Raw genomic sequence first — 46,187 nt, 5'->3', positions numbered from 1 at the left:
GACTCTATCAGACTCTTTCGTGTCCGATTCCCGGTCGAAGCGGGATCCTGCTTTTCGCTTTCCAGTTCTTCGCTTTCGCGTTTCCCTTTCCGGCGAGTCCGACTCTATCAGATCCTTTCGGGCCTGATTCCCAGTCAGCGGGGCTTGTCTTCCCGGCCGTTGGGCCGTTCCGACGAGTGAGACTTTAGCGGAATCCTGGGCCCCGACGCTAATCGGGGTTCACGCTCCTTCGAACGTGGATTCCTCATTCCGCAAATGCGCACAGAAAGTCCGGCGACAGATGTCGCTGGTCAGATGTGGTTACTGCGGGATGGCTGTCCGGGGACCGACCGGAGTCGGCGCTCACGTCGGACAACTCGGAGCACTTTACGGATGCGGGCAGGGCGTGTCAACCCCGGGCCGGGTCCGGTTGCCGGTGGAAGGCCAGGCGGTAGTCGCGGGGGCTGGTGGACAGGTGGGTGGCGAAGTGCTGGCGCATGGTGATCTCGCTGCCGAAGCCGGTGCGGCGGGCTACCTCGGGGAGGGGGAGGTCGGTGCGTTCCAGGAGCTTCTGGGCTGCGGCGATGCGTTGGGTGATCAGCCAGCGCAGCGGGGTCGTGCCGGTGGTGGCCTGGAAGTGGCGGGCGAAGGAGCGGGGGGACATTCCGGCGCGGGCGGAGAGGGAAGCGACCGTGTGCGGTTCGGCCAGATGGGCCAGGGCGAAGGCGCGTACCGCGGCAAGGGTGTCGGCGTCGCGGTCGGCGCGGGGGGTGGGGTGCTCGATGAACTGGGCCTGGGTGCCGGTGCGGAACGGGGCCGTGACCATCGAGCGGGCGATCGTGGCCGCGATCTCGGCCCCGTGCATCGTGCGCACGAGGTGGAGGCAGAGGTCGATGCCGGCCGCGGTGCCCGCCGAGGTCCAGATGTTGTCGTCGTGGAGGAAGAGGGCGTCCTGGGTCACCTTCACGTGGGGGTAGGTGGCGCGGAGGTTGTCGGTGAGGTGCCAGTGGGTGACCGCTAGGCGGCCGTCCAGGAGGCCGGCCTGGGCGAGGGGGAAGGCGCCGCCGCACAGGGACGCGATCGGGGTGGCTCGGGCGTGGGCGCGGCGGAGGGCCTCCAGGACCGGGGCGGGGGCCGGGGTCAGGTGGTCGTCGAGGCCGGGGACGACGATCAGGTCGGCGCGGGCGATCCAGGCGAGGGTGCGGTCCGGGGTGAGGGAGAGGCCGCCGCGCAGGGCGATGGGGGCCGGTTCGGCGGCGGCGCGGCGCAGCTCGAAGGGCGGGACGCCGCGGGCGGTGCGGTCGACGCCCCAGACCTCCGTGATGACCGAGACGTCGAAGGCGCGTACGCCGGGGAAGGAGACGAGCGCGATGCGGGTGGGATCGGAGGGGGTCGCCATCGTGGCAGTAAACCATCGGTCGATGACTTTTTGACCTCTGGGGCATGGCGGTGCCGGGCGGCAGGATCGTTCGCATGGAGATTGCAGAGAACGCGGCGCTGGTCGTGATCGACGTACAGAACGGCTTCGAGGACGAGGCGTACTGGGGGCCTCGGAACAACCCGGAGGCGGACCGGAACATCGCGGGGCTGATCGATGCCTGGCAGTCGAGCGGGCGGCCGGTGGTGTTCGTACGGCATGACTCGCCCAAGCCGGATTCGCCGTTGCGGGTGGGGCAGCCGGGGAACGATTTCAAGGGGTACGTGGAGGAGCGGCGCGGGAAGGGCGGTGGGCCCGAGCTGCTGCTGACGAAGAGCGTGAACTCCGCCTTCTACGGGACACCCGATCTCGCCGAGTGGCTGGAGCGGAGCGGGATCCGGCAGTTCGTGGTGGTCGGGATCCAGACCAATATGTGCGTCGAGACGACGGCGCGGATGGGCGGGAACCTCGGGTACGAGGTGTTCGTGCCGCTGGACGCGACGCACACCTTCGATCTGACCGGGCCGTGGGGGTGGACGCAGAGCGCGGACGAGTTGGCGCGGGCCACCGCCGTGTCGTTGCACGGCGGTGGGTTCGCGAAGGTGGTGCGCAGTGCGGAGCTGATCGCTGCCGCGGCGTAGGTCAGCCGTTGCCGGAGGCGAGTTCGCGGCTGCGGTCGCGGGCGGCTTCGAGGGCGGCGATGAGGGCGGCTCGTACGCCGTGGTTCTCCAGCTCGCGGATGGCGCTGATGGTGGTGCCGGCCGGGCTGGTGACGGCTTCGCGCAGCTTGACGGGGTGTTCGCCGCTGTCGCGGAGCATCACGGCGGCGCCGATGGCGGCCTGGACGATCAGGTCGTGTGCCTGGGCGCGGGGCAGGCCGAGCAGGATGCCGGCGTCGGTCATCGCCTCGACGAGGAAGTAGAAGTACGCGGGGCCCGATCCGGACAGGGCCGTTGCCGCGTCCTGCTGGGACTCGGGGACGCGGAGGGTCTTGCCGACGCCGCCGAAGATCGCCTCGGCGGAGGCGAGGTGGTCGGTGGTGGCGTGGCTGCCGGCCGAGATGACGGACATCCCCTCGTCGACGAGGACGGGGGTGTTCGGCATGACGCGTACGACCGGGGTGTTCGCGGCGAGGCGGCCCTCGATGAAGGCGGTCGTGATGCCCGCGGCGGCGCTGATGACCAGGCGGTCGGGGGTGATGTGCCCGGAGAGCTCGTCGAGGAGCCGTCCCATGTCCTGGGGCTTGACCGCGAGGATGAGGATGTCGGCGCGCTTGGCGGCCTCGGCGTTGCTGACGGAGTCGACGCCGTAGCGGTTGTGGAGTTCCTCGGCGCGCTCGGAGCGGCGTGTGGTGACCAGCAGGTTCGCCGGGCGCCAGCCCGCCCGGATCATGCCGCTGAGCAGGGCCTCGCCGATCTTGCCGGTGCCGAGGACTGCGACTGTCTGGGTCATGTGGTTCACCCTCCGGGCTGTGCTGACGGATCTCGGTGCTCGGTGCTCGTGTCCGTCATCCTCGCACCGGTCCGTCAGGCGGTGCGGCGGCGGAGGGTGGCGGCGCCGAGGGCGAGGACGAGGAGGGCGCAGCCCGCCACGACCAGTACGTCGCGGACGAAGTCGCCGGTGACGTCGGTGTGGCCGAGGACCTGGTTCATGCCGTCGACCGCGTACGACATGGGCAGCACGTTCGAGATCGCTTCGAGGAAGGGGGCCATCCGGTCGCGGGCGATGAACAGTCCGCAGAGCAGGAGCTGCGGGAAGATCACGGCGGGCATGAACTGGACGGCCTGGAACTCGGACGCGGCGAAGGCCGAGACGAACAGGCCCAGAGCCGTGCCGAGCAGCGCGTCGAGCAGGGCGACCAGGAGCAGCAGCCACGGGGAGCCGGTGACGTCCAGGCCCAGCGCCCAGACCGAGACCGCGGTGGCCAGGAGCGACTGGACGATCGCCACGGCGCCGAACGCGAGGGCGTAGCCGGCGATCAGATCGCCCTTGCCGAGCGGCATCGCGAGGAGGCGTTCGAGGGTGCCCGAGGTGCGTTCGCGCAGGGTGGCGATCGAGGTCACCAGGAACATCGTGATCAGCGGGAAGATGCCGAGGAGCGAGGCGCCGATGGCGTCGAAGGTGCGGGGGCTGCCGTCGAACACGTACCGGAGCAGGGTGATCAGCACGACCGGGACCAGGAGCAGCAGGGCGACGGTGCGGGCGTCGTGACCGAGCTGGCGCAGGACCCGGGCGGCGGTGGCGAGGGTGCGGGCCGGGCTCAGGAGCGGGGTGCCGGTCGCCGGGGCGGGTGCCGGGGGTGGTGTGGTGCTCATCGGGTGGGCTCCTGACGGGTGGCGGCCTGGTCGACCATGTGGAGGAACGCCGCTTCGACGGTGTCCGCGCGGGCGGCGGTGCGCAGCGCCTCGGGGGTGCCGTCGGCGAGGATCTCGCCCTCGCGCATGAGGAGCAGGCGGTGGCAGCGTTCGGCCTCGTCCATGACGTGCGAGGAGACCAGGAGCGTGGTGCCGCGGTCGGCGGCGAGGCGGTGGAAGAGGTTCCACAGGTCGCGGCGGAGCACGGGGTCCAGGCCCACGGTGGGTTCGTCGAGGACCAGGAGTTCCGGGGTGCCGAGCAGGGCCACGGCGAGGGAGGCGCGGGCGAGCTGGCCGCCGGAGAGGGTGCCGGCGAGCGCGTCGGCATGGCTGGTCAGGTCGACCTCGGTGATGGCGCGGGTGACGGCGGCGTGGCGGGCGTCGCGCTGTCGGCGGCCCGGCAGGAGGATCGCCGCGAAGTAGTCCAGGTTCTGCCGGACGGTCAGGTCGGTGTAGACGGACGGGTCCTGGGTGACGTATCCGATGCGCGGGCGGAGGGTGGGGTGGCCCGCGGGGCTGCCGAGCACGTCGAGGGTGCCGGTGACCTTGGCCTGGGTGCCCACGACGGACCGCATCAGGGTCGATTTCCCGCAGCCGGAGGGGCCGAGGAGGCCGGTGATCCTGCCGGGTTCGACGGTGAAGTCGATGGAGCGCAGGACCGTGCGGTCGCCTCGTACGACCGTGAGGCCGTGGGCCTCGATGGCGGCACCCCGGTTATTCATCATGTGATGAATATGGTCCCGGGGTGCCTGCCCGTCAAGAGGCGGGGCCGGGGCCGAAAGGGGCCGGAGCGAGGGCGACGGCCACGCTCAGGTCGACCGCGTAGCTCTCCTCGACCGTGCCGTCCGGGAAGAGTTCCGCGAGCCGGGCGCCCTCCTCGGTGAGGAAGCGGCGCGTGGGTTCCGCGCCGAGGACGAGGAAGGCGGAGTGGCTGCCGAGGTTGGCGAGGTGGGTGTCGAGGGGCACCCGCCGGGTCCAGGGAAGCCGGCGGTGCGCGAAGTCGAGCCCGGACGGCAGGTCGCGGGAGCGGACGGCCGAACCGTGGGCGGAGTCGCCGGCGCCGAAGAAGCGGCGCAGCCGGGCGTCCTGCTCGGCGATCCACGGGACGGAGTGGTCGAAGACGTTCCACCAGAGGGCGAGGGCGCCGCCGGGGCGAAGGACGCGCAGCGCCTCGGGGGCGGCGAGGGCCGGGTCCGTCCAGTGCCAGGACTGGGCGTACGTGATCAGGTCGGCCGATGCGGTGGCGAGGGGGAGGCGGTTGCCGTCGCCGCGTACGACGGGCAGGTGCGGGAGCGAACGGTGGAGTTCCGCCGCCATTCCGGCGCCGGGTTCGACGGCGGTGACCCGGGCGCCGCGCTCGTGGAGGAGCCGGGTGGAGATGCCCGTGCCGGCGCCGACGTCGACGGTGCGGGCGCCGCGCAGGGGGCGCTGGGCCAGTTCCTCGACGGCGTCGAAGAGGGCGGGCGGGTAGCCGGGGCGGGCCGCGGCGTACTGGGCGGCGGCGCGGTCGAAGGAGAGCGCGCGGGGCCGGGGCGGGGTGGCGCCCGGGGTGGCCGGGGTGCCCGGCGGTGAGGAGGTGGGTGCGGGTGCGGGTGCGGGGCGGTGGGGATCGGCGGGAACCATGGGTTCATCGTGGCTCGCGCCGGAGGCATGCGCCGGTGCTTCTGCCGGGGCGCGGCCGGCCGGTGCCTTTGCCCGGGCGCCTACTTGCGCTTGGGGCGCTTGCCCTTGGTGTTCTTGCGGGCCGCCGGGTTCCCGGTGCGGGCCGTGCGGCGCTTCTCGTAGCGGGCCACGGCCGTCTCGTACTCCGTGCGGTGCAGCTGCTCGCCCGGCGCCTCGCGGAACGTACGGAGGAAGTACGCGATCAGCGAGCCGACGAAGCCGATCGTCTTGAGACCGCGCAGATTGGCCTCGCGCACCGGGTCGGCGGGGCGGCGGCTGAACCCTTCCCAGGTCTTGCGGAAGGCGATGGCGCTGCAGATGGCGAACATCAGCACGACCAGGATGCCGACGAAGCCGCCGACGTCGGCGATCTGGAGCCCCTGGTAGGCGAACCGGAGCACGAAGCAGGCGGCGACCGCGGCGGCCAGCGAGCCGACCGCCGCCCCGGCGCGGCGCAGCCCGTAGCCCCCGCTGTGGTCGACCCAGGTCGTACCGAAGAAGCGCAGGGGCTCGGGCTGCGGGCCGGGCGTGCCGGAGCCGGGGGCTTCGCTGTTCTCGCTCACGAAGCCGATTATCCCCGGGCGGCTGCGGGCCCGGACGCGCCGGGCACCGCCCGGGTCAGTCGCAGCGCGGTGCGATGTAGCCGTCGCTGCCCGTGTGGACGTAGGCGTCCGCCACGAACTGGCCGTTGGCGATGTTGTCCCAGAGGTTCGAGGTGCCGTACGGGCCGGTGACCCGCTCCCCCGGCTTCTGGCAGTAGACCGGGACCCTCATCCCGTACGGGAGGGTCCTGACGATCCCGTACTGGGTGCCCGGTCCGGTGCGGACGTTGACGCGGTAGCCGGGCGCGATCGGGTACCTGGTGACGTCGTCGGAACCGGCGAGCGACGCCACGTCCTCGGTGCCGTCGGTGGTGCCGTCGGTCGTGATGCCGGTGTGCTCGTCCATGGCCATGAGGCCCTCCCCCGTTGAGAGTCGGTGTGTACGACGCGCAGGCTACTAAGCCCCGCTCCGATCGCACGCACCATCGACTAGGCTCCGTGCGTCGCGCTTGCGGACGAACACACGGGGGTGGGCGATGCCGCCGCTGCGAGGTATCGGAACCAATCCGGAAGCGGAGCATCCGGAGTACGCCGGGCAGTACCGTCTTGAGGCACGTCTCGGCGCGGGCGGCATGGGGGTCGTGCACCTGGCCCGATCCGCCTCCGGACTGCAGCTCGCCGTCAAGGTGGTGCACGAGCAGTACGCGGCGAACCCGGAGTTCAGAGCGCGTTTCCGGCAGGAGGTCGGGGCGGCCCGGCGGGTCAGCGGCGCCTTCACCGCGCCGGTCGTCGATGCCGATCCGGACGCCGGACGACCCTGGATGGCCACCCTGTACGTACCCGGCCCCACGCTCGCCGACCAGGTGAAGCGGAACGGGCCGATGGCCCCCGCCGGACTGCGCAGACTGACGGCCGGACTCGCCGAGGCGCTGCGGGACATCCACCGCGCCGGTGTCATCCACCGTGACCTCAAGCCGAGCAACGTGCTGCTCTCCGACTCCGGGCCCAAGGTCATCGACTTCGGGATCTCCCGCCCGTACGACAGCGATCTGCGCACCGAGACGGGCAAGCTGATCGGCTCGCCGCCGTACATGGCGCCCGAGCAGTTCCAGCGGCCGCGTGAGGTCGGGCCCGCCGCCGATGTGTTCGCCCTGGGGGCCGTGCTCGTCCACGCGGCGACCGGCCGGGGGCCCTTCGACTCGGACAGCCCGTACATCGTGGCCTACCAGGTGGTGCACGACGAGGCCGATCTGGCAGGGGTACCGGCGGATCTGGCTCCGCTGATCGGGCAGTGCCTGACGAAGGACCCCGCCGGGCGGCCCACCCCGGACGAGATCATGGCGACGCTGCGCCCGCCCTCGTACGAGGCCGCCGCGTTCATACCGTCGCAGCGGCGGCCGGTAACCGGTCCGGCGCCCGTCCCGGAAGCCGGGACCGGCGCCTCCTCCGGTGCGGACGCGGACACGCACGTGGGCGAGGGTGCGGCGGCGCGGGCCGGGAAGGCGGCTGCCGGAAGCGGCAAGCGGCGGTGGCTGGCGGCCACCGCGGCGCTGCTGGTCATGGGGGCCGGCGGGGTGTGGGCCGTCGGCGCGGGCGTCGATTCCGGCGGGGCCGGTGAGTCGGGCGGTACGGGCGGGACGAAGGACTCGGCGCAGGAGTTCACCCCGTGGCGGACGGCCCTGCGGACCACCGGCAAGGCGACGCCGGTCTGTTCCCCGGCGGACGGCGCCGGGGTGGCGGAGTCCGGTCCGCCCGCGCTGTACTGCGCGACGGGCGGCATCGGTGTCTCCCGGCTGGATCCCGCGGACGGCCGGGTGCTGTGGTCGCGCGACGCCGAGGCCGACGCCCCGGTGGTCGGCGTGGTGTCGGTCTCCGGTGGCCTGGTGCACACGGCGGTGCCGGGCGGGAAGCTCCGGGCGTACGACCCCGACCGGGGCGAACAGGTCTGGGCCGCGGACCTCTCCCCGTACCTGGGCATCCCCTTCGACGCGGGTGACGCGCTGCTGCTGGTCGCCGAGGACGGCACCACCGAGGCGCTCGACTCCGCGACCGGGGTGTCCCTGTGGCGGCATCGGCTCGCCGGGCACCAGCGCCCGGACTACGCGCTGTACGACGCCCGCACCGGGCTGGCCTACGCGTTCGAGCACTCGGCCTACGGATCGACCACGCTGGTCTCCGCCGTCCACGCCACGACGGGGCGCACGGCGTGGCAGCGGCGGCTGGACGGGATGCTGACCCCGGTGGGGACCTCCGACGGCGACCTCGTCATGACGGCCATGAACGGCGACGCCCAGACCGTCGGGCTGGTCCGCTACGAACCGGGGGCGCGGAACGTCGTACGGATGGCGCTGCCGTTCCGGATGAACGAGCCGGAGGTCGTACTGGGCGGGGACACCACCTACCTGCTGGCGCACGGCGGGACGCTGGTCGCCGTCGACACCCGCCCGCCCGGGGGCGGAAAGGCGGTGCGCTGGCAGCTGGAGACCGGTGCCGGACGGACCTCCGCTCCCGTCCTCGCCACCGGGAACCGGCTGTACTTCTCGGCGGCGGACGGGCGGCTGCTGGCCGTGGACACCGAGCACGGGAAGCTGCTGGGGCAGACGGGCCCACGGCTGCGGAACGGTCGGCTCACGTACTCCTCGGCGCTGCCCGCCCCGGTCGCAGCCGGGCGGACCGTCTTCGGGACCGCGCCCGACGGGTCCGTGTTCGCCGTGGACGGACAGGACCCCGCCCACTGGTGAGAGCGGGCGGGGTCCTGATCGGCCGGTGTGCCGGTCAGCCCAGCTTGGACACGTCGCGCACCGCGCCCCGGTCCGCGCTCGTCGCCATCGCCGCGTAGGCGCGCAGCGCGGCCGAGACCTTGCGCTCGCGGTTCTTCGGCGCGTACACGCCGTTCAGCGCCTCGCGGCGGGTGGCCAGCTCGGCCTCGGGGACGAGGAGCTCGATCGAACGGTTCGGGATGTCGATCCTGATCCGGTCGCCGTCCTCGACCAGCGCGATCGTGCCGCCCGACGCGGCCTCCGGCGACGCGTGGCCGATGGACAGGCCCGACGTACCGCCGGAGAAGCGGCCGTCGGTCACCAGGGCGCACGCCTTGCCCAGGCCACGGCCCTTCAGGTACGAGGTGGGGTAGAGCATTTCCTGCATGCCGGGGCCGCCCTTGGGACCCTCGTAGCGGATGACGACGACGTCGCCCTCCTGGACCTGCTTGAGGAGGATCTTCTCGACGGCCTCCTCCTGCGACTCGCAGACGACGGCCGGGCCCTCGAAGGTCCAGATCGACTCGTCGACGCCGGCGGTCTTCACGACGCAGCCGTCGACGGCGAGGTTGCCGTGCAGGACGGCGAGGCCGCCGTCCTTCGAGTACGCGTGGACCGCGTCACGGATGCAGCCGCCGGCGGCGTCCGTGTCCAGCGCCGCCCAGCGCTCGGACTGCGAGAAGGCGGTCGCCGAGCGGACGCAGCCGGGGGCCGCGTGGAACAGCTCGACGGCCTCCTCGGACGGGGAGCCGCCGCGCACGTCCCAGGCGTCCAGCCACTCCTTGATGGAGCGGGAGTGGACGGAGTGGACGTCCTCGTCGAGCAGCCCCGCGCGGTACAGCTCGCCGAGGAGGGCCGGGATGCCGCCCGCCCGGTGCACGTCCTCCATGTAGTACGTGCGGTCCTTGGCGACGTTCGGGGCGACCTTGGCCAGGCAGGGGACGCGGCGGGAGACCTCGTCCATGTCCGGCAGGCCGTAGTCGAGCTCGGCCTCCTGGGCGGCGGCCAGCAGGTGCAGGATCGTGTTGGTCGAGCCGCCCATGGAGATGTCGAGGGCCATGGCGTTCTCGAAGGCCCCGCGGGTCACGATCGAGCGCGGCAGGACGGAGGCGTCGTCCTCGTCGTAGTAGCGACGGGTGATGTCGACGACCGTGCGGGCCGCGTCCTCGTACAGCGCCTTGCGGGCGGTGTGGGTGGCGAGCAGCGAGCCGTTGCCGGGGAGGGAGAGACCGATGGCCTCGGTCAGGCAGTTCATCGAGTTGGCGGTGAACATGCCGGAACAGGACCCGCAGGTCGGGCAGGCGTTCTCCTCGATCCGGAGGATGTCCTCGTCCGAGATCTTGGGGTTCACGGCGTCGGACATCGCGTCGACCAGGTCGAGCGTGCGGACCGTGCCGTCGACGAGCGTGGCACGGCCGGCCTCCATCGGGCCGCCGGAGACGAAGACCGTCGGAATGTTGAGGCGCAGGGCGGCCATCAGCATGCCGGGGGTGATCTTGTCGCAGTTGGAGATGCAGATCAGGGCGTCGGCGCAGTGCGCCTCGACCATGTACTCCACGCTGTCCGCGATCAGGTCGCGGGAGGGGAGGGAGTAGAGCATGCCGCCGTGGCCCATGGCGATGCCGTCGTCGACGGCGATCGTGTTGAACTCGCGGGCGATGCCGCCGGCGGCGGTGATGGCCTCGGAGACGATCCGGCCGACCGGCTGGAGGTGGGTGTGGCCGGGGACGAACTCCGTGAAGGAGTTGGCCACGGCGATGATCGGCTTCCGGCCGATGTCCGCGCCGGGTACACCGGAGGCCCGCATAAGGGCGCGGGCGCCCGCCATGTTGCGGCCGTGGGTGACAGTGCGGGACCTCAGCTGGGGCATCGTCTCTCGCTCCTTCGACGGTTAAGACTGCCTCCGAGCGTACGCCTCCGGCTCCAAGATCTGGACACACTGTCCGAAATGCGGGACAAGGTGCTCGGTGGGTGGGCGGGGCGCGAGAGCGGGTTCAGGACTCCGTCAGATAGCGCTGGAGCGTCGGGGCGACCATCGCGACGATCTCCTCGGGGTCCGCCGAAGCCAGCGGCTCCGCCCGGATCACGTAGCGGAGCATCACGATCCCGAGCATCTGCGAGGCCGCCAGCTCCGCGCGGAACGTGGCGTCCGGTACGTCCAGCGCCTCCGCGATCCGCTCCAGGAGCCGGCGCAGCACGAAGCCCCGCAGGACCTTCGCCGCCGCCTCGTGGGTCAGGGCGGATCGCATGACGGCCAGCAGCGGGGCCCTGGTCGCCGGGTTCTCCCACACGGCGATGAAGTAGCGGGCCAGCCGCTCCCCCAGCCCGTCCGTGCCGTCGCCGAGGACGGCCGGGATCACCAGGGCCGGCTCGAAGGACAGCTCGATGGCGGCCGCGAAGACCTCTTCCTTCGTACCGAAGTAGTGGTGGACCAGGGCGGAGTCGACGCCCGCCGCCTTGGCGATGCCCCGGACCGACGTCTTGTCGTAGCCGCGCTCCGCGAATTCGTTGCGGGCCGCCTCCAGGATGCGGGTGCGCGCGTCGGGGCCGGTGGTCTCGGCGGTACGGGAGGGGCGGCCGCGGCGCTTGGGGGGCGTGGGGCTGGTGGGGTCCGTGGGGCCGTCGTCGGCGCCGTCCGTGGGGCCGCCCGTCATGGGCGCGGTGCCCGGGTCGGGGACGACGCCAGGTGGAGCCGGGTGAAGGCCAGCGCCTCCGCCAGATCGGCCTCGCGTTCGGCGGTGGACATGGCACGGCGGGTGTTGACCTCGATGACGACATGGCCGTCGAAGCCGGTGCGGGCCAGGTGCTCCAGGAGTTCGGCACAGGGCTGGTCGCCGCGGCCGGGCACCAGGTGCTCGTCCTTGTTGGAGCCCTTGCCGTCGGCGAGGTGGATGTGGGCGAGCCGGTCGCCCATCCGCTCGACCATCGCCATGCCGTCCGTGCGGGCCGTCGCGGTGTGCGAGAGGTCCACGGTGAAGTGGCGGTAGTCGTTGTTGGTGACGTCCCAGTCGGGGGCGTACGCGAGCATCTCGCGGTCCCGGTACCGCCAGGGGTACATGTTCTCCACGGCGAACCGCACATCGGTCTCGTCCGCCATGCGCCAGATCCCGGTGACGAAGTCGCGCGCGTAATTGCGCTGCCAACGGAACGGCGGATGGACGACCACGGTCGTCGCCCCGAGCTTCTCCGCGGCGGCGCGGGCCCGCTGGAGCTTCACCCACGGATCGGTGGACCAGACGCGCTGGGTGATCAGCAGACAGGGCGCGTGGACGGCGAGGATCGGCACCTGGTGGTAGTCGGAGAGCCGCCGCAGGGCCTCGATGTCCTGGCTGACCGGGTCGGTCCACACCATGACCTCGACACCGTCGTAACCGAGGCGCGCGGCGATCTCGAAGGCCGTCGCCGTCGACTCCGGGTAGACGGAAGCCGTCGACAGGGCGACCTTCGCATCCGGGATGCGCACCACTGGTTCTGCCACTGGGACAGCGTACGGGCAGTGGTACGCCCCACCGAGAGGTCCCGGCGGAAAGTGAGCAGGGCCATGGCCGGTTTCCGGCCGCACCGGGAGGCCCGGCGACACCCCGCGACGCCCGGCGCCCCCTTCGACGCCCGGCCCGGCGCGCTCAGCCGTCCAGCGCGGCCGGTTCCTCCGACGGCAGGTGGTCCAGGCGACGCAGGATGACGCCCTCGCGCAGCGCCCAGGGGCAGATCTCCAGCTCCTCGACCCCGAACAGGTCCATGGCGCCCTCCGCGACCAGCGCCCCGGCGAGCAGCTGCGCGGCGCGGCCCTCGGAGACGCCGGGCAGACCGACACGCTGCTCGGCCGTCATCGCCGCCAGCTTCGGCACCCACTCCTCCAGCGATTTGCGGGTGAGGGCGCGCTGCGCGTACAGGCCCTCGGTGGAGCGCGCGGCGCCCGCGATCCTGGCGAGCTGCTTGAAGGTCTTGGACGTGGCCACGACATGGTCCGGGCGGCCGAGGCGGGTGAACTCCCCGACGCTCCGGGCGATCCTGGCCCGGACATGGCGGCGCAGCGCCTTCACCTGTGCCGGGTCCGGCGGATCGCCCGGCAGCCACCCGGCGGTGAGCCGGCCGGCCCCGAGCGGCAGCGAGACCGCGGCGTCCGGCTCCTCGTCGATGCCGTACGCGATCTCCAGCGAACCGCCCCCGATGTCCAGGACCAGCAGCCGCCCCGCCGACCAGCCGTACCAGCGGCGCGCGGCGAGGAAGGTGAGCCGGGCCTCCTCCGCGCCGCTGAGGACGACGAGGTCGATGCCGGTCTCCTCGCGCACCCGGGCCAGCACCTGATCGGCGTTGCTCGCCTCCCGCACCGCGGACGTGGCGAACGGCAGGACGTCCTCGCACCCCTTGTCCTCGGCGGCCTGGAGCGCGTCGGAGACCGTCGCCACGAGCCGGTCCACACCTTCGGGGCCGATCGCCCCGTCCTCGTCGAGCAGTTCGGCCAGGCGCAGCTCCGCCTTGTGCGAGTGCGCGGGCAGCGGGCGTGCGCCGGGGTGCGCGTCCACCACCAGCAGATGCACCGTGTTCGAACCCACGTCGAGGACTCCGAGTCTCATGGCAGGAACGCTACCGGGACGACAGACTTACTCTTGGCGCGTGCCAAAGACGAAAAAGGCGAAGCCGGGCAAAAACACGAAGAAGCAGAGAACCAAGCAGGAGGCGCAGCAACAGGAAGTGAACGGACCGGTCCGGTCCGAGGACGAGATGGGGATCGATTTCGCGCGTGCCTGGGTCGAATTCCCGGACCCGGGGGACGACGAGCAGATCTTCCGCTGCGACCTGACCTGGCTGACCTCCAGGTGGACGTGCATCTTCGGCAGCGGCTGCCAGGGCATCCAGGCGGGCCGTGCGGACGACGGGTGCTGCACGCTGGGCGCGCACTTCTCGGACGAGGACGACGAGAAGCGGGTGGCGGGCCATGTGGAGCGGCTGACCCCGGAGCTGTGGCAGTTCCACGACGTCGGTACGGAGACGGGCTGGGTCCAGCTCGACGACGACGGGGAGCGCCAGACCCGGCGCTGGAAGGGTTCGTGCATCTTCCAGAACCGGCCCGGATTCGCGGCGGGTGCGGGCTGCGCCCTGCACATCCTGGCGCTGCGGGAGGGCAAGGAGCCCCTGGAGACCAAGCCGGACGTCTGCTGGCAGCTGCCGGTCCGGCGCACGTACGACTGGATCGACCGGCCCGACGACACCCGGGTGCTCCAGGTCTCGATCGGCGAGTACGACCGCAGGGGCTGGGGTCCCGGCGGCCACGATCTGCACTGGTGGTGCACCTCGGCGACCTCGGCGCACGGGGCCGGGGAGCCGGTGTACGTCTCGTACCGGCCCGAGCTCACCGAGATGATGGGCGAGAAGGCGTACGAGCGGCTCGTCGAACTGTGCGAGGAGCGGCTGTCCGCGCTGCTGCCGATGGCGCCGCACCCCGCGGATCCGGTCCCTCCGGCCGATCCGGCGTGACCGCCCGGGGGTGAGCCTCGGCCGGGCCGCCCCCTCGGTCCGTCGGGCCGCCCCCTCGGTCCGTCGAGTCGGTCCGTCGAGTCGGTCCGTCGGGGCGGCCTGCCCCTCAGCCCGTCGGGGTCGTGCCCGGTCCCGGCTCGTCGGTGGGTGTCGGGTCCGTGCTGGCCGTCGGGTCCGGTGACGGGGCGGTCGGGGTGGGCGTGGGGTCGCTCGGGCCGGGCGTCGGATCCGTCGACGGTGTGGGATCCGGCGAGGACGTGGGCGGGGCCGACGGTCCGGTGGTGACGGACGGGTCGGCGGGGAACGGGCGTCCCGGGCCGTCGGACGAAGGCGGCGCCCCGCGCCCCCGGATCACCACCGCCGAGCCCGACGGGGCGAGGGCGATGCGCGCGCTCCACGGGCCGGCCGGCTCCCGCCAGTGGTTCACCCGGACGTGGATCATGATGCTCTCGCCCGCGGCGAGCGTGCCCGAGTAGCGGCTCAGCCGCACCCAGGACGCGTCCGGGCGGGCCGACCAGGCGACCGGCGCGCCGCCCGACGCGGTCAGCCGGAGCAGGGTCCTGCCGCCGGACGAGCGGGCCTCGACGGTGAGTCCGGCGGCGCCGCCCCGGCCCGGACCCGCGCTGATCACCTCCGCCGAGACGTCCGGGGCGCGGTCGTCGGCGAAGCGGGCGCCGGGCTGGGGGCGGGCGTTGCCCGCGTTCTCGTAGTGGCCGTCCGCGGTGCCGTCGAGCTCGTGCCGGGCGTCGCTCTCGGTGGCGGTGACCGAGGAGCCCTCGTGGCCCTCGCCGGTCTGCGGTGCGCCCCGGTAGGCGGTCCAGAGCGCGATCACGGGGGCGGCGACGACCGTCGCCACCACCGTCGTCGTCACGACCCTGGCCCGCAGCCGGTCCCGGCGCGCGGCGTGGTCCTTCGGGTCCATGGGGAAGCCCGTGCGGTCGAAGCGCGGGCCGCCGGAGCGGTTGCGCTGGGCGTGGACCATCGCGACGTACGCCGATGGCCGGGGTGCCTCGACGACCGGCAGCGCGGCAGCCGCGGTGACCGCGGCGCCGGGCCAGGGGCCCTTGGCGCCGGCCCGCTCGGCGGCCCTGCGGCAGCGGGGGCAGTCGTCGACGTGGCGGACCAGCTCGCGGCGCAGGGCGGCGGAGAGCAGGACGCGGTGTTCGCCGGTGAGCCGGGCGACGGTGGGGCAGTTGCCGGTCTCGACGACGGCGAGGGCGGCGCGGGTGCGCTCCACCTCGCAGGCGGCGGCGGCCAGCAGCTCACGGGCGGTCGCCGGTTCGAGCCCCAGGACGGAGGCGACGGCGCGTGGCGGGAGGTGGTGGCGCACCGCGAGTTCGAGCGCCTCGCGCTGCTCGGGGGTGGTGCCCGCGGCCTCGGGCCAGGCCAGCTGGGCGAGTTCGCGGCGGTGCGCCTCGGCGGCGGCCTCGGTCTCGGTCTCGGGGGCGCGGGCAGGGCCTGCGGGGGCGCCGCCGGGCGCTGCCGCGGTCTTCGCGGCGACGACGGGGGGCGTACGGCGTCCGGCGCGCGCCCCCTGGGCGGCCGCGGTGCCCGGCTGTTTGCCCGGAGGCCCGCCCGCCCGCTTCGCCTCCTGCTTCGGGGAGAGCCTGCGCGGCTGCTTCCCCGCCTTGTGGCTGTGCGCCTGCCGGCCCTGTTTCTGCTCGGCGAGCTTGCGCAGACACATCCATCTGGCCAGCGCGTACAGCCAGGATTTACGTTCCTCCTCGCCCGCCGGGCACCGGCCGTCCTGCCGTTCCGCGATCGCGAGCACACCGCCGAGCGCCTCGGTGGCGGCGTCGTGGTCGCAGAGCACGGAGAGGCAGTAGGTGAACAGACCGTCGAGATGCGGTTCGTACCGGGCGGGCGGCCGGCGCGGCGAAGGGTGCGCCGGGAGGCGGGGCGCACCGCGTCGCGCCCGGTGTGCGCCGGTGGTGTGCGTGGGGGGCTCCAGACCGCTGCTCGTCACCTTGCGACCGTAGGCAGCAGAGGGCACACCTTTCGCTACCCTTCAGCACTTTTAATCCTTACGGGTGAACGTATCCCTCAAAAGGGGACAGGAATTCTCTATTCCACCGGAAGCGCCGCGCCTTTCCACCGGAAGCGCCCCGTCTTTCAGCCGGAAGCGCCGCGCCCCGGGAGCGGGCGCGCGCCGGCCTTTGGACCGTGCCGGGCGGCGTTGTCGTACCCCACCTATACGGTTGCGCCATGGCTGCCCGTACGAAAACCGCGAAGGACCGGCCGTCCTACCGCTGCTCCGAATGCGGCTGGACGACCGCCAAGTGGCTCGGCCGCTGCCCCGAATGCCAGGCGTGGGGGACGGTCGAGGAGTTCGGCGGCGCCCCCGCCGTGCGGACCACCGCGGCCGGCCGGGTCAGCACCGCCGCGCTCCCCATCGGCCAGGTCGACAGCCGGCAGGCCACCGCCCGGTCCACCGGCGTCGGCGAGCTGGACCGGGTGCTCGGCGGCGGTCTCGTGCCGGGTGCCGTGGTCCTCGTCGCGGGCGAGCCGGGCGTCGGCAAGTCGACGCTGCTGCTGGACGTCGCCGCCAAGGCCGCGAGCGATGAGCACCGCACGCTCTACGTCACCGCCGAGGAGTCCGCGAGCCAGGTGCGGCTGCGCGCCGACCGGATCCGGGCGATCAACGACCATCTGTACCTGGCCGCCGAGACCGACCTGTCCGCGGTCCTCGGCCATCTCGACGCCGTCAAGCCCTCGCTCCTCATCCTCGACTCCGTGCAGACGGTCGCCTCGCCGGAGATCGACGGGGCGCCGGGCGGCATGGCGCAGGTCCGGGAGGTCGCCGGGGCCCTCATCCGGGCCTCCAAGGAGCGCGGCATGTCGACGCTCCTGGTCGGCCACGTCACCAAGGAGGGGGCGATCGCGGGCCCCCGGCTGCTGGAGCACCTCGTCGACGTGGTGCTGTCCTTCGAGGGCGACCGCCACGCCCGCCTGCGGCTCGTACGGGGCGTCAAGAACAGGTACGGCGCGACCGACGAGGTGGGCTGCTTCGAGCTGCACGACGAGGGCATCACCGGCCTCGCCGACCCCTCCGGCCTGTTCCTCACCCGGCGCGACGAGCCCGTGCCCGGCACCTGCCTGACCGTCACCCTGGAGGGCAAGCGGCCGCTCGTCGCCGAAGTACAGGCGCTGACGGTCGATTCCCAGATCCCCTCGCCCCGGCGCACCACCTCCGGCCTGGAGACGTCCCGGGTGTCGATGATGCTCGCGGTCCTGGAGCAGCGCGGCCGGATCAGCTCGCTGGGCAAGCGGGACATCTACAGCGCGACGGTCGGCGGTGTGAAGCTCTCCGAGCCCGCCGCGGACCTCGCGGTCGCACTGGCGCTGGCCAGTGCCGCGAGCGACACCCCGCTGCCGAAGAACCTGGTGGCGATCGGCGAAGTGGGCCTCGCGGGCGAGGTCAGAAGGGTCACCGGGGTCCAGCGCAGGCTGGCCGAGGCGCACCGGCTGGGCTTCACACACGCGCTGGTCCCGACCGATCCGGGCAAGGTCCCGGCCGGTATGAAGGTCACAGAAGTCGCCAACATGGGCGACGCGCTGAGAGTCCTACCTCGCCGGTCTCGGGCACAGGCCCCCCAGGAGGAGGGCGCACGCCGGTAGACTTTGCCCTGGTCTCGCCCGTCCGTACGAACGGTACGAGGGACGTAAGGGCACCGCAAACCTGTGACCGGAGGAGTGCAGTGGCAGCCAACGACCGGGCAGCATCGCCCGGAAAGTCCGGCCAAGGCACCGGTAATGAGGCGCTCATGCGCGCCTCGCTGAGCGCCGTGGCGCCCGGAATGGCGCTGCGGGACGGCCTGGAGCGCATCCTCCGCGGCAACACCGGCGGACTGATCGTGCTCGGCATGGACAAGACCGTCGAGTCGATGTGCACCGGCGGATTCGTGCTGGACGTGGAGTTCACCGCGACGCGCCTGCGCGAGCTGGCCAAGCTCGACGGCGCGCTGATCCTCGACAAGGACATGACCAAGATCCTGCGCGCCGGCGTGCAGCTGGTGCCGGACGCCTCCATCCCCACCGAGGAGACGGGCACCCGCCACCGCACGGCGGACCGGGTCTCCAAGCAGTGCAACTTCCCGGTCGTCTCGGTCTCGCAGTCGATGCGCCTGATCGCGCTCTACGTGGACGGGGAGCGCCGGGTCCTGGAGGAGTCCGCCGCGATCCTCTCCCGCGCCAATCAGGCCCTCGCCACCCTGGAGCGGTACAAGCTCCGCCTCGACGAGGTCGCGGGCACGCTCTCCGCGCTGGAGATCGAGGACCTGGTGACGGTCCGGGACGTGACGGCGGTCGCGCAGCGGCTGGAGATGGTCCGCCGGATCGCGACCGAGATCGCGGAGTACGTGGTCGAGCTGGGCACCGACGGCCGGCTTCTCTCGCTCCAGCTCGACGAGTTGATCGCGGGCGTCGAGCCGGAGCGCGAGCTGGTCGTGCGCGACTATGTGCCGGAGCCGACCGCGAAGCGGTCCCGTACGGTCGCCGAGGCGTTGACGGAGCTCGACGCGCTCTCCCACACCGAGCTGCTCGAACTCGCGGTCGTGGCAAGGGCCCTGGGCTACAGCGGCTCGCCCGAGACGCTGGATTCGGCGGTCTCGCCGCGCGGCTTCCGGCTGCTGGCGAAGGTGCCGCGGCTGCCCGGGGCGATCATCGACCGGCTGGTGGAGCACTTCGGCGGTCTGCAGAAGCTGCTCGCCGCCAGCGTGGACGATCTCCAGACGGTGGACGGCGTCGGCGAGGCGCGGGCGCGCAGCGTGCGCGAGGGCCTGTCCCGGCTGGCCGAGTCGTCGATCCTCGAACGGTACGTGTAGAGCCGCTACGAGCGACGGCGCGCAGGGCGATCGGGGCCCGGGAGACCGGGCCCCGCGTCCTCCCGGTCGGTGTCAGTCCTTCGCGAGGACGAACGAGGCGCGCTGCACCGGCTCGCCCGGCGACTTCGCCTCGACCAGATACGTACCGGGCCCGGCCGTCCCCGCGGGCGGCGTCGCGCACCGCGCGGAGCTCTTCCTGCGGTCCCACTCCACGGTGTGGACGACGGTCTCGCCCGCCGGCACCTCCAGCAGCACGGCCGCGTCGCGCGGGCAGTCCTTGGAGGACCACACCTGGTTGTCGTCGCCGCCCGCCTCGGTGATGGTGAGCACCGCGCTCTTCGGCCCGAGGTCCGCCTTGCAGGTGGTGGCCGAGTTGTTCGTGACGACCAGTTTGAACTTCGGCTTCTCGCCGGGGCTGTAGCTGAGTTCGGTGCTCAGGCCCAACTGGAGTGCCGCGGGGGTGCAGTCGGGGAGCGAGGAGGAGGCCGGGACCCGCCGGCCCGCCGTACCGCCGCCCGCGCCGCCGGAGCCCGCGTCCGCGCCACCGGAGCCCGCCTCCGTACCGCCGGAGCCCGCCTCCGTGCCGGCGTCGCCCGAACCGCCGCCGGAGCCCGCGTCCGTACCGCCGTCGTCCGAGCCGGATCCGGCCGAGTCGTCCGACTCGTCGCGCCCGCCGGGCTGTTGGCTGATGGCCGGGCCCGAGCCGTCGGGTCCCGGCGTGATCTCCTGCGCGGGGCCCGAACCGGCGGGCCGGGAGTCGTCCTTGGTGGTCTTCCCGTCCCCGCCCGAGGTGACGACCCACACGATCAGCAGCGCGATCAGCGCAACGAGCGTCGCCGCTACGGCCCTCCGTCGCCAGTAGATGGTGGAGGGAAGCGGACCGATCGGATTACGCAAAGATCCCACGGCGCAAACTGTACGAGAGATCGGCGCCGACTCCCGCCCCACCCGCCGCCCCGGCCCGCAAGTTTTACGGATCATCATCATGGGCGGCCCGTTCCGGCCCCGCGACGCCGCCGAGTTGACCCCCGAGTTGGCCGCAGGGGAACACCCGGATGAACACCCGGTTTCATTGACTACCCTCTGTCACATGGATAGTTCAGTCACCGCGCCGCTCTACCGGGACATCACCGACTTCGCACATGACATGCCGTCATGGGTGCAACATCTGGCCGAGATATGGACGGAGCTCGGGCTCCTTCTCTTCGGCGTCCTGTTCATCACCGGGTGGTGGCGTGCCCGGCGCCGGGACGACGGCGCCCTGGCCCTGGCGGTGCTCGCGCCCGTCGCGACCGCCTTCGGCTATGTGGTCAGCGAGGTCCTCAAGTCGGTGGTGGACGAGGAACGCCCGTGCAGGGCGGTCGCCGGCGCGGCGGCCTCGCTGGTGAGCTGCCCGCCGCCGGGCGACTGGTCCTTCCCCAGCAACCACTCCGCGATCGCCGGCGCGGCGGCGATCGCCCTGGCGATCGCCCGCCCCCGGCTGGCCTGGCTCACCGTGCCGATGGCCCTGCTGATGGCCTTCTCCCGGGTCTTCGTCGGCGTGCACTACCCGCATGACGTGGCGGTCGGGCTGGTGCTGGGCGCCACCGTCTCGGCCCTGGTGGTCACCGTGCTGCGCCGCCCGGTGCGATCGCTCGCCCAGACGGTACGGAGCAGCGGGGCGCCGGTGGCGGCCTGGGCCTCGGGGCCCGGCGCGGTGACGGCCGGCCGCTCCCGGCACCGGGCCAAGCGGCACTGACGGCCCCGCGAGAGCCCGGCCGGGCCCCTTGGGCCGGTTGCCGGACCCCCGGGGCGCGGACGGGTGGCATTATCACCCCAAGGGCCCTCACGAGGCGCGACACCACCGTGCGCTGAACCATCGTCTGCCCTTCCGTGCCAGGATCGACGGTGCGATGACTGCCATGACTGCGACACAGACGCCCCCCGCCTCCCTCCACGCTCCCGTCATCGGGTGGTTCGACCAGCACGCCCGCGATCTGCCCTGGCGCCGCCCCGAAGCGGGCGCCTGGGGTGTGATGGTGAGCGAGTTCATGCTGCAGCAGACCCCCGTGAACCGGGTCCTCCCGGTCTACGAGCAGTGGCTGGCCCGCTGGCCCCGCCCCGCCGACCTGGCCGCCGAACCGCCCGGCGAGGCGGTCCGCGCCTGGGGCCGGCTCGGTTACCCCCGCCGGGCACTCCGCCTGCACGGCGCCGCGCAGGCCATAACGGAACGGCACGGCGGCGACGTACCGAGCGAGCACGGTCAGCTGCTCGCCCTGCCCGGGATCGGCGAGTACACCGCGGCGGCCGTGGCCTCGTTCGCGTACGGGCAGCGGCACGCCGTGCTCGACACCAACGTCCGCCGGGTGTTCGCCCGTGCCGCGACCGGGATCCAGTACCCGCCGAACGCGACCACCGCCGCCGAGCGCAAGCTCGCCCGCGCGCTGCTGCCCGACGAGGACGAGACGGCGGCCCGCTGGGCTGCCGCGACGATGGAGCTCGGCGCCCTCGTCTGCACCGCCAAGAACGAGGACTGCAACCGGTGCCCGATCTCCGGGCAGTGCGCCTGGCGGCTGGCCGGGAAGCCCGCCCATCAGGGGCCCCCGCGCCGCGGCCAGACCTACGCCGGCACCGACCGGCAGGTGCGCGGACGGCTGCTCGCCGTGTTGCGCGACGCCCTGACGCCGGTGCCGCAGTCGGCGCTGGACGCGGTGTGGGACGAACCGGTGCAGCGCGCCCGCGCGCTGGACGGCCTGGTCGCCGACGGCCTGGTCGAACCGCTGGCCGGCGGGCAGTACCGGCTGCCGCTGAGCTGAGCTCCGTACCCGTCCCGCTCCCCCGCTGTTACACAACCGATGGACAGCCGTGCGTCGGCGTATGGCTGCTCCGCACAACCCCGTGACAACAGCTCCGTAGCGTCTTCCCCGTCAGCCCGACCGAACGATGGCTGGCGGCGGTTATACGGGGATCCACGGGGACGGAGGCGGTTGGAATGGCGCACGGCGAGGTGCTCGAATTCGAGGACTACGTACGCACTCGGCACGACGCGCTGCTGCGCAGCGCGCGACGGCTGGTACCCGACCCGGTGGATGCGCAGGACCTGCTCCAGACCGCCCTGGCCCGTACGTACGGCCGCTGGGACGGCATCGCCGACAAGTCGCTGGCCGACGCCTATCTGCGCCGCGTCATGATCAACACCCGTACCGAGTGGTGGCGGGCGCGCAAGCTGGACGAGGTCCCCACCGAGCAGCTGCCCGACGCGAGCGTCGAGGACGGCACCGAGCAGCGCGCCGACCGCGCCCTGCTGATGGACATCCTGGGCGTGCTGGCTCCCAAGCAGCGCAGCGTCGTCGTGCTGCGACACTGGGAGCAGATGAGTACGGAGGAGACGGCCGCCGCGCTCGGCATGTCGGCCGGTACGGTGAAGAGCACGCTCCACCGTGCGCTGGCACGGCTGCGCCAGGAGCTGGAGAGCCGTGAGGCGGCGGGCCGGGAGACCGTGCTCGCCGAGCAGCGGCGTCCGGCGGCCGGCGGTGCTCCGGCACGTGCGCGGACGCGGGCGGGCAGGCAGATGGACGAACGGGGGCGGGAGCGTTGCGCGGCCTGACAGCCAGCGGCGACGGCGATCGTGGCGGTGGGAGAGACGACGGTGGCCGCGAGGCCACCGTCCGACGTGGCCGGGTCCTGACCGGCTGGGCGGCGAGCGCCACGACCTTGGTCGGCCTCGCCGCCTTCGGGCTGCTCACCGTCAGCTGCTCGACCGGCGGCACCGGCACCCGGGACGAGGGACCGGCCGGCACCCAGCCCGTCGCCCAGGTCACGCCCAGCGACGAGCCGTCCTCCTCCGCGCGGCCCTCCTCGCGGATCGACCCCGTGTCGCTGCTCAAGCACGACCCCAAGGTCAGCGAGCGGGTCAGGACGGACCTGAAGCCCTGCACCGGCTCCGAGTACCCGGTGGACACCTCGTACGGCACGATGACCGGCGGCCCGGCCGCCGATGTCGTGGTGAACGTGATGACCTGCGCCGATTCGGTGGGCGTCGGCACCTATGTGTACCGCCGGCAGGGCAGCGGCTCGTACGAGAACGTGTTCGCCATCGAGCAGCCCGCCGTCTACGGCACGATCGACCGCGGGGACCTGGTGGTGACGACCCAGGTGTACGAGAAGAGGGACTCGGTCGCGTACCCCTCCGGCGAGGAAGTGATCACCTACCGCTGGGCGGGCAACCGGTTCAGCGAGCACGACCGGGTGCACAACGACTTCAACCGAGCCGTCGGCAGCGGCGGGGCGGTCCTTCCGGCTCCGGACGCCGAGCCGCCGGGGAACTGAGAGCATTCCGATGGCCGAGACCCACGTCCTGTTCGTCGAGGACGACGACGTCATCCGCGAAGCCACCCAGCTGGCGCTGGAGCGCGACGGCTTCGCGGTCACCGCGATGCCCGACGGCCTGTCGGGCCTGGAGGCGTTCCGCGCCGACCGGCCCGACATCGCCCTGCTCGACGTGATGGTGCCGGGGCTCGACGGGGTCAGCCTCTGCCGCCGGATCCGCGACGAGTCGACCGTGCCCGTGATCATGCTGTCGGCCCGTGCGGACTCGATCGACGTGGTGCTCGGCCTGGAGGCCGGCGCGGACGACTACGTCACCAAGCCCTTCGACGGGGCGGTCCTGGTCGCCCGGATCCGTGCCGTGCTGCGCCGCTTCGGCCATGCCACGGGCGGGCGGCCGGGCGGGGAGCCGGAACCGCAGCCGGTCGGCGGGGTGCTGGTCTTCGGCGATCTGGAGGTCGACACCGAGGGCATGGCGGTCCACCGCGCCGGCGAGCAGGTGGCGCTGACCCCGACCGAGATGCGGCTGCTGCTGGAGTTCTCCGCGGCGCCCGGCACGGTGCTCTCCCGCGACAAGCTCCTGGAGCGGGTCTGGGACTACGGGTGGGGCGGCGACACCCGGGTCGTGGATGTCCATGTGCAGCGGCTGCGCACCAAGATCGGCCAGGACCGGATCGAGACGGTCCGCGGCTTCGGCTACAAACTCAGGCCATGAAGCGGCCCGATCTGCGGACCGGAGTCCGCTGGAAGATCAGCATCGCGATCGCGGCGGTCGGCGCGCTGACCGCGGTCGCGCTCAGCTTCGTCGTCCACAACGCCGCCCAGGTCTCGATGCTGGAGAACGCCCGCGAGGTCCAGCTGGAGCGGCTGACGTACGCCCAGCTGCTGTACGAGGCGACGAAGACGAAGAAGACCGACCCCCGGTTCGGTGCCAAGCTCAACGACCCGACGATGCCGCACAGCCTGCGCGCGGAGACCGGCCGGAACCGGCGCGCCACCCACGTCGAGGTGTCCGCCAAGGGGGTACCCGATGTGTGGGCGGCCGTGCCGGTCGGCAAGGGCGACGTGCTCTCGCTGCACACCCGGTTCGCGGGCCGCAACTCCACGATCATGCGCGATCTCGACCGGGCGCTGATCATCGGCTCGGTCTCGGTGGTGTTCGGCGGCTGTGCGCTGGGCGTGCTGATCGGCGGCCAGCTGTCGCGCCGGCTGCGCAAGGCGGCGGCCGCGGCGGGCCGGGTCGCGCAGGGCAATACGGAGGAACGGGTCAGGGAGGCCGTGGGCGGGGTCGTCCGGGACGAGACCGATGAGCTGGCCGGTGCGGTGGACGCGCTGACGGACGCGTTGAACGCGCGGATCGAGGCGGAGCGCCGGGTCACCGCGGACATCGCGCACGAGCTGCGTACGCCGGTGACCGGTCTGCTGACGGCGGCCGAGCTGCTGCCGCCGGGCCGCCCCACCGAACTGGTACGGGACCGGGCCCAGGCGATGCGCACGCTCGTCGAGGACGTGCTGGAGGTGGCCCGGCTGGACAGTGCCTCGGAGCGGGCCGAGCTCCAGGAGATCGCGCTGGGCGAGTTCGTCAGCCGGCGGATCGGGTTGCTGGACCCGGATGTGCGGGTGCGGGTCGTCCACGAGTCCTGGGTCAACACCGATCCGCGCCGGCTGGAGCGCATCCTCGGCAATCTGCTGGGCAACGCCGCCAAGCACGGCTCCACTCCGGTGGAGGTCACGGTCGAGGGCCGGGTGGTGCGGATCCGCGACCACGGTTCCGGGTTCCCGGCGGCGCTGCTGCGGGAGGGGCCGAGCCGGTTCCGTACCGGAAGCAGTGACCGGGCCGGGCGCGGGCACGGGCTCGGGCTGACCATCGCCGCCGGTCAGGCGCGGGTCCTCGGGGCCCGGCTGACCTTCCGCAACGCGGCGCCGGAAGGGGCGGCGCAGGGCACGGGCGGGGCGATCGCGGTGCTGTGGCTGCCCGAGCACGCGCCGACCAACACCGGCAGCTTCCCGCTCCTGCCGGTGTCCGAGCAGCGCGGCCCGGACGACGAGGCGGCGCGGACCGGCGCCTGAGCCCTTCCTCGGGACACGACGGGTACGAGGGAGGCTCCCGGGGCGCGCCCCGGGAGCCTCCCTCGTACCCCGCTCCGGATCAGACGCCGGCGGCCTCGGCCTGCTTGGTGGCCGGGCCCGCCCCGCGCAGCGGCACCTCCTTGACGAAGACCGAGGCGAACAGGGCGGCCAGCGCGACCACGGCGCCCACCAGGAACGCGATGTGCGTGCCGGACGACACCGCGAACTGGTACGCCTCACGCGCCGCCTCCGGCAGCTTCGCCAGGCTCGCCGCGTCCAGCTGCGCGGACTTCTCGGTGGCCGCCCCGCCGCCCCGGGCGGCCATCTCGTCCTGCACCCGGCCGGTGAACAGCGCGCCCATGATCGCGACGCCGAAGGAGCTGCCGAGCGTACGGAAGAGGGTCGTCGCGGAGGAGGCGACGCCCATGTCCTTCATCTCGACGCTGTTCTGCGCGACGAGCATCGTGATCTGCATCAGGAAGCCCATGCCCGCGCCGAGCACCGCCATGTAGACGCCGGAGGTGAACCGCGTGGTGTCGACGTCCATCCGCGAGAGCAGGAACAGGCCGGTCACCATCAGTACGGAGCCCACCACGGGGAAGACCTTGTACTTGCCGGTGCTGGTGGTGACCCGGCCCGCGACCAGCGAGACGACCATCATCGACAGCAGCATCGGCAGGAGCAGCAAGCCCGAGTTGGTCGCCGAGGCGCCCTGGACGGACTGCTGGTACAGGGGCAGGAAGAGCACCGCGCCGAACATCACGAAGCCCGACATGAAGCCGACCACGGACATCAGGGTGAAGTTGCGGTTGCGGAAGATGTGCAGCGGAATGATCGGTTCTGCTGCCTTGGTCTCGACGAAGAGGAAGCCGACGAGCGAGGCGACGCCGATCGCGGAGAGCTCCATGATCATGGCGGAGTCCCAGTCGTACTCCGTACCGCCCCAGGTGGTCACCAGCACGATCGCGGTGATGCCGAGGGTCAGCAGCCCCGCGCCGAGGTAGTCGACCCTGGCCCGTGCGCCCTCCCGCTTCGGCAGGTGCAGCACGACGGTGACCATGGCGAGGGCGACCGCGCCCAGCGGCAGGTTGATGTAGAAGCTCCAGCGCCAGCCGAGGTGGTCGGTGATGGTGCCGCCGACCAGCGGTCCGCCGATCATGGCGATGGCCATGACACCGGCCATCATCCCCTGGTACTTGCCGCGCTCGCGGGGCGGGACCAGGTCGCCGATGATCGCCATGACGCCGACCATCAGGCCGCCCGCACCGAGCCCCTGGACCGCCCGGAAGCCGATCAGCTGGCCCATGTCCTGGGCCATTCCGCTCAGCACCGAGCCGATCAGGAAGATCACGATGGACGTGAGGAAGATGCCCTTGCGCCCGTACATGTCGCCGAGCTTGCCCCAGATGGGGGTGGAGGCCGCGGTGGCCAGGGTGTACGCGGTGACGACCCAGGACAGATGCTCCAGGCCGCCGAGGTCACCGACGATGGTCGGCATGGCCGTACCGACGATCAGGTTGTCCAGCATGGCCAGCAGCATCGTGATCATCAGGGCGAGCATCACCACCCGGACGCTGCGCTGCGGTGTCTGCGGTATCCCGGCCGGCCGGTCGGCGACGGCCGCCTTCCCGCCGGCCGCCTTCTTCAGATCGGACATTGGTCCCCACTCCCCTGATCCCCGGTTGGTCCCCTGCGCGAGCCAGGCACTTACTTGCCGCCCGGCTAGTAACTACACTGGGGAAAGTAGACCCCCAACTAGCCGGGCGTCAAGTAAGTTTCCAGCAAAGGAGAGCTTCATGGGGAGCACGCCGCAGCAGCGCCGTGGCAACACGCGCCAGCGCATTCAGGACGTCGCTCTGGAGCTCTTCGCCGAACAGGGCTACGAGAAGACCTCGCTCCGCGAGATCTCCGAGCGCCTGGAGGTCACCAAGGCCGCGCTGTACTACCACTTCAAGACCAAGGAAGACATCCTGGTCAGCATCTTCGAGGACCTCAACCGCCCGGTCGAGGAGCTGCTCGCCTGGGGCAAGGAGCAGCCGCACACGCTGGAGACGAAGAAGGAGATCCTGCGCCGCTACAGCGAGGCCCTGACCGCCGCCGCCCCGCTGTTCCGCTTCATGCAGGAGAACCAGGCGGCCGTACGGGACCTGAGCATCGGGGTGACCATCAAGGAGCGCGTCGTCGCCCTGGTCGACCTGCTCCAGGAACCCGGCGCCCCACTGACCGACCAGGTGCGCTGCTTCACCGCGCTCTTCGCGACGCACGCGGGCATGTTCGCCCTGAAGGACCTCGAAGGCGACCCCGAGGAGAAGCGCAAGGCCGTCCTCGAAGTCGCCTTCGAACTGATCACCCGGGCACACGACCAGGGGGACGTGGAGTAACGCGGTCAGGTCAGGCCGGGTCAGACCGTGACGCCCTGCTTGTGCAGGAAGCCGACCGGGTTGACCGCGGAGCCGTAGTCGGCGGTGTGCCGGATCTCGAAGTGCAGGTGCGGGCCGCTGGAGTTGCCGGTGTTGCCGGAGAGCGCGATCCGCTCGCCCGTCTTCACGGCCTCGCCGATCCGCACCTCGACCTGCGACAGGTGGGCGTACTGCGAGTACGTACCGTCGGCGTGCTTGATCACGACGGCGTTGCCGTACGCGGGACCGTCGCCGCCGCCGTTGGGGCCGGCCTTCACGACGGTGCCGCTGTGCGCGGCCTCGACCTCGGTGCCGATCGGCACGGCGAAGTCCTGGCCGGAGTGCTTGTGGGCCCAGCGGCTGCCGTCGTTGCCGAAGCTCGCGCTCAGCTCGTAGCGGCTGACCGGGGTCTCCCAGCCGTGCGCCTTCTTCAGCGCGGCCTTCTTCGCCGCGGCGGCCTTCTTGGCCGCCGCCGCCTTCTTGGCAGCGGCCTTCTCGGCGACCTTGCCCTGTACGGCAGCCTGCTCGGCGACCGATTCGGCCGTGCCGCGGTCGATCAGCTTCACGGAGTCCGGGGCACCCGCCGAGCCGGCCGCGAACGCAGCGCCCGCACCGAGAACCATCGACGTCCCCAGGCCGGCTGCCACCACGGCGCCACGGACACGGGACACGGACGGGCGGCGGGAGTGCTGGAACGAAACGCGCTTCGACATAAGCGGAGAACCTCCGGAGATGACTGGACCCGGCGCTCCGGCCGGGCTGGCCATTCCTTGGTAACCCGCACCCCGGCCATTGCTCAAACACCCCATCTACGAACAAAAGCCGTAGCCGGCACTCCGGGAATTCACCGCCACAGGTTTGAAACGAGACGCGCCCGAACCCGTCAAAACTCTGGTTCCGGACAGGTTTAACCCCAGTTCCAAACCGCCCGAAACGGACAGATCGCAGCGATTCGAGCCTCTGCCCATCCGGCCGCGAAAGCCCCCTCCACCACAGGGCCGAAGGTCCCCGCCCCGATCACGGCACCCCCTCCTACCGTCGTTAGTGGACCCGGAACGGGCTGTGCGCCTTGTCACCGCCGGCGGGCCCGAAGGCTGTCCGTTTCGGGACCTTCGGCCTGCGCGCTGACTAAGGGCTGTCCCGTAATCCCTGGTGGATCAGCGTGCGGCGTCGGACGCGGTGCATCGCAAGGCGGAGGGACGCCCGAATACTGGATGTATTCGGGCGTTCCGACAACGCGGCGAGGTGCCGTGGCCGTCGTCGCACGCCCGCCAGGGATTACGGGACAGCCCTTAGGGTGATACGACGACCACGAGGCCGACCCCGGGGGGGCATGCCATGGCCAGTGACGCCGCGGACACCAGCGAGAGGGACGGCATCGAGCTCGCCGATGCCGTCGAGTCGATCCGCAACCAGCTCATCGACGCCGCGGGCCGCGCCACCGGCCGCCCCGTGGCCTTCGAGGTCGGCGACATCCAGATGGAATTCACCCTCGAACTCCGCAAGGAGATCAAGGGCGGGAGCAAGGTCAAGGCCTGGGTGGTCGAGGCGGGCGCCGACGCCTCCCGCACGACCGGCCGCACGCACAAGGTCGCGTTCACCTTGAAACCGCGCGACGCCACGACCGGCGGCCCCTGGCAGATCGGCAACGACGACCGGGGCAGCACGGCGGACTTCGGCGGCGGAACGGCACAGCCATGAGCCCCGCGCCGCCCGCCGCACCCCCCGCGCCCGCGGCCCGCACGGTCGTCGTCATCGGCGCCGGATCCGTCCAGGGCAGCGGCGCCCTGCTCACCGACCGGCTCGTGCTGACCTGCGCCCATGTGGTGAAGGGCGGCGGCCGGGCCACCATCGCCCACCCGGCGCGGGCGGACCACGCCACCGCGACGGTCGCCTGGATCGACCACGACCTCGACGCCGCCCTCCTGCTGGCCGCCGACCCGGTGCTCCCGTTCGCCCCCGTACGGCTCGGCGTCCTGCACTCCGGGCAGGCGCTCTCCGGCTGCGAGATCACCGGCTTCCCGGACATCCAGCGGTACGGCCCCGAGGGGCGTCTGGAGACCGACCAGTACACGGCCACCGCCCTGCCGACGGCCGGGCAGCTGCGCGGGCTGCTGGTCTGCGAGCTGGACGGCCCACCGCCCCCGGGAAACGAATCGGCTCCCCCGTCACTGCGCGGCATGTCCGGCGGCCCGGTCTTCGCCGGCAACGTCCTCATCGGCATCGCCCGGCAGATCCCCCGGCAGCGCGGCGGCCGGCGCGTGGAGTGCGTACCGGTCGCCCGGCTCCTCACCTCGCAGCCGTTCGGGCTGGTCTACCGGCAGACCGGCACTCCCCTGCACCACGAGCGGGTGCACGGCCACTTCCCCGGGGACGCGCGGTACGAGGAGGAGTACGCGGCGGCGCTCGGGGCCGCGTACCGCCGTACGAAGATCTTCGGCCTCGACGAGCTGGGCCGGCGCGACTCCGAATGGGACCTGGACACCGCGTACCTGAGTCTGGAGGCCCAGCAGATCGTCGGGGAAGCGGGTCCACCGCCGCAGCGGATCGACGCGCTGCTCCCCGGCCGCCCCCGGGTCCTGCTGCGCGGCGACGCGGGCGCCGGCAAGACCACGCTGCTGTGGTGGCTGGCCGCCCACGCCTCGGCCGGCACGCTCGGCCCGCAGCTGTCCCCGCTCAACGGCCTGGTCCCGTTCGTCGTGCCGCTGCGCACCCTGCGCGCCCAGGGCGGCACGTTCCCCGCCCCCGCGCAGCTGCCGGACGCGGCCCGGCTGGTGATCGACCGGGCCCCCGAGGGCTGGGTCGGCCGGGTACTGGAGTCCGGCCGGGCGCTGCTGCTGGTCGACGGCCTGGACGAGGTCCCGCGCGACGACCGCGAGCAGGCCCACGAGTGGCTGTCCCGTCTCCTGGACCGCTATCCGGACATCCGCTGCGTGGCCACGGTGCGCCCGCTGGCCGTCGAGCCGGGCTGGCTGAGGTCCCAGGACTTCGACGAGCTGCGGCTGCTGCCGATGCGGGACGAGGACATCGAGGCCTTCGTCGCCGCCTGGCACCGGGCCGCCCGGCTGGACGACGACGACCACGAGACGCTCGGCGCGCTGGAACGGGACCTGATCCAGCAGTTCGCCCAGAACCGGACCCTGCGCAATCTGGCCCGTACGCCGCTGCTCTGCGCGGTGATCTGCGCCCTGCACCGCCGCCGCCAGGGCATCCTGCCGGAGACCCGTTGGAGCCTGTACGACTCGGCGCTCACCATGCTGCTCGGCGACCGCGACAAGCAGCGCAGGATCGAGGCCCCCGAGGGCATCACGATGAGCGTGGAGGAGCAGGCCCAGCTGCTCCAGCGCATCGCGATCTGGCTGGTGCGGGGCGGCCAGTCGGAGCTGCACCGCTCCGCGGCACTGCACCAGCTGGAACGCGCCCTGCCCGGCATGGAACGGCTGCGCGCCCAGGGCACGGCCGGGGAGATCCTGACCCATCTGCTGAACCGCAGCGGCGTCCTCCAGGAACGTACCGACGACGTCTACCAGTTCGCCCACCGCACCTTCCAGGACTTCCTCGCCGCGAAGGAGTTCGTCGAGGGCGACCATCTGAACGAACTGCTCGGCCGGGCGGGCACGCAGCAGTGGTACGACGTCATCCGGCTGTCGGCCGGCCACTGCGGGCGCCGCGAACACCCCGTACTGGTCAATGGACTGCTGGATGCGCAGCCCGGCCCCAGCGACACCGTCACCCGGAACGAGATCGTCGTCCTGGCCGCGCTCTGCGCACAGCACGCGACCTGGCTGGACGAGACGACACGGGACAGGGTCCGCTCGGCCGTCGGGGCGCTGTTCCCGCCGGGGAACGACAAGGACGTACGGCTGCTCGCCCACCTCGGTCCGGCCGCTCTGGAGTTCCTGCCCGACCCGGCCCGCACACCCACCAAGGAGCAGGCCCGCCCCTGCGTCGACCTGATCAACGAGATCGGCGGGGCGGAGGCCGTACCGCACGCCCGCCGCTGGGCACTCGCCCACCCGGAGCTCAGCTACTTGTTCAGGGTGGACTGGGACAGGTATCCGGTGGAGAAGTACGCCCGGCAGGTCCTCGCCCAGCTGGATCACCACACCCTGAACATCGACTCCCCCGAGAAGCTGGCGGCACTGCGCCACCTGCCGTCCGCCGCGGACCTGCAGATCATCGGGTGCTTCGCCTCCGCCGAGTTGCACGCCGCCCTGCGCGACAGGCCCTGGAACGATCTGATCTTCCGGCAGAACCCCTGCATGACGGACCTGTCGTTCCTGGCGGACTGCGCCGAGAGGCTCAAGACCCTCTCCCTGACCATCTGCCCGGCCGTACGGGACCTCGGCCCGCTCGCCGGACTCCCTGCGCTGAAGATGGTCGCGCTGGACATGAGCCATGTCCCCGACGACGCGCTGGCCGCCACGGCTTCGAGAGAGCTGAGCCGCCTCAGGCTCAGCCACGTGACGGCGAAGCGGCTGACCCTGTTGCCCGCCCACCCCGGACTCCGCTCACTGGCCATCGACGGGACGGGCTCGCTGGAGGTCGACTCGCTCGACGGCTGGACGCGCCTGCGGCAGCTCGAACTGGAAACCCTCACGCCGGTCCGGCCGCTGCTCGCCGCTCTCCGCAGGGCACCACAGGTGTCCCACGTCGCCCTGGTCCTGGCGTCCCCGACGGAGTTCGGCGACGAACAGCCCGTCCCTTCCGTCAGGGATCTGCTGCTGCGCCCCGGCGCCGACGCGCTCGGGCTCGAATGGATCCCCCGGGTCTTCCCCGCGCTGGAGTGGCTGGTGCTCACCCCGCCCCTGCATGTCAGGCACGTCGACCTGTCCCCGTTGCAGGCGATGCCCGAGTGCCGGGTGACCGTCACGGGCCACGCGGCGATCACGGGCGGCGAAGGTCTCGACGTGAGCCGCTGACCACCATCCGCCGAAAGGGGCTGCCCCGGACCGTTTCGCACGGTTCCGGGGCAGCCCCTTCTGCTTCTGCTCAGGCGTTCAGCCGCGCCCTCACACGTCCTTCGACATGTTCGGACCCGCGCCGCCCGCCGCCTGCTCGATCGGAGGGACGTCGGGCAGCGCCGACTTCTCCTCGCCGCGGAAGGTGAAGGTCTTCTCCTCGCCCTCGCCCTCGGTGCCGACGACCACGATGTGACCGGGGCGCAGCTCACCGAAGAGGATCTTCTCGGAGAGGATGTCCTCGATCTCGCGCTGGATCGTCCGGCGCAGCGGCCGGGCGCCCATCACGGGGTCGTAGCCCTTCTTGGCGAGGAGCGTCTTGGCGTCACCGCTGAGCTCGATGCCCATGTCGCGGTCCTTCAGACGCTCGTCCACCTTGGCGATCATCAGGTCGACGATCTGGATGATGTCTTCCTGGCTGAGCTGGTGGAAGACGACCGTGTCGTCGACACGGTTGAGGAACTCGGGCCGGAAGTGCTGCTTGAGCTCCTCGTTGACCTTGTTCTTCATCCGCTCGTAGCCGGTCTTGACGTCGCCCTGGGCGGCGAAGCCCAGGTTGAAGCCCTTCGAGATGTCCCGGGTCCCGAGGTTGGTCGTCATGATGATGACCGTGTTCTTGAAGTCCACGACCCGGCCCTGGGAGTCGGTCAGACGACCGTCTTCCAGAATCTGGAGCAGGGAATTGAAGATATCGGGGTGGGCCTTCTCGACCTCGTCGAAGAGGACGACGGAGAACGGCTTGCGGCGCACCTTCTCGGTGAGCTGACCGCCCTCTTCGTAACCCACGTAACCGGGGGGAGAACCGAAGAGGCGGGAAACCGTGTGCTTCTCGCTGAACTCCGACATGTCGAGGGAAATCAGCGCGTCCTCGTCGCCGAAGAGGAATTCGGCGAGCGTCTTGGAGAGCTCCGTCTTACCGACACCGGACGGGCCGGCGAAGATGAACGAGCCACCGGGGCGCTTCGGGTCCTTCAGACCGGCTCGCGTACGGCGGATCGCCTGCGAGAGGGCCTTGATGGCGTCCTTCTGCCCGATGACGCGCTTGTGGAGCTCGTCCTCCATGCGCAGCAGACGGGAGGACTCCTCCTCCGTCAGCTTGAAGACCGGGATGCCGGTCGCGGTGGCCAGGACCTCGGCGATCAGCTCGCCGTCGACCTCGGCCACGACGTCCATGTCGCCGGCCTTCCACTCCTTCTCGCGCTTGGTCTTCGCGGCGAGGAGCTGCTTCTCCTTGTCGCGCAGGGACGCGGCCTTCTCGAAGTCCTGCGAGTCGATCGCGGACTCCTTGTCGCGGCGGACGCCCGCGATCTTCTCGTCGAACTCGCGGAGGTCCGGCGGCGCGGTCATCCGGCGGATGCGCATCCGGGATCCGGCCTCGTCGATCAGGTCGATCGCCTTGTCCGGCAGGAAGCGGTCCGAGATGTACCGGTCGGCCAGCGTCGCGGCCTGGACCAGCGCCTCGTCCGTGATGGAGACGCGGTGGTGGGCCTCGTAGCGGTCGCGCAGACCCTTGAGGATCTCGATGGTGTGCGGCAGCGACGGCTCCGCGACCTGGATGGGCTGGAAGCGGCGCTCCAGCGCGGCGTCCTTCTCCAGGTGCTTGCGGTACTCGTCGAGCGTCGTGGCACCGATGGTCTGGAGCTCACCGCGGGCCAGCATCGGCTTGAGGATGCTGGCGGCGTCGATCGCGCCCTCGGCGGCACCCGCACCCACGAGGGTGTGGAGCTCGTCGATGAACAGGATGATGTCGCCGCGGGTGCGGATCTCCTTGAGGACCTTCTTCAGGCGCTCCTCGAAGTCACCGCGGTAGCGGGAGCCGGCGACCAGTGCGCCGAGGTCCAGGGTGTAGAGGTGCTTGTCCTTGAGGGTCTCGGGCACCTCGCCCTTGACGATGGCCTGCGCCAGTCCCTCGACGACCGCCGTCTTGCCGACGCCGGGCTCGCCGATGAGGACCGGGTTGTTCTTGGTGCGGCGGGAAAGCACCTGCATGACCCGCTCGATCTCCTTCTCGCGCCCGATGACCGGGTCGAGCTTGGATTCGCGAGCGGCCTGGGTGAGATTCCGGCCGAACTGGTCGAGCACCAGGGACGTGGAGGGCGTGCCTTCAGCGGGGCCGCCCGCGGTCGCCGCCTCCTTGCTGCCCGAGTACCCGGAGAGCAGCTGGATGACCTGCTGCCGCACCCGGTTCAGGTCGGCGCCGAGCTTCACGAGGACCTGGGCGGCGACGCCCTCGCCCTCGCGGATCAGGCCGAGCAGGATGTGCTCGGTGCCGATGTAGTTGTGGCCGAGCTGAAGGGCCTCGCGGAGCGACAGCTCCAGGACCTTCTTGGCCCGGGGCGTGAAGGGGATGTGCCCGGACGGGGCCTGCTGGCCCTGGCCGATGATCTCCTCCACCTGCTGGCGGACCGCCTCGAGCGAAATCCCGAGGCTCTCCAGGGCCTTAGCGGCGACACCCTCACCCTCGTGGATAAGGCCCAGGAGGATGTGCTCGGTGCCGATGTAGTTGTGGTTGAGCATCCGGGCTTCTTCCTGAGCCAGGACGACAACCCGCCGCGCGCGGTCGGTGAACCTCTCGAACATCGTTAATCGCTCCTCAGAGCGGTCAGGCAGTAAGGGGTCGGTCCCCTCCCTGTCCTTCCGCAGCTTAGTCCCGCAAGCGGGGACCGCTCATTCCAACTGCCGACACCGTCCTTGGCCTCCTGCCCCGAACGCTGACAACTTCTCCAACCCGATGGTGCGAGACGATGTTCCCGCAGGCCAGGCAGATACCCCTTTCGCCAGTACGCCGACGGCGAACGTGAGACGCCCGAACCTGCGTGTCGCCCCTCCCCACTAGGGATGTCTTACCCGCAATTACAGACAGTCCATGCGGCGCGCGCCGGTTCCCTCCGCTACGGGCGAACATATTGGCGCTCGTGAATACGCCCCTACGCCCCCATCCCGGACACATTGCGCAACCGCTCGCGGACTCTGCGTAACCCCGGGGGTGTCCGCGCCGTTCTTCCGGGCATGGCCATCACCGTTCCGTACCCCGCGCCATCGGTCACCGGCGAGCGGGAGAGCGGCGACTGCGCCCGCTGGGCGCAGTGGTACGAACGCGAGCTCGGCTGGGCGACGGCGGGCACCGCACCGGTGCGGCTGCTGACCGGGCTGCGGTTCGACGTGCTCCAGGTTCCCGCGGCCGCCGGTCACGCGGCGCTGCGGCGGCTGGACCGCACCGGGCCCGTGGCGCTGTCGGGTGCGCGGATGAGCCTGCTGGTCGCGGTGGGGAGCGCGGACGAGCTGCCCGGACTGCTCGAATGGCTGGAGTGGGGAGGCGTCGCCCTCTCCCTGACCGCCATCGGCGCGGGCGGCCGGATCACCGCGCCGGTACCGCCGGGGCGGATGGCGGGCCGGCCGGGGACCGCTGCATGGCTGCGGCCCCCCGGGCTACGGCACGAGGAAGGGTCGGAGCTCCCGGCCCTCACCGGCCTCGGGAGCAGGGGTGGGGGTGCTCCCGATCTCGTACGGCTGGTGGACGCGGTGGCGACGGAATGCCACCGGGCCCGGTTGATGCGTGCCCGAACGGGGCCGTCGACGGGTGGGTCGACAGCTCAGCCGTTGGCCTTCTCGTAGGCTTCGCGGATCTCCGCGGGCACACGGCCACGGTCATTCACATTGTGGCCGTTCTCGCGGGCCCACTTACGGATCTCGGCAGTGTCCTTGTTGCCACCCGTAACGGCGCGGCCCTTGCCACGGCCGGACGCGGCGCGGCCACCCGTACGCCGGCCACCCTTGGTGTACGGCTCAAGAAGACCACGGAGCTTGTCCGCGTTGCTCGTCGTGAGGTCAATCTCGTACGTCTTGCCATCGAGAGCGAACGTGACCGTCTCGTCCGCCTCGCCGCCGTCGAGGTCATCGACAAGAAGGACCTGAACCTTCTGTGCCACTGGATTCCCTTTCATCGAAAATGCAGTACGCGGAAAGGAAACCGCTTTTCCCGGGAAAACACAAACCCCCGGGAGAGGTTCAGGATCGCGGGAAGACGGGAAACGTGCGCGATTCGGACATAGGGTTCCGGCTTCTTGTGGCGATCGCAGATGGCGCTCACAGATGCAGAAGCATCCGGCTGTTGCCCAAGGTGTTCGGCTTCACTCGTTCGAGACCCAGGAACTCTGCCACACCCTCGTCATAGGAACGCAGCAGCTCGCTGTAGACATCTCCGTCGACCGGTGTCTCTCCGATCTCCACGAAGCCGTGCTTCGCGAAGAAGTCGACTTCGAAGGTGAGACAGAAAACCCGCCGCACACCCAGCCATCGGGCGGTCTGCAGCAACTTGTCCAGCACTTGATGGCCGACTCCGGCGCCCCTGATGCTGTGGTCGACGGCGAGAGTACGCACTTCGGCGAGGTCTTCCCACATCACGTGCAGTGCGCCGCAGCCGATGACCCGGGCGTCCTCGTCGCGTTCCGCGATCCAGAACTCCTGGATGTCCTCGTAAAGCGTCACGGTCGCTTTGTCGAGCAGGATGCCTTCACGTACGTACCCGTCGAGGAGACGGCGGACCGATGCCACATCGCTGGTCCTGGCACGTCGGACTGTGATGGCCGTGTTTATGGCCGGCGGTTCGGTACGGGAATCGGCATGCCGAAGCTCTGAGGACATACCCCGACGCTATCGCCCGGCCTCCGGGCCCGCCCCATCGGCCGGATCTCCCGCCGCTTCACCGGCCCCTTCATGGGCCTCTTCGGCGGCTGCGGCATCCGCCTGTTCGCCGGCGGGTTCGCCGGACTGCGGTTCGGGGGTTCCGGAGAGGGTGGGCTGAACGATCCGCATGGCGTCCTTGAGCGCTTCGCGCTGCTCGGCGGACATCATGCCGAAGAAGGCGACAAGAGCGGCCGCGGGGTTGTCACTGCGCGACCATGCTTCGTTCATCAGTGCGGCCGAGTAGGCGGCGCGGGTGGAGACCGCCGTATATCTATATGCACGGCCGTCGACTTCCCTGCGCACCCAGCCCTTCTGATGGAGATTGTCCATTACCGTCATGACGGTGGTGTAGGCGATGGAGCGTTCCCGCTGAAGGTCCTCAAGGACTTCCCGCACGGTGACCGGACGGTTCCATTGCCAGACCCGTGTCATCACGGCGTCTTCCAGATCTCCCAATTGGCGGGGCACAATGTCACTTTAGTGCCAGGTGCCCGAAATGGCCGGTTTATCGGCCCGCCAAAAGGGCGCACGGCTCCGGAGGAGTCGTGCGCCCTTCGCGTGCTGGGATGACGGGATCAGGCGCCGTCGGTCCGCGGAGCCTGCTGGACGGACTCGGCGCGGCCGAGCGCCAGGTCCACGGCCGCGTCCTCCTTGGCCTTGTTGGGACCGCCCTGACTCTTGACGATCGTCACGACGAGGCCGATGAAGAAGACGGCCATCACCACGGGGGGCAGGAGCGCGGATACGTAGTCCATGCCGTCCAGAGTAACGAGGCCGGTACGGGCCTCCGCGCCACCCCTCCGTACCGCCCCTCCCGACGGGCCCTACCCCGCGGCGCGTTGCTGCGGCGGCGGAACCGGGCGGCGGCGGGGCGGGAAGACCTCCGAGGGCTTCGGCGCGGGACGCCCGGCCGGGCCGGTGGGCCGGGCGGGTTCCGCCGGGGCCTTGGGTCGTTCGGGTTCCGCGTCGGCGGCGGCCCGGCCGCCGGGCAGGGCGAGGAGCCGACTGCGCGGCGCGGGGGCCTTCGCCGACACGGCGCGTCCGGCGAGGCGGGCCCGTACCGACCGCTCCGCGAGCACCTGACAGCGCCCCAGGAGCGCCGCGGCCACCGGCCTGTGGCGCAGGGCGCGCAGCGCCGCGAGGTCGTCGGGGCGGGGGTCGTATCCACCCGCCAGGGCGTCCTGGAGCAGCTCCAGGTAGCCGCTGACGGAGCCGGGGAGGGCGTTGCGGTAGCGGACGAGGTCGGCGAGGAGGAACGTGCGCAGCCGTCCCGCCTCGCCGACCGCCTCGTCCACGGCACCGGCCAGCCGCAGACAGTCCTGGACGTCCTCGTCCGGCAGGGGCATGGGGTGGAGGGCGATGGCGAGGGCACGTCGGAGCACCCGCAGCTCGTCCGCGCTGAACGCCATGCCGCCGCGTGATCCGTATGGCGTGGGCATAGCGCGACAATACGTGCTAAATGGACAATATCGGCTTAGCTGGCCGTCGGCGGCGCGGCGGCGGCGCACCGCCACCGCGCGCCGTTCCCGCAGGTACGGCCGGTATCCGCTACATCCGGGACACGTTCCGCTCGTACACCAGGCGCAGGCCGATGAGGGTGAGCCAGGGCTCGTGCTCGTCGATGACGGAGGACTCGCCCAACACCATCGGCGCAAGGCCGCCCGTCGCGATGACGGTGACGTCCTCCGGGTCGGCCGCCAGCTCCTTCTTCATCCGCGCCACGACGCCGTCGACCTGGCCGGCGAAGCCGTAGATGATGCCCGACTGCATCGCCTCGACCGTGTTCTTGCCGATCACGCTGCGCGGCCTGGCCAGCTCGATCTTGCGGAGCTGGGCGCCCTTGACGCCGAGCGCCTCGACCGAGATCTCGATGCCGGGGGCGATGACACCGCCGGTGTACTCGCCCCGCGCGGAGACCGCGTCGAAGGTGGTGGCCGTGCCGAAGTCGACGACGATCGCCGGACCGCCGTACAGCTCGGCGGCGGCGGCCGCGTTGATGATGCGGTCCGTGCCGACCTCCTTCGGGTTGTCCATCAGGATCGGCACGCCGGTCTTGATGCCCGGCTCGACGAGCACGGCGGGGACGTCGCCGTAGTAGCGGCGGGTCACCTCGCGCAGCTCGTGCAGGACGGCCGGGACCGTGGAGCAGATCGCGATGCCCTCGATGCCGTCGCCCAGCTCCATGCCGAGCAGCGGGTGCATGCCCATCAGGCCCTGGAGCAGCACGGCGAGCTCGTCGGCGGTGCGGCGGGGGTCGGTGGAGATCCGCCAGTGCTCGACGATCTCGTCGCCGTCGAACAGGCCGAGGACGGTGTGGGTGTTGCCGACGTCGATGGTGAGCAGCATCAGACGTCGGCCCCGTCGGTGTCGCGGAAGTCCAGGCCGATGTCGAGGATCGGCGAGGAGTGGGTGAGCGCGCCGACGGCCAGGTAGTCGACGCCCGCGTCGGCGTAGGCGCGGGCCGTGTCCAGGGTGAGCCGGCCGGAGGACTCCAGGACCGCGCGGCCGCCGGTCAGGGCGACCGCCTCGGCCGTCTGGAGCGGGGTGAAGTTGTCCAGCAGGATCAGGTCGGCGCCCGCGTCGAGCACCTCGCGGACCTGCTGGAGGGTGTCGACCTCGACCTCGATCGGTACGTCGGGGAACTCGTCCCGTACCCGCTTGAAGGCCTCGGCGACGCCGCCCGCCGCGATGACGTGGTTGTCCTTGACCAGCGCCGCGTCCGACAGCGACATCCGGTGGTTGACGCCGCCGCCGCAGCGCACCGCGTACTTCTCCATGGCGCGCAGGCCCGGGGTGGTCTTGCGGGTGTCGCGGACCTTGGCCTTGGTGCCTTCGAGGACATCGGCCCAGGCGCGGGTGGCGGTCGCGATGCCGGAGAGCCGGCACAGCAGGTTGAGCGCGCTGCGCTCGCCGGTGAGCAGGTCGCGGGTGCGGGTGGTGACGGTCAGCAGCTTCTGGCCGGGGGCGACCCGGTCGCCGTCCTCGACGTGGCGCTCGACCGCGAACTCTTCCGTGCAGACGATGGACAGGACGGCCTCGGCGATGCGCAGACCGGCCACGACGCCCGCCTCACGGGCGGTGAAGTCACCGGTGGCCACGGCGTCCTCGGCGACGGTCGCGACGGTGGTGACGTCCACCCCGCCGTCCAGGTCCTCCTCGATGGCGACGTGCGCGACGTCCTCGACCTGGACCGGGTCCAGGCCCGCGTCGGCGAGGAGCTGGGCGAGGGCGGGGTCGAGGCCGCACTCCAGCGGGTCGAACTCGTCACCGCCGCAGCCGCAGCCGTCCCCGCAGCCGCCCGCGGACGGTGCGGGCGCCCCGATCCGGACCAGCGGTACGTCCACGGGTGTGGGGCGCGGATTCTCTTCGGGCGTGCTCACGGTTACGGCTCCTCGGTGACGTCGGCGGGGTGGGTGGGGGGTGCTGCTGCGCAGTCTGGTCCCTGCGCGGGGCGTACGGGCCCGAATGCCTCGGTCTCCGTCCGACGGAGGACCGGGCGGCGCTCCGGTGTGAGCCGGACGACGAGGTGGCGGCGCCAGTTCTCGTCGTCGCGCTCGGGCCGGTCCTCGCGCCAGTGGCAGCCGCGGGTCTCCTCGCGCTGCCGGGCGGCGGCGACCAGGACGCGCGAGACGAGCAGGAGGTTGGTGACCTCCCACGCCTCGACGCCGGGCACCGCGACCTTGGGCTCGTCCGCCGCCACGGCCAGGGCGGCGCTGTCGTGGAGGGCCTCCAGCTCCTCGGCGGCGGTGGCCAGGCTCTCGGCGGAGCGCAGCACTCCGGCGCCCCGGGTCATGATGCGCTGGATCGTGGACCGGGCCTCCGGGTCGATCAGCGGGGAGGGCGCGTGGCCGTCGCCCGTCTCCGGGGCGTCCGCGGCGGGCCGGTCCTCGATGATGTCCGCCGCGATGCGCTCGGCGAAGACGAGGCCCTCCAGGAGGGAGTTGGACGCCAGCCGGTTCGCGCCGTGCACGCCGGTGCAGGCGACCTCGCCGCAGGCGTACAGGCCCGGCACCGTGGTACGTCCCCGCAGGTCGGTGCGGATGCCGCCGGAGGCGTAGTGCGCGGCGGGGGCGACCGGGATCGGTTCGGTGACCGGGTCGATGCCGTGGGCGCGGCAGGCCGCCAGGATCGTCGGGAAGCGCTGCTCCCACATCTCGGCACCGAAGTGGCGGGCGTCGAGATACATGTGCTCGGTGCCGAGCTGCTCCATCCGGCGGGTGATGGCCTTGGCGACGATGTCGCGCGGGGCCAGCTCCGCCAGCTCGTGCTGTCCGAGCATGAAGCGGGTTCCGGACGCGTCGACGAGATGGGCGCCCTCGCCCCGTACCGCCTCGGAGACCAGCGGCTGCTGGCCCTCGGAGCCGGAGCCGAGGAAGAGAACCGTGGGGTGGAACTGGACGAACTCCAGGTCGGAGACCTCGGCGCCGGCCCGCAGCGCCAGTGCCACGCCGTCGCCGGTGGAGACGGCCGGGTTGGTGGTGGCGGAGAAGACCTGGCCCATGCCGCCGGTGGCGAGGACCACCGCGGGGGCGCGGACCGCTCCGACGCCGTCGTGCTGGCCCTCGCCCATGACGTGCAGCGTGACGCCCGCGGTACGGCCCTCGGCGTCGGTGAGGAGGTCCAGTACGAGCGCGTTCTCCACGGTGTGCAGGGCGGCCTCGCGGACCGCCTCGACCAGGGTGCGGGAGATCTCGGCGCCCGTGGCGTCGCCGCCCGCGTGGGCGATGCGGTGGCGGTGGTGGCCGCCCTCACGGGTCAGCGCGATGTCGCCGCTCTCCGTGGTGTCGAAGTGGGCACCCGTCCCGATCAGCCGGCGCACCGCGTCCGGGCCCTCGGTGACCAGCATCCGGACCGCCGCCTCGTCGCACAGGCCGACGCCCGCGACCAGGGTGTCGTCCAGGTGCTGCTCGGGGGTGTCGCCCTCGCCGAGGGCGGCCGCGATGCCGCCCTGCGCCCAGCGGGTGGAGCCGTCGTCCAGGCGGGCCTTGGTGACGACGACGGTGGCGAGACCCGCGGCCGCGCAGCGCAGCGCGGTGGTGAGACCGGCCACGCCGGAGCCGACCACCACGACGTCGGCGTCGATGGACCAGCCGGGGGCGGGGGCGGTCAGCCGTATTCCGGTCACGTGGTGGCTCCGAAGGTCAGCGGGATGTTGTCGATGAGCCGGGTCCTGCCGACCCGCGCGGCGACGGCGAGGATCGCCTCGCCGGTGGTGCGGTCGTCGGGGATCTCGGTGAAGTCGGCCGGGTCCACGAGCGCCAGGTAGTCCAGGGCGAGCGGGGGCTGCGCGGCCGCCGCGTCGTCGAGGATCAGGAGTGCGGCCGCCCGTACCGCGGAGGGGCCGTCGACCGGGCGGGCCAGGGCCACCGCGTGGGCGTCGGCGGCGGCGCGGGCCTCGCCGAGCGCGGTGAGCGCGGCGGCCCGGCCGGTGGTGGCCGAGGTGGCCTGCGCGCGGGCGTGCAGCGCCTGCTGGGCGGCGAGCCGGTCGCGGGCGGCGAACAGGGCCCGGGACAGGGCGAGGGCGGTGTGCCGTTCCTCCGCGTCCAGGAAGCGGTTGCGGCTGGAGAGCGCGAGGCCGTCCGGCTCGCGGACCGTCTCCACGCCGGTGATCTCCACGGGGAAGTTCAGATCGCGGACCATGCGGCGGATCAGCGCCAGCTGCTGGGCGTCCTTCTGCCCGAAGAACGCGACATCGGGACGGGTGAGGTGGAGGAGCTTGGCGACGACGGTGAGCATGCCGTCGAAGTGTCCGGGGCGCGAGGCCCCTTCGAGCCGCTCGCCCATGGGCCCCGCGGAGATCCGGACCTGCGGCTCGCCGCCGGGGTACACCTCGTCGACGGACGGCGCGAAGACCGCGTCCGCCCCGGCGGCGCCCGCCACGGCGAGGTCCGCGTCCAGCGTGCGGGGGTAGCGGTCCAGGTCGGCGGCCTCGCCGAACTGGAGCGGATTGACGAAGACGGTGACGACCACCTGGCCGTCGGGGCCCGCCGCCGCGCGTGCGGCGCGGATCAGGGTGGCGTGACCCTCGTGCAGGGCGCCCATGGTCATGACGACGGCCCGCACGCCCTTGAGCGGGGCGAACGCGCCGAGCTCGGCCGCGGTACGGAGCACGGGGGGCGTGGCGGAGGTACGGGAGGCGCCGGGGGCGCGCGTTGTGCCGGTCATCGGGGCTCCTGTGATCCGGTGCCGTCGGCCAGGACCCCGAGGAGGTCCTCGGCCAGCTCCGGCTTGAGCATGCCGTGGGCGAGCGCGCGGTCGGCGGTGGCGCGGGCCATCGCCACGTATCCGGCCACGGCCTGCGGGGCGTGCCTGCGCAGCTCGCCGATGTGCGCGGCGACCGTACCGGCGTCGCCGCGGGCCACCGGGCCGGTCAGCGCGGCGTCGCCGGAGCGCAGGGCGTTGTCGAGTGCGGCGCCGAGGAGGGGGCCGAGCATCCGGTCGGGGGCGGTGACCCCGGCCGTGCGCAGCAGCTCCATCGACTGGGCGACCAGGGTGACCAGGTGGTTCGCGCCGAGGGCGAGCGCCGCGTGGTAGAGCGGGCGGGACTCCTCCGCGATCCATTCGGGCTCGCCGCCCATCTCGATGACCAGGGCCTCGGCCGCGAGCCGCAGCTCCTCGGGGGCGGTCACGCCGAAGGAGCAGCCGGCCAGCCGCTGGACGTCGACGGAGGTGCCGGTGAACGTCATCGCCGGGTGCAGCGCGAGCGGCAGGGCGCCGGCCCGCAGCGCCGGGTCCAGGACGCCGGTCCCGTACCGCCCCGAGGTGTGGACGATCAGCTGTCCCGGCCGCACCGCGCCGGTCTCGGCGAGGCCCTCGACCAGGCCGGGCAGGGCGTCGTCGGGGACGGTCAGCAGCACCAGCTCGGCGCGCGCGAGGACCTCGGCGGGCGGCACCAGCGGTACGTCGGGCAGCAGTGCGGCCGCCCGGCGCACGGAGGCGTCGGAGACACCGGACACGGCGACCGGCCGGTGCCCGGCGAGCTGGAGCGACGCGGCGAGCGCGGGGCCGACACGGCCCGCGCCCACGACGCCGACCGTGAGGCGGGCGGGGCGGTCCCGGGCTTCGAGGGGGTCATTGGGGGCTGTTGCATTCACGCGGCGGTGGCCTTCCGTTCCAGTCCGCGGGGGGTACCGGACGATTTCTCTGCATGCTACGCCAGCGTTTCGTCCGGACTCCTGGCCGTCCACAGCCTGTGGGAAAAGTCCGGGCGGGGGTGCGCGGTCCCGGGCCGGGGGCGCCGGAAAATCGTGCGGGTCCGGGCCGCGCGCTGCGTGATGATCGTCCCATGACAGACACAGCGGACACGGACGAGCAGGGCATGGCGGACATGGACGGGCAGTCGCAGGACGGCCCGCGTGAGGAATCCCCGGGGTCCCCGGGGTCCCTGGAGTCCCCGGAGGACGCGCAGCGGCTGCGCAGGATCAATGCCTGGGCCAAGGCCGAACGGGTCCTGGTCCGGCCGCCCATGAACCTCTCGCTCGGGGAACGGCTGGCCGCGCTGGCGGCCGGGGCCGGGGCCGTCACCGACCTCGACCGCCCCGCGGACGTCTACGGCGACGGCGTCGTCGCCGAGCTGGAGGAGCGGATCGCGGACCTGCTGGGCACGGAGGCGGCGGCGTTCTTCCCGACCGGGACGATGGCGCAGCAGGTCGCGCTGCGGTGCTGGGCCGGGCGGACCGGCAACCCCGTGGTGGCGCTGCACCCGCTCGCCCATCCCGAGGTGCACGAGCGCGGCGCGCTGGCGGCGGTGAGCGGGCTGCGCACCGTCCACCCGACGTCCGCGCCCCGGCTGCCCACGGCGCGGGAGATCCGCGACTTCGACGAGCCGTTCGGCACGCTGATGCTGGAGCTGCCGTTGCGCGACGCCGGTTTCGTCCTGCCGACGTGGGAAGAGCTTCAGGACGTGGTGGAGGCCGCGCGGGAACGCGACGCGGTGGTGCACATCGACGGCGCGCGGCTCTGGGAGTGCGCCCCCCACTTCGGGCGTGAGCTGCCGGAGATCGCCGCGCTCGCCGACAGCGTGTACGTGTCGTTCTACAAGACCCTGGGCGGAATCTCCGGGGCCGCGCTGGCCGGTCCCGCCTCGCTGATCGAGGAGGCCCGCACCTGGCGCCACCGGTACGGCGGGCAGGTCTTCCAGCAGTTCCCGGCGGCGCTCGCGGCCCTGATCGGGCTCGATCAGGAGCTGCCGCAGCTGGCTTCGTACGTGGCGCGGGCGAAGGTGGTGGCCGGGGCGCTGGCCGAGGGCTTCCGGGCGGCCGGCACCCCGTGGTTCCGGGTGCATCCGGAGCCGCCGCACACGCACCAGTTCCAGGTGTGGCTGCCGTACGGGGCCGACGCCCTGACCGAGGCGGCGGTGCGGCAGGCGGAGGAGACGGGCGTGTCCCTCTTCCGAAAGTGGTACCCGGCGGCCGCCGGGCCGCCCGGACTGTCGTTCACCGAGGTGACGGTGGGCCGGGAGGGGCTGGAGTGGACCGCCGAGGACGTACGGGCCGCGGTACGGGAGTTCGTGGCGCGGCTGGTCTAGAGGCTCCCGCCGGACCGGCTCCTAGAGGGACCCCGCCGGGCCTGCGGAGGAACGGCCGGGAGCGCCGCATCCGCCGGTTCCACCAGTTCCGCCGGTTCCGCGGTTCCGGGCGAACAGCGCCCGCAGCGCCGCCCGCCGGCGGCCGCGCGCCGGACGGCCCGCGATCACCGCCTCGAAGCGGCGTCGGTCGCGGGCCTCGCGCACCACTCCCCAGTCGTGCCGGCC

At 72.1% G+C, this 46,187-nt stretch carries 43 protein-coding genes (1 of these 43 running past the window's edge); 16 read left to right on the top strand and 27 right to left on the bottom strand.

From position 1 onward, the window contains the following. Positions 1-388 precede the first annotated feature (388 nt). On the bottom strand, positions 389-1,378 hold the full coding sequence (locus ACFYY1_RS14560; RefSeq protein WP_388584654.1) for a GlxA family transcriptional regulator: 990 nt from the start codon (positions 1,376-1,378) through the stop codon (positions 389-391). A 74-nt stretch (positions 1,379-1,452) separates the two neighbouring features. Between ACFYY1_RS14560 and ACFYY1_RS14555 the strand changes: the two genes are divergently transcribed. Continuing rightward, positions 1,453-2,037, top strand: coding sequence for a cysteine hydrolase family protein (locus ACFYY1_RS14555; protein ID WP_388584653.1), 585 nt, complete (start codon positions 1,453-1,455; stop codon positions 2,035-2,037). Between the two features lies 1 nt (position 2,038). On the opposite strand, the gene proC is transcribed toward ACFYY1_RS14555, so the two are convergent. From proC to ACFYY1_RS14525, 6 genes are all read right to left on the bottom strand, one after another. Continuing rightward, positions 2,039-2,848, bottom strand: coding sequence for a pyrroline-5-carboxylate reductase (gene proC, locus ACFYY1_RS14550; RefSeq protein WP_388584650.1), 810 nt, complete (start codon positions 2,846-2,848; stop codon positions 2,039-2,041). A 74-nt stretch (positions 2,849-2,922) separates the two neighbouring features. After that, positions 2,923-3,711, bottom strand: coding sequence for an ABC transporter permease (locus ACFYY1_RS14545; RefSeq protein WP_388584647.1), 789 nt, complete (start codon positions 3,709-3,711; stop codon positions 2,923-2,925). Beyond that, the gene (locus tag ACFYY1_RS14540) at positions 3,708-4,475 is read right to left on the bottom strand and encodes an ABC transporter ATP-binding protein (RefSeq protein WP_388584645.1); all 768 of its coding nucleotides are present in this window, start codon (positions 4,473-4,475) and stop codon (positions 3,708-3,710) included. The genes ACFYY1_RS14545 and ACFYY1_RS14540 overlap by 4 nt, the downstream gene beginning before the upstream one ends. Positions 4,476-4,506: 31 nt before the next feature. Continuing rightward, positions 4,507-5,373, bottom strand: coding sequence for a class I SAM-dependent methyltransferase (locus ACFYY1_RS14535; protein ID WP_388584642.1), 867 nt, complete (start codon positions 5,371-5,373; stop codon positions 4,507-4,509). Positions 5,374-5,453: 80 nt separating this feature from the next. Continuing rightward, positions 5,454-5,975, bottom strand: coding sequence for a hypothetical protein (locus tag ACFYY1_RS14530; RefSeq protein ID WP_388584639.1), 522 nt, complete (start codon positions 5,973-5,975; stop codon positions 5,454-5,456). Between the two features lie 55 nt (positions 5,976-6,030). Next, positions 6,031-6,366 (bottom strand): SH3 domain-containing protein, encoded by a 336-nt coding sequence (locus tag ACFYY1_RS14525; protein WP_388584637.1) that lies wholly within the window; start codon positions 6,364-6,366, stop codon positions 6,031-6,033. Positions 6,367-6,490: 124 nt separating this feature from the next. On the opposite strand from ACFYY1_RS14525, the gene ACFYY1_RS14520 reads away from it, so the two are divergent. After that, the gene (locus tag ACFYY1_RS14520) at positions 6,491-8,695 is read left to right on the top strand and encodes a PQQ-binding-like beta-propeller repeat protein (protein WP_388584634.1); all 2,205 of its coding nucleotides are present in this window, start codon (positions 6,491-6,493) and stop codon (positions 8,693-8,695) included. Positions 8,696-8,729: 34 nt separating this feature from the next. Here ACFYY1_RS14520 and ilvD read toward each other — a convergent pair whose 3' ends face one another. The 4 genes from ilvD to ACFYY1_RS14500 all read right to left on the bottom strand — a co-directional run bounded on the left by ilvD (position 8,730) and on the right by ACFYY1_RS14500 (position 13,290). After that, positions 8,730-10,583 carry a dihydroxy-acid dehydratase gene (gene ilvD / locus ACFYY1_RS14515; RefSeq protein WP_388584632.1) on the bottom strand — a complete coding sequence of 618 codons (1,854 nt, stop codon included), beginning with the start codon at positions 10,581-10,583 and terminating at the stop codon, positions 8,730-8,732. Between the two features lie 124 nt (positions 10,584-10,707). Beyond that, complete coding sequence (locus tag ACFYY1_RS14510; RefSeq protein WP_388584630.1) at positions 10,708-11,367, bottom strand: TetR family transcriptional regulator; 660 nt, start codon at positions 11,365-11,367, stop codon at positions 10,708-10,710. After that, positions 11,364-12,191 (bottom strand): sugar phosphate isomerase/epimerase family protein, encoded by an 828-nt coding sequence (locus tag ACFYY1_RS14505; RefSeq protein WP_388584627.1) that lies wholly within the window; start codon positions 12,189-12,191, stop codon positions 11,364-11,366. Before ACFYY1_RS14505 ends, ACFYY1_RS14510 begins: the two co-directional genes overlap by 4 nt. A gap of 145 nt (positions 12,192-12,336) precedes the next feature. Next, positions 12,337-13,290 carry a Ppx/GppA family phosphatase gene (locus tag ACFYY1_RS14500; RefSeq protein WP_388584624.1) on the bottom strand — a complete coding sequence of 318 codons (954 nt, stop codon included), beginning with the start codon at positions 13,288-13,290 and terminating at the stop codon, positions 12,337-12,339. 40 nt (positions 13,291-13,330) lie between these two features. Here ACFYY1_RS14500 and ACFYY1_RS14495 point away from each other — a divergent pair, with 40 nt between their 5' ends. Next, positions 13,331-14,191, top strand: a complete 861-nt coding sequence (locus ACFYY1_RS14495) for a hypothetical protein (protein WP_388584622.1) — start codon at positions 13,331-13,333, stop codon at positions 14,189-14,191. Positions 14,192-14,297: 106 nt separating this feature from the next. On the opposite strand, the gene ACFYY1_RS14490 is transcribed toward ACFYY1_RS14495, so the two are convergent. Further along, positions 14,298-16,157 carry a hypothetical protein gene (locus tag ACFYY1_RS14490; RefSeq protein ID WP_388584619.1) on the bottom strand — a complete coding sequence of 620 codons (1,860 nt, stop codon included), beginning with the start codon at positions 16,155-16,157 and terminating at the stop codon, positions 14,298-14,300. Positions 16,158-16,396: 239 nt separating this feature from the next. Between ACFYY1_RS14490 and radA the strand changes: the two genes are divergently transcribed. Together radA and disA are read left to right on the top strand one after the other, a co-directional pair. After that, positions 16,397-17,809, top strand: coding sequence for a DNA repair protein RadA (gene radA / locus ACFYY1_RS14485; RefSeq protein WP_388584617.1), 1,413 nt, complete (start codon positions 16,397-16,399; stop codon positions 17,807-17,809). Positions 17,810-17,889: 80 nt separating this feature from the next. Next, the gene (gene disA / locus ACFYY1_RS14480; protein ID WP_266731937.1) at positions 17,890-19,014 is read left to right on the top strand and encodes a DNA integrity scanning diadenylate cyclase DisA; all 1,125 of its coding nucleotides are present in this window, start codon (positions 17,890-17,892) and stop codon (positions 19,012-19,014) included. A gap of 72 nt (positions 19,015-19,086) precedes the next feature. Here disA and ACFYY1_RS14475 read toward each other — a convergent pair whose 3' ends face one another. Next, complete coding sequence (locus ACFYY1_RS14475) at positions 19,087-19,920, bottom strand: hypothetical protein (RefSeq protein WP_388584615.1); 834 nt, start codon at positions 19,918-19,920, stop codon at positions 19,087-19,089. Between the two features lie 184 nt (positions 19,921-20,104). On the opposite strand from ACFYY1_RS14475, the gene ACFYY1_RS14470 reads away from it, so the two are divergent. The 6 genes from ACFYY1_RS14470 to cseC all read left to right on the top strand — a co-directional run bounded on the left by ACFYY1_RS14470 (position 20,105) and on the right by cseC (position 25,389). After that, entirely contained in the window at positions 20,105-20,752 is a 648-nt protein-coding gene (locus ACFYY1_RS14470; RefSeq protein WP_388584613.1) for a phosphatase PAP2 family protein, read from the top strand. Positions 20,753-20,906: 154 nt separating this feature from the next. Continuing rightward, on the top strand, positions 20,907-21,809 hold the full coding sequence (locus tag ACFYY1_RS14465; RefSeq protein WP_388584611.1) for an A/G-specific adenine glycosylase: 903 nt from the start codon (positions 20,907-20,909) through the stop codon (positions 21,807-21,809). A 176-nt stretch (positions 21,810-21,985) separates the two neighbouring features. Then, a complete protein-coding gene (locus ACFYY1_RS14460) occupies positions 21,986-22,600 on the top strand; it encodes a SigE family RNA polymerase sigma factor (RefSeq protein WP_388584609.1) in 615 nt (204 codons plus the stop codon). After that, positions 22,588-23,322, top strand: a complete 735-nt coding sequence (locus ACFYY1_RS14455; protein ID WP_388584608.1) for a hypothetical protein — start codon at positions 22,588-22,590, stop codon at positions 23,320-23,322. Before ACFYY1_RS14460 ends, ACFYY1_RS14455 begins: the two co-directional genes overlap by 13 nt. 10 nt (positions 23,323-23,332) lie before the next feature. After that, positions 23,333-24,034, top strand: coding sequence for a two-component system response regulator CseB (gene cseB / locus ACFYY1_RS14450; RefSeq protein ID WP_388584606.1), 702 nt, complete (start codon positions 23,333-23,335; stop codon positions 24,032-24,034). Continuing rightward, positions 24,031-25,389 carry a two-component system sensor histidine kinase CseC gene (cseC, locus tag ACFYY1_RS14445; protein ID WP_388584604.1) on the top strand — a complete coding sequence of 453 codons (1,359 nt, stop codon included), beginning with the start codon at positions 24,031-24,033 and terminating at the stop codon, positions 25,387-25,389. The genes cseB and cseC overlap by 4 nt, the downstream gene beginning before the upstream one ends. A gap of 79 nt (positions 25,390-25,468) precedes the next feature. Here the strand turns inward: cseC and ACFYY1_RS14440 are convergent, their stop codons facing one another. Next, complete coding sequence (locus ACFYY1_RS14440) at positions 25,469-27,046, bottom strand: MDR family MFS transporter (protein WP_388584602.1); 1,578 nt, start codon at positions 27,044-27,046, stop codon at positions 25,469-25,471. A 139-nt stretch (positions 27,047-27,185) separates the two neighbouring features. On the opposite strand from ACFYY1_RS14440, the gene ACFYY1_RS14435 reads away from it, so the two are divergent. Next, complete coding sequence (locus ACFYY1_RS14435) at positions 27,186-27,770, top strand: TetR/AcrR family transcriptional regulator (RefSeq protein WP_388584600.1); 585 nt, start codon at positions 27,186-27,188, stop codon at positions 27,768-27,770. A gap of 20 nt (positions 27,771-27,790) precedes the next feature. Here ACFYY1_RS14435 and ACFYY1_RS14430 read toward each other — a convergent pair whose 3' ends face one another. Next, complete coding sequence (locus tag ACFYY1_RS14430; RefSeq protein ID WP_388584597.1) at positions 27,791-28,501, bottom strand: M23 family metallopeptidase; 711 nt, start codon at positions 28,499-28,501, stop codon at positions 27,791-27,793. A 625-nt stretch (positions 28,502-29,126) separates the two neighbouring features. On the opposite strand from ACFYY1_RS14430, the gene ACFYY1_RS14425 reads away from it, so the two are divergent. Both ACFYY1_RS14425 and ACFYY1_RS14420 read left to right on the top strand, forming a co-directional pair. After that, positions 29,127-29,489 carry a trypco2 family protein gene (locus tag ACFYY1_RS14425; protein WP_388584595.1) on the top strand — a complete coding sequence of 121 codons (363 nt, stop codon included), beginning with the start codon at positions 29,127-29,129 and terminating at the stop codon, positions 29,487-29,489. Next, positions 29,486-32,710 carry an NACHT domain-containing protein gene (locus ACFYY1_RS14420; RefSeq protein WP_388584592.1) on the top strand — a complete coding sequence of 1,075 codons (3,225 nt, stop codon included), beginning with the start codon at positions 29,486-29,488 and terminating at the stop codon, positions 32,708-32,710. The genes ACFYY1_RS14425 and ACFYY1_RS14420 overlap by 4 nt, the downstream gene beginning before the upstream one ends. 90 nt (positions 32,711-32,800) lie before the next feature. Here the strand turns inward: ACFYY1_RS14420 and ACFYY1_RS14415 are convergent, their stop codons facing one another. Further along, positions 32,801-35,329 carry an ATP-dependent Clp protease ATP-binding subunit gene (locus tag ACFYY1_RS14415; protein ID WP_266492539.1) on the bottom strand — a complete coding sequence of 843 codons (2,529 nt, stop codon included), beginning with the start codon at positions 35,327-35,329 and terminating at the stop codon, positions 32,801-32,803. Positions 35,330-35,758: 429 nt separating this feature from the next. Here ACFYY1_RS14415 and ACFYY1_RS14410 point away from each other — a divergent pair, with 429 nt between their 5' ends. Next, positions 35,759-36,364 carry an SCO3374 family protein gene (locus ACFYY1_RS14410; protein ID WP_388584589.1) on the top strand — a complete coding sequence of 202 codons (606 nt, stop codon included), beginning with the start codon at positions 35,759-35,761 and terminating at the stop codon, positions 36,362-36,364. Here ACFYY1_RS14410 and ACFYY1_RS14405 read toward each other — a convergent pair. The 10 genes from ACFYY1_RS14405 to ACFYY1_RS14360 form a co-directional block, all read right to left on the bottom strand. Further along, positions 36,343-36,678, bottom strand: a complete 336-nt coding sequence (locus ACFYY1_RS14405) for an Lsr2 family protein (protein ID WP_072487060.1) — start codon at positions 36,676-36,678, stop codon at positions 36,343-36,345. The genes ACFYY1_RS14410 and ACFYY1_RS14405 overlap by 22 nt on opposite strands. 157 nt (positions 36,679-36,835) lie before the next feature. After that, entirely contained in the window at positions 36,836-37,393 is a 558-nt protein-coding gene (locus tag ACFYY1_RS14400) for an amino-acid N-acetyltransferase (protein ID WP_388584587.1), read from the bottom strand. A gap of 9 nt (positions 37,394-37,402) precedes the next feature. After that, positions 37,403-37,903 (bottom strand): BlaI/MecI/CopY family transcriptional regulator, encoded by a 501-nt coding sequence (locus ACFYY1_RS14395; RefSeq protein ID WP_388584584.1) that lies wholly within the window; start codon positions 37,901-37,903, stop codon positions 37,403-37,405. A gap of 107 nt (positions 37,904-38,010) precedes the next feature. After that, a complete protein-coding gene (locus tag ACFYY1_RS14390; RefSeq protein WP_388584582.1) occupies positions 38,011-38,190 on the bottom strand; it encodes a hypothetical protein in 180 nt (59 codons plus the stop codon). 69 nt (positions 38,191-38,259) lie between these two features. Continuing rightward, the gene (locus tag ACFYY1_RS14385; RefSeq protein ID WP_388584731.1) at positions 38,260-38,844 is read right to left on the bottom strand and encodes a hypothetical protein; all 585 of its coding nucleotides are present in this window, start codon (positions 38,842-38,844) and stop codon (positions 38,260-38,262) included. 139 nt (positions 38,845-38,983) lie between these two features. Then, positions 38,984-39,781 carry a type III pantothenate kinase gene (locus ACFYY1_RS14380; RefSeq protein ID WP_388584579.1) on the bottom strand — a complete coding sequence of 266 codons (798 nt, stop codon included), beginning with the start codon at positions 39,779-39,781 and terminating at the stop codon, positions 38,984-38,986. Further along, positions 39,781-40,815: a carboxylating nicotinate-nucleotide diphosphorylase gene (gene nadC / locus ACFYY1_RS14375; protein WP_388584577.1), complete on the bottom strand. Its 1,035-nt coding sequence runs from the start codon at positions 40,813-40,815 to the stop codon at positions 39,781-39,783. Before nadC ends, ACFYY1_RS14380 begins: the two co-directional genes overlap by 1 nt. A gap of 2 nt (positions 40,816-40,817) precedes the next feature. Next, a complete protein-coding gene (locus ACFYY1_RS14370) occupies positions 40,818-42,560 on the bottom strand; it encodes an L-aspartate oxidase (protein WP_388584574.1) in 1,743 nt (580 codons plus the stop codon). Beyond that, a complete protein-coding gene (gene panC / locus ACFYY1_RS14365) occupies positions 42,557-43,600 on the bottom strand; it encodes a pantoate--beta-alanine ligase (protein WP_388584573.1) in 1,044 nt (347 codons plus the stop codon). The genes ACFYY1_RS14370 and panC overlap by 4 nt, the downstream gene beginning before the upstream one ends. Then, the gene (locus ACFYY1_RS14360) at positions 43,597-44,529 is read right to left on the bottom strand and encodes a Rossmann-like and DUF2520 domain-containing protein (protein ID WP_388584570.1); all 933 of its coding nucleotides are present in this window, start codon (positions 44,527-44,529) and stop codon (positions 43,597-43,599) included. The genes panC and ACFYY1_RS14360 overlap by 4 nt, the downstream gene beginning before the upstream one ends. 224 nt (positions 44,530-44,753) lie before the next feature. On the opposite strand from ACFYY1_RS14360, the gene ACFYY1_RS14355 reads away from it, so the two are divergent. Beyond that, the gene (locus tag ACFYY1_RS14355; RefSeq protein ID WP_388584728.1) at positions 44,754-45,962 is read left to right on the top strand and encodes a threonine aldolase family protein; all 1,209 of its coding nucleotides are present in this window, start codon (positions 44,754-44,756) and stop codon (positions 45,960-45,962) included. 21 nt (positions 45,963-45,983) lie between these two features. On the opposite strand, the gene ACFYY1_RS14350 is transcribed toward ACFYY1_RS14355, so the two are convergent. Continuing rightward, positions 45,984-46,187, bottom strand: partial view of a hypothetical protein gene (locus tag ACFYY1_RS14350; protein ID WP_388584567.1) — the 3' portion only. The gene runs 75 nt beyond the window's last position; the window shows 204 of its 279 coding nt (coding positions 76-279); the start codon falls outside the window, past its right edge — the gene reads right to left on this strand; it ends in the stop codon at positions 45,984-45,986.

This window comes from Streptomyces sp. NPDC001890 (genome assembly GCF_042891445.1).
Taxonomy (GTDB): domain Bacteria; phylum Actinomycetota; class Actinomycetes; order Streptomycetales; family Streptomycetaceae; genus Streptomyces.
The sequence above is the reverse complement of the archived record's forward strand: the minus strand, read 5'-3'. Positions and strand labels throughout refer to the sequence as shown.

Excerpts from the sequence above, each read along its gene's own strand:
- ACFYY1_RS14500 (WP_388584624.1), bottom strand. The coding sequence starts at position 13,290 with ATGAGACTCGGAGTCCTCGACGTGGGTTCGAACACGGTGCATCTGCTG.
- ACFYY1_RS14510 (WP_388584630.1), bottom strand. The coding sequence starts at position 11,367 with ATGACGGGCGGCCCCACGGACGGCGCCGACGACGGCCCCACGGACCCC.
- ACFYY1_RS14470 (WP_388584613.1), top strand. The coding sequence starts at position 20,105 with ATGGATAGTTCAGTCACCGCGCCGCTCTACCGGGACATCACCGACTTC.
- ACFYY1_RS14465 (WP_388584611.1), top strand. The coding sequence starts at position 20,907 with ATGACTGCCATGACTGCGACACAGACGCCCCCCGCCTCCCTCCACGCT.
- ACFYY1_RS14425 (WP_388584595.1), top strand. The coding sequence starts at position 29,127 with ATGGCCAGTGACGCCGCGGACACCAGCGAGAGGGACGGCATCGAGCTC.
- ACFYY1_RS14415 (WP_266492539.1), bottom strand. The coding sequence starts at position 35,329 with ATGTTCGAGAGGTTCACCGACCGCGCGCGGCGGGTTGTCGTCCTGGCT.
- ACFYY1_RS14410 (WP_388584589.1), top strand. The coding sequence starts at position 35,759 with ATGGCCATCACCGTTCCGTACCCCGCGCCATCGGTCACCGGCGAGCGG.
- ACFYY1_RS14525 (WP_388584637.1), bottom strand. The coding sequence starts at position 6,366 with ATGGCCATGGACGAGCACACCGGCATCACGACCGACGGCACCACCGAC.
- ACFYY1_RS14430 (WP_388584597.1), bottom strand. The coding sequence starts at position 28,501 with ATGTCGAAGCGCGTTTCGTTCCAGCACTCCCGCCGCCCGTCCGTGTCC.
- ACFYY1_RS14385 (WP_388584731.1), bottom strand. The coding sequence starts at position 38,844 with ATGGCGTTCAGCGCGGACGAGCTGCGGGTGCTCCGACGTGCCCTCGCC.
- ACFYY1_RS14420 (WP_388584592.1), top strand. The coding sequence starts at position 29,486 with ATGAGCCCCGCGCCGCCCGCCGCACCCCCCGCGCCCGCGGCCCGCACG.
- ACFYY1_RS14380 (WP_388584579.1), bottom strand. The coding sequence starts at position 39,781 with ATGCTGCTCACCATCGACGTCGGCAACACCCACACCGTCCTCGGCCTG.
- ACFYY1_RS14390 (WP_388584582.1), bottom strand. The coding sequence starts at position 38,190 with ATGGACTACGTATCCGCGCTCCTGCCCCCCGTGGTGATGGCCGTCTTC.
- ACFYY1_RS14535 (WP_388584642.1), bottom strand. The coding sequence starts at position 5,373 with ATGGTTCCCGCCGATCCCCACCGCCCCGCACCCGCACCCGCACCCACC.
- ACFYY1_RS14460 (WP_388584609.1), top strand. The coding sequence starts at position 21,986 with ATGGCGCACGGCGAGGTGCTCGAATTCGAGGACTACGTACGCACTCGG.
- radA (WP_388584617.1), top strand. The coding sequence starts at position 16,397 with ATGGCTGCCCGTACGAAAACCGCGAAGGACCGGCCGTCCTACCGCTGC.
- ACFYY1_RS14560 (WP_388584654.1), bottom strand. The coding sequence starts at position 1,378 with ATGGCGACCCCCTCCGATCCCACCCGCATCGCGCTCGTCTCCTTCCCC.
- cseC (WP_388584604.1), top strand. The coding sequence starts at position 24,031 with ATGAAGCGGCCCGATCTGCGGACCGGAGTCCGCTGGAAGATCAGCATC.
- ACFYY1_RS14435 (WP_388584600.1), top strand. The coding sequence starts at position 27,186 with ATGGGGAGCACGCCGCAGCAGCGCCGTGGCAACACGCGCCAGCGCATT.
- ACFYY1_RS14400 (WP_388584587.1), bottom strand. The coding sequence starts at position 37,393 with ATGTCCTCAGAGCTTCGGCATGCCGATTCCCGTACCGAACCGCCGGCC.
- ACFYY1_RS14440 (WP_388584602.1), bottom strand. The coding sequence starts at position 27,046 with ATGTCCGATCTGAAGAAGGCGGCCGGCGGGAAGGCGGCCGTCGCCGAC.
- cseB (WP_388584606.1), top strand. The coding sequence starts at position 23,333 with ATGGCCGAGACCCACGTCCTGTTCGTCGAGGACGACGACGTCATCCGC.
- proC (WP_388584650.1), bottom strand. The coding sequence starts at position 2,848 with ATGACCCAGACAGTCGCAGTCCTCGGCACCGGCAAGATCGGCGAGGCC.
- ACFYY1_RS14520 (WP_388584634.1), top strand. The coding sequence starts at position 6,491 with ATGCCGCCGCTGCGAGGTATCGGAACCAATCCGGAAGCGGAGCATCCG.
- ACFYY1_RS14540 (WP_388584645.1), bottom strand. The coding sequence starts at position 4,475 with ATGATGAATAACCGGGGTGCCGCCATCGAGGCCCACGGCCTCACGGTC.
- ilvD (WP_388584632.1), bottom strand. The coding sequence starts at position 10,583 with ATGCCCCAGCTGAGGTCCCGCACTGTCACCCACGGCCGCAACATGGCG.
- panC (WP_388584573.1), bottom strand. The coding sequence starts at position 43,600 with ATGACCGGCACAACGCGCGCCCCCGGCGCCTCCCGTACCTCCGCCACG.
- ACFYY1_RS14355 (WP_388584728.1), top strand. The coding sequence starts at position 44,754 with ATGGCGGACATGGACGGGCAGTCGCAGGACGGCCCGCGTGAGGAATCC.
- ACFYY1_RS14545 (WP_388584647.1), bottom strand. The coding sequence starts at position 3,711 with ATGAGCACCACACCACCCCCGGCACCCGCCCCGGCGACCGGCACCCCG.
- ACFYY1_RS14555 (WP_388584653.1), top strand. The coding sequence starts at position 1,453 with ATGGAGATTGCAGAGAACGCGGCGCTGGTCGTGATCGACGTACAGAAC.